This window comes from Sphingobium sp. D43FB, assembly GCF_002312805.1.
Lineage (GTDB): Bacteria > Pseudomonadota > Alphaproteobacteria > Sphingomonadales > Sphingomonadaceae > Sphingobium.
Genome location: NZ_NMUA01000012.1, coordinates 1 through 56,255, shown reverse-complemented (window position 1 = coordinate 56,255; position 56,255 = coordinate 1). Strand labels below are relative to the sequence as shown.

52 protein-coding genes (1 of these 52 running past the window's edge) are annotated in these 56,255 nt (G+C 64.1%); 24 read left to right on the top strand and 28 right to left on the bottom strand.

All coding sequences use genetic code 11. From position 1 onward, the window contains the following. Window positions 1-769: the 3' portion of a fumarylacetoacetase gene (gene fahA / locus SxD43FB_RS12070; RefSeq protein ID WP_096062390.1), read on the top strand. Its footprint begins 518 nt before the window's first position; only the last 769 of its 1,287 coding nucleotides appear in the window; the start codon falls outside the window, past its left edge; the stop codon is at window positions 767-769. A gap of 5 nt (window positions 770-774) precedes the next feature. Further along, a complete protein-coding gene (maiA, locus tag SxD43FB_RS12065; protein WP_096062462.1) occupies window positions 775-1,413 on the top strand; it encodes a maleylacetoacetate isomerase in 639 nt (212 codons plus the stop codon). Here the strand turns inward: maiA and SxD43FB_RS12060 are convergent. The 11 genes from SxD43FB_RS12060 to SxD43FB_RS12010 form a co-directional block, all read right to left on the bottom strand. Continuing rightward, a complete protein-coding gene (locus SxD43FB_RS12060) occupies window positions 1,410-2,096 on the bottom strand; it encodes a CDP-alcohol phosphatidyltransferase family protein (RefSeq protein ID WP_096062389.1) in 687 nt (228 codons plus the stop codon). The genes maiA and SxD43FB_RS12060 overlap by 4 nt on opposite strands. A 68-nt stretch (window positions 2,097-2,164) precedes the next feature. Next, window positions 2,165-3,229, bottom strand: a complete 1,065-nt coding sequence (locus tag SxD43FB_RS12055) for a PLP-dependent cysteine synthase family protein (RefSeq protein WP_096062388.1) — start codon at window positions 3,227-3,229, stop codon at window positions 2,165-2,167. Beyond that, the gene (locus tag SxD43FB_RS12050) at window positions 3,226-5,256 is read right to left on the bottom strand and encodes a M3 family metallopeptidase (RefSeq protein WP_096062387.1); all 2,031 of its coding nucleotides are present in this window, start codon (window positions 5,254-5,256) and stop codon (window positions 3,226-3,228) included. The genes SxD43FB_RS12055 and SxD43FB_RS12050 overlap by 4 nt, the downstream gene beginning before the upstream one ends. Window positions 5,257-5,305: 49 nt before the next feature. Continuing rightward, on the bottom strand, window positions 5,306-6,139 hold the full coding sequence (gene fghA, locus SxD43FB_RS12045; protein WP_096062461.1) for an S-formylglutathione hydrolase: 834 nt from the start codon (window positions 6,137-6,139) through the stop codon (window positions 5,306-5,308). Between the two features lie 14 nt (window positions 6,140-6,153). After that, the gene (locus SxD43FB_RS12040; protein ID WP_096062386.1) at window positions 6,154-6,540 is read right to left on the bottom strand and encodes a VOC family protein; all 387 of its coding nucleotides are present in this window, start codon (window positions 6,538-6,540) and stop codon (window positions 6,154-6,156) included. Between the two features lie 23 nt (window positions 6,541-6,563). Further along, the gene (locus SxD43FB_RS12035; RefSeq protein WP_096062385.1) at window positions 6,564-7,673 is read right to left on the bottom strand and encodes an S-(hydroxymethyl)glutathione dehydrogenase/class III alcohol dehydrogenase; all 1,110 of its coding nucleotides are present in this window, start codon (window positions 7,671-7,673) and stop codon (window positions 6,564-6,566) included. A 74-nt stretch (window positions 7,674-7,747) separates the two neighbouring features. Continuing rightward, window positions 7,748-9,034, bottom strand: a complete 1,287-nt coding sequence (locus SxD43FB_RS12030) for a DUF3422 domain-containing protein (RefSeq protein ID WP_096062384.1) — start codon at window positions 9,032-9,034, stop codon at window positions 7,748-7,750. A 69-nt stretch (window positions 9,035-9,103) separates the two neighbouring features. Then, window positions 9,104-9,484 carry a VOC family protein gene (locus tag SxD43FB_RS12025; RefSeq protein WP_096062460.1) on the bottom strand — a complete coding sequence of 127 codons (381 nt, stop codon included), beginning with the start codon at window positions 9,482-9,484 and terminating at the stop codon, window positions 9,104-9,106. 8 nt (window positions 9,485-9,492) lie between these two features. Further along, a complete protein-coding gene (gene ilvD / locus SxD43FB_RS12020; protein ID WP_096062383.1) occupies window positions 9,493-11,343 on the bottom strand; it encodes a dihydroxy-acid dehydratase in 1,851 nt (616 codons plus the stop codon). Between the two features lie 97 nt (window positions 11,344-11,440). Continuing rightward, window positions 11,441-11,899 (bottom strand): MaoC family dehydratase, encoded by a 459-nt coding sequence (locus SxD43FB_RS12015; protein ID WP_096062382.1) that lies wholly within the window; start codon window positions 11,897-11,899, stop codon window positions 11,441-11,443. A gap of 124 nt (window positions 11,900-12,023) precedes the next feature. Next, a complete protein-coding gene (locus SxD43FB_RS12010) occupies window positions 12,024-13,865 on the bottom strand; it encodes an acetyl/propionyl/methylcrotonyl-CoA carboxylase subunit alpha (protein WP_096062381.1) in 1,842 nt (613 codons plus the stop codon). Between the two features lie 161 nt (window positions 13,866-14,026). On the opposite strand from SxD43FB_RS12010, the gene SxD43FB_RS12005 reads away from it, so the two are divergent. Next, on the top strand, window positions 14,027-14,461 hold the full coding sequence (locus SxD43FB_RS12005; protein WP_096062380.1) for an endonuclease domain-containing protein: 435 nt from the start codon (window positions 14,027-14,029) through the stop codon (window positions 14,459-14,461). Window positions 14,462-14,478: 17 nt separating this feature from the next. On the opposite strand, the gene SxD43FB_RS12000 is transcribed toward SxD43FB_RS12005, so the two are convergent. Next, on the bottom strand, window positions 14,479-16,080 hold the full coding sequence (locus SxD43FB_RS12000) for a carboxyl transferase domain-containing protein (RefSeq protein ID WP_096062379.1): 1,602 nt from the start codon (window positions 16,078-16,080) through the stop codon (window positions 14,479-14,481). Between the two features lie 85 nt (window positions 16,081-16,165). Further along, entirely contained in the window at window positions 16,166-17,311 is a 1,146-nt protein-coding gene (locus SxD43FB_RS11995; protein WP_096062378.1) for an isovaleryl-CoA dehydrogenase, read from the bottom strand. 86 nt (window positions 17,312-17,397) lie between these two features. On the opposite strand from SxD43FB_RS11995, the gene SxD43FB_RS11990 reads away from it, so the two are divergent. Further along, window positions 17,398-18,267: a LysR substrate-binding domain-containing protein gene (locus tag SxD43FB_RS11990; protein WP_096062377.1), complete on the top strand. Its 870-nt coding sequence runs from the start codon at window positions 17,398-17,400 to the stop codon at window positions 18,265-18,267. Here the strand turns inward: SxD43FB_RS11990 and SxD43FB_RS11985 are convergent, their stop codons facing one another. Continuing rightward, window positions 18,268-18,897, bottom strand: a complete 630-nt coding sequence (locus SxD43FB_RS11985; protein WP_096062376.1) for a TetR/AcrR family transcriptional regulator — start codon at window positions 18,895-18,897, stop codon at window positions 18,268-18,270. A gap of 85 nt (window positions 18,898-18,982) precedes the next feature. On the opposite strand from SxD43FB_RS11985, the gene SxD43FB_RS11980 reads away from it, so the two are divergent. The 6 genes from SxD43FB_RS11980 to SxD43FB_RS11955 all read left to right on the top strand — a co-directional run bounded on the left by SxD43FB_RS11980 (window position 18,983) and on the right by SxD43FB_RS11955 (window position 25,210). Then, window positions 18,983-20,107 carry an acyl-CoA dehydrogenase family protein gene (locus tag SxD43FB_RS11980; protein ID WP_096062459.1) on the top strand — a complete coding sequence of 375 codons (1,125 nt, stop codon included), beginning with the start codon at window positions 18,983-18,985 and terminating at the stop codon, window positions 20,105-20,107. A gap of 191 nt (window positions 20,108-20,298) precedes the next feature. Next, the gene (locus SxD43FB_RS11975; RefSeq protein WP_096062375.1) at window positions 20,299-21,483 is read left to right on the top strand and encodes an acetyl-CoA C-acyltransferase; all 1,185 of its coding nucleotides are present in this window, start codon (window positions 20,299-20,301) and stop codon (window positions 21,481-21,483) included. 20 nt (window positions 21,484-21,503) lie between these two features. Continuing rightward, complete coding sequence (locus tag SxD43FB_RS11970) at window positions 21,504-22,265, top strand: 3-hydroxyacyl-CoA dehydrogenase (protein WP_096062374.1); 762 nt, start codon at window positions 21,504-21,506, stop codon at window positions 22,263-22,265. Beyond that, window positions 22,265-23,047 (top strand): enoyl-CoA hydratase/isomerase family protein, encoded by a 783-nt coding sequence (locus tag SxD43FB_RS11965; RefSeq protein WP_096062373.1) that lies wholly within the window; start codon window positions 22,265-22,267, stop codon window positions 23,045-23,047. The genes SxD43FB_RS11970 and SxD43FB_RS11965 overlap by 1 nt, the downstream gene beginning before the upstream one ends. 4 nt (window positions 23,048-23,051) lie before the next feature. Further along, complete coding sequence (locus SxD43FB_RS11960; protein ID WP_096062372.1) at window positions 23,052-24,215, top strand: acetyl-CoA C-acetyltransferase; 1,164 nt, start codon at window positions 23,052-23,054, stop codon at window positions 24,213-24,215. Then, window positions 24,215-25,210 carry a nitronate monooxygenase family protein gene (locus SxD43FB_RS11955; RefSeq protein ID WP_096062371.1) on the top strand — a complete coding sequence of 332 codons (996 nt, stop codon included), beginning with the start codon at window positions 24,215-24,217 and terminating at the stop codon, window positions 25,208-25,210. The genes SxD43FB_RS11960 and SxD43FB_RS11955 overlap by 1 nt, the downstream gene beginning before the upstream one ends. A gap of 3 nt (window positions 25,211-25,213) precedes the next feature. Here the strand turns inward: SxD43FB_RS11955 and SxD43FB_RS11950 are convergent, their stop codons facing one another. Further along, complete coding sequence (locus SxD43FB_RS11950; RefSeq protein ID WP_096062370.1) at window positions 25,214-26,821, bottom strand: alpha-amylase family glycosyl hydrolase; 1,608 nt, start codon at window positions 26,819-26,821, stop codon at window positions 25,214-25,216. A 116-nt stretch (window positions 26,822-26,937) separates the two neighbouring features. Between SxD43FB_RS11950 and SxD43FB_RS11945 the strand changes: the two genes are divergently transcribed. Then, window positions 26,938-27,582, top strand: a complete 645-nt coding sequence (locus tag SxD43FB_RS11945; RefSeq protein WP_096062369.1) for a glutathione S-transferase family protein — start codon at window positions 26,938-26,940, stop codon at window positions 27,580-27,582. A 229-nt stretch (window positions 27,583-27,811) separates the two neighbouring features. Here the strand turns inward: SxD43FB_RS11945 and SxD43FB_RS11940 are convergent, their stop codons facing one another. The 5 genes from SxD43FB_RS11940 to SxD43FB_RS11925 all read right to left on the bottom strand — a co-directional run bounded on the left by SxD43FB_RS11940 (window position 27,812) and on the right by SxD43FB_RS11925 (window position 34,009). Then, entirely contained in the window at window positions 27,812-28,090 is a 279-nt protein-coding gene (locus tag SxD43FB_RS11940) for a hypothetical protein (protein WP_176482761.1), read from the bottom strand. A gap of 79 nt (window positions 28,091-28,169) precedes the next feature. After that, entirely contained in the window at window positions 28,170-28,310 is a 141-nt protein-coding gene (locus SxD43FB_RS25250; protein ID WP_176482763.1) for a hypothetical protein, read from the bottom strand. Between the two features lie 66 nt (window positions 28,311-28,376). After that, window positions 28,377-29,741, bottom strand: coding sequence for an efflux transporter outer membrane subunit (locus tag SxD43FB_RS11935; RefSeq protein WP_096062367.1), 1,365 nt, complete (start codon window positions 29,739-29,741; stop codon window positions 28,377-28,379). After that, window positions 29,738-32,893, bottom strand: coding sequence for an efflux RND transporter permease subunit (locus tag SxD43FB_RS11930; RefSeq protein ID WP_096062366.1), 3,156 nt, complete (start codon window positions 32,891-32,893; stop codon window positions 29,738-29,740). Before SxD43FB_RS11930 ends, SxD43FB_RS11935 begins: the two co-directional genes overlap by 4 nt. A gap of 3 nt (window positions 32,894-32,896) precedes the next feature. Continuing rightward, a complete protein-coding gene (locus tag SxD43FB_RS11925; protein ID WP_096062365.1) occupies window positions 32,897-34,009 on the bottom strand; it encodes an efflux RND transporter periplasmic adaptor subunit in 1,113 nt (370 codons plus the stop codon). Window positions 34,010-34,313: 304 nt separating this feature from the next. Here SxD43FB_RS11925 and SxD43FB_RS11920 point away from each other — a divergent pair, with 304 nt between their 5' ends. Together SxD43FB_RS11920 and SxD43FB_RS11915 are read left to right on the top strand one after the other, a co-directional pair. Then, entirely contained in the window at window positions 34,314-35,042 is a 729-nt protein-coding gene (locus SxD43FB_RS11920) for a response regulator transcription factor (protein ID WP_069064320.1), read from the top strand. Next, window positions 35,039-36,406, top strand: a complete 1,368-nt coding sequence (locus SxD43FB_RS11915) for an ATP-binding protein (protein ID WP_096062364.1) — start codon at window positions 35,039-35,041, stop codon at window positions 36,404-36,406. The genes SxD43FB_RS11920 and SxD43FB_RS11915 overlap by 4 nt, the downstream gene beginning before the upstream one ends. Before the next feature lie 12 nt (window positions 36,407-36,418). Here the strand turns inward: SxD43FB_RS11915 and SxD43FB_RS11910 are convergent, their stop codons facing one another. Continuing rightward, on the bottom strand, window positions 36,419-37,051 hold the full coding sequence (locus tag SxD43FB_RS11910) for a 2-dehydro-3-deoxy-6-phosphogalactonate aldolase (protein WP_096062363.1): 633 nt from the start codon (window positions 37,049-37,051) through the stop codon (window positions 36,419-36,421). After that, a complete protein-coding gene (locus SxD43FB_RS11905; protein WP_037473203.1) occupies window positions 37,048-37,914 on the bottom strand; it encodes a 2-dehydro-3-deoxygalactonokinase in 867 nt (288 codons plus the stop codon). Before SxD43FB_RS11905 ends, SxD43FB_RS11910 begins: the two co-directional genes overlap by 4 nt. A 219-nt stretch (window positions 37,915-38,133) precedes the next feature. Between SxD43FB_RS11905 and SxD43FB_RS11900 the strand changes: the two genes are divergently transcribed. The 5 genes from SxD43FB_RS11900 (at window position 38,134) to SxD43FB_RS11880 (ending at window position 43,881) form a co-directional block, all read left to right on the top strand. Then, window positions 38,134-39,063: an AraC family transcriptional regulator gene (locus tag SxD43FB_RS11900; RefSeq protein WP_096062362.1), complete on the top strand. Its 930-nt coding sequence runs from the start codon at window positions 38,134-38,136 to the stop codon at window positions 39,061-39,063. Window positions 39,064-39,159: 96 nt separating this feature from the next. Continuing rightward, window positions 39,160-41,739: a TonB-dependent receptor gene (locus SxD43FB_RS11895; protein WP_176482762.1), complete on the top strand. Its 2,580-nt coding sequence runs from the start codon at window positions 39,160-39,162 to the stop codon at window positions 41,737-41,739. Then, entirely contained in the window at window positions 41,709-42,827 is a 1,119-nt protein-coding gene (locus SxD43FB_RS11890) for an NAD(P)-dependent alcohol dehydrogenase (RefSeq protein WP_255245699.1), read from the top strand. The genes SxD43FB_RS11895 and SxD43FB_RS11890 overlap by 31 nt, the downstream gene beginning before the upstream one ends. A 62-nt stretch (window positions 42,828-42,889) precedes the next feature. Further along, window positions 42,890-43,576 carry a DUF4197 domain-containing protein gene (locus SxD43FB_RS11885; RefSeq protein WP_096062360.1) on the top strand — a complete coding sequence of 229 codons (687 nt, stop codon included), beginning with the start codon at window positions 42,890-42,892 and terminating at the stop codon, window positions 43,574-43,576. Between the two features lie 41 nt (window positions 43,577-43,617). Beyond that, window positions 43,618-43,881, top strand: coding sequence for a hypothetical protein (locus SxD43FB_RS11880; protein ID WP_096062359.1), 264 nt, complete (start codon window positions 43,618-43,620; stop codon window positions 43,879-43,881). 24 nt (window positions 43,882-43,905) lie between these two features. On the opposite strand, the gene SxD43FB_RS11875 is transcribed toward SxD43FB_RS11880, so the two are convergent. From SxD43FB_RS11875 to SxD43FB_RS11865, 3 genes are all read right to left on the bottom strand, one after another. After that, window positions 43,906-45,309 carry a porin gene (locus SxD43FB_RS11875; protein WP_096062358.1) on the bottom strand — a complete coding sequence of 468 codons (1,404 nt, stop codon included), beginning with the start codon at window positions 45,307-45,309 and terminating at the stop codon, window positions 43,906-43,908. Between the two features lie 151 nt (window positions 45,310-45,460). After that, window positions 45,461-46,036: a hypothetical protein gene (locus SxD43FB_RS11870; protein WP_096062357.1), complete on the bottom strand. Its 576-nt coding sequence runs from the start codon at window positions 46,034-46,036 to the stop codon at window positions 45,461-45,463. Between the two features lie 133 nt (window positions 46,037-46,169). Further along, on the bottom strand, window positions 46,170-47,267 hold the full coding sequence (locus tag SxD43FB_RS11865) for an alpha/beta hydrolase fold domain-containing protein (RefSeq protein WP_096062356.1): 1,098 nt from the start codon (window positions 47,265-47,267) through the stop codon (window positions 46,170-46,172). Between the two features lie 77 nt (window positions 47,268-47,344). Between SxD43FB_RS11865 and SxD43FB_RS11860 the strand changes: the two genes are divergently transcribed. Next, on the top strand, window positions 47,345-47,800 hold the full coding sequence (locus tag SxD43FB_RS11860; protein WP_096062355.1) for a MarR family transcriptional regulator: 456 nt from the start codon (window positions 47,345-47,347) through the stop codon (window positions 47,798-47,800). 4 nt (window positions 47,801-47,804) lie between these two features. Here SxD43FB_RS11860 and SxD43FB_RS11855 read toward each other — a convergent pair whose 3' ends face one another. Beyond that, the gene (locus SxD43FB_RS11855; RefSeq protein ID WP_096062354.1) at window positions 47,805-48,587 is read right to left on the bottom strand and encodes an SDR family oxidoreductase; all 783 of its coding nucleotides are present in this window, start codon (window positions 48,585-48,587) and stop codon (window positions 47,805-47,807) included. Window positions 48,588-48,738: 151 nt separating this feature from the next. Here SxD43FB_RS11855 and SxD43FB_RS11850 point away from each other — a divergent pair, with 151 nt between their 5' ends. Then, entirely contained in the window at window positions 48,739-49,647 is a 909-nt protein-coding gene (locus SxD43FB_RS11850; RefSeq protein WP_096062353.1) for an SDR family NAD(P)-dependent oxidoreductase, read from the top strand. Between the two features lie 3 nt (window positions 49,648-49,650). Here SxD43FB_RS11850 and SxD43FB_RS11845 read toward each other — a convergent pair whose 3' ends face one another. Further along, entirely contained in the window at window positions 49,651-50,925 is a 1,275-nt protein-coding gene (locus SxD43FB_RS11845) for an MFS transporter (protein WP_096062457.1), read from the bottom strand. 37 nt (window positions 50,926-50,962) lie between these two features. Further along, window positions 50,963-51,748, bottom strand: a complete 786-nt coding sequence (locus tag SxD43FB_RS11840) for a fumarylacetoacetate hydrolase family protein (protein ID WP_255245698.1) — start codon at window positions 51,746-51,748, stop codon at window positions 50,963-50,965. 130 nt (window positions 51,749-51,878) lie between these two features. Between SxD43FB_RS11840 and SxD43FB_RS11835 the strand changes: the two genes are divergently transcribed. The 4 genes from SxD43FB_RS11835 (at window position 51,879) to SxD43FB_RS11820 (ending at window position 56,142) form a co-directional block, all read left to right on the top strand. After that, window positions 51,879-52,931, top strand: coding sequence for a LacI family DNA-binding transcriptional regulator (locus SxD43FB_RS11835; protein WP_037472822.1), 1,053 nt, complete (start codon window positions 51,879-51,881; stop codon window positions 52,929-52,931). A gap of 65 nt (window positions 52,932-52,996) precedes the next feature. Then, a complete protein-coding gene (gene kduI, locus SxD43FB_RS11830) occupies window positions 52,997-53,836 on the top strand; it encodes a 5-dehydro-4-deoxy-D-glucuronate isomerase (protein ID WP_096062351.1) in 840 nt (279 codons plus the stop codon). Window positions 53,837-53,949: 113 nt separating this feature from the next. After that, entirely contained in the window at window positions 53,950-54,705 is a 756-nt protein-coding gene (kduD, locus tag SxD43FB_RS11825; protein ID WP_096062350.1) for a 2-dehydro-3-deoxy-D-gluconate 5-dehydrogenase KduD, read from the top strand. Between the two features lie 102 nt (window positions 54,706-54,807). Further along, a complete protein-coding gene (locus SxD43FB_RS11820; RefSeq protein WP_255245697.1) occupies window positions 54,808-56,142 on the top strand; it encodes a carboxylesterase family protein in 1,335 nt (444 codons plus the stop codon). Window positions 56,143-56,255 lie beyond the last annotated feature (113 nt).

Genomic DNA, 56,255 nt, shown 5'->3' with positions numbered 1-56,255 from the left:
CGTCCGCCCAGTCGGCCAGACCAAGGGACCACAGGATAGCGAACCCCGCTTCGGCCCGACCCGGCGTCTGGATTATGAGCTGGAACTGGGCTTGTGGATTGGGGAGGGCAACGCCTTGGGTGAACCGATCCCGATCGGCCAGGCAGCCGGCCATATTGCGGGCTTCTGCCTGCTCAACGACTGGTCGGCACGCGATTTTCAAGCTTGGGAATATGTGCCGCTCGGCCCCTTCCTTGCCAAGAATTTCCATTCCACCATCTCGCCCTGGGTCATCACCCCCGAAGCCCTAGCCCCCTTCCGCGCTGCGCAGCCAGCACGCGACGCCGCTGACCCCAAGCCCTTGCCCTATCTATGGGACGAACAGGATCAGGCTGGCGGCGCTCTAGCGCTCGACCTTAGCGTCACCCTGTCCACCACCCGGATGCGCGATCAGGGGCTGCCGGACTTCGCGCTCAGCCACGGCCCCTCGTCGAACATGTATTGGACGCCCGCGCAGATCGTTACCCATCATGCCTCGAACGGCTGTAACCTCCAGCCCGGCGACCTGCTCGGCACCGGCACCATTTCCGGTCCCGATCGCAGCGCTTATGGTAGCCTGTTGGAGATCAGCCGCGGCGGGGCGGAACCGATCACCCTGCCATCGGGCGAACAACGCACCTTCCTGGAGGATGGCGACGAAGTGGTCCTCACCGCAACTGCGCGGCGGGAGGGCTTTGCGTCTATCGGCTTTGGCGAATGCCGCGCCCGCATCCTTCCGGCCAAAGGCTGACGGGCATGATGCTGCACGGCTATTGGCGATCGAGCGCCGCCTACCGGGTGCGCATCGCGCTGGCGCTCAAAGGGCTGGACTATCGCCAGACGCCCTACGACCTGCGCACCAGTGCGCATCGCGCCCCGTCCTTCCGCGTACTCAACCCGCAGGCGCTCGTTCCCGCGCTGGAAACGCCGGACGGTGTCCTCACCCAGTCCGGCGCGATCATCGAATGGCTGGACGAGCAATATCCCGACCCGCCGCTGCTGCCCGCCAAGGCGTTCGACCGGGCGGTGGTGCGCGGCATGGCGGCCCTTGTCGGGTGCGACATTCACCCGCTCAACAATCTGCGCGTCCTTGACCGGCTACGTGGCGATTTCGCGGCTACTCCCAATCAGATCACCGCCTGGATCGCCCACTGGATCAGCGAAGGCTTCGCCGCGCTGGAGGAACAGATCGCCCGCCACGGCGGCGACTTCGCCTTTGGCGATACACCCGGCCTGGCCGACTGTTTCCTGCTCCCGCAACTCTATGGTGCGCATCGCTTCGGCGTCGATGTGCAGCCCTTCCCACAGATCCGTGCGATCGGCATCCGCCTGTCGAGCCTCGCGTCCGTCGCCCAGGCCCATCCCGACCGGCAGCCCGACGCCGACCGCCCCTAGAGCAGCCCCGCATCCTTGTGCGCCAGCCGCCGACCGGTGATCAGCGTCTGGCCGATGAACAGGATGATCAACAGGCCGCCCACCGCGCCGACGAAAATGTCGAAGCCCGACCATCGCCCGAACAGGCCCGGCCCATAGCCCAGCATCATCATCATGATGGTCAGGCCGATCAGCATCAGCCGCAATTCGGTCGGCCCGGCCGACAGATAGGAGAGTTTGAACTCGCCCAGCACGCGGGCAGAAAGATAGGCGTGGATCGACAACAGCAGATAACCCGCCAGCGCCACCATCGCCACGTCCATCGTGACGAAGGGGCTAAGCCCGATACCCGCCAGGATCAGCAGCGTGACCAGCCCGTCGCAGCTATGGTCGATGAAATAGCCATAGGATGGCCTTTCGATCCGCCGGAACCGTGCCAAACTGCCATCCATCGAATCCCCGAACCATTGAACGAAATAGCCGATAATGGCCAGGATCAGCCACGCCGCGCCCCAATTGCTGGCCACATAACCCGCGAAGGTCATCACCGCGCCGATCACCCCGGCGAAGGTCAGGCGGTCGGGCGTGACCCAGCTCGGCATCCGGCTGCATAGCCAGGTCAGCAATCGTCGTTCGGCCTTGGCAAGAAAATTCTGTTGTATGCGATCAAGCGTGCCGGGGCCGCTTTGTAATGAGTCTGTCATATCGCCTTATCGGGCAACCCGGCGACAACGGCAATGCTCCTGTCACTTCGGTTCGTCGCCACCCCGACTCATGCCGTCATACGCCCGACAATACTGGCCGCGTCAGCCTGCCAGTCAATGCCATGCGCGCTCGTCCAATCCGCATCATAATAGGTGCAGCCATAGCGATCGCCACTGTCGCATAGCAGCGTGACGATACTACCCTGTTCGCCCGCCTGCGCCATGGCATCGGCGATCGCCATGCAGGCCCAGATATTAGTGCCGGTCGATCCACCGACGCGGCGACCCAACAGGCCCGCCAGCGCATGCATCGCGCCGATCGACTGCACATCCTCCACCGCGATCATCCGGTCGATGACCGAGGGGATGAAGCTCGGCTCGACGCGCGGCCGCCCGATCCCCTCGATCCGCGCGGCGCAGCCTTCGGGCAGGGTGGTGACCGACGGGTCGGCATGGTGGCGATGAAAGACCGAGTTGACGGGATCGGCGACGCACAGGCGGGTCGCATGCCGTTCGTAGCGGATGAAGCGGCCGATCGTCGCCGACGTGCCACCCGTCCCGGCGCCGCAGACGATCCAGCTGGGAATGGGATATTCTTCCTGCGCCATCTGGGTGAAGATGCTCTGCGCGATATTGTTATTGCCGCGCCAGTCGGTCGCCCGCTCGGCATAGGTGAACTGATCGAGATAATGACCGCCGGTTTCCTGCGCCAGCCGCTGGGCGGTGGCATAGACGGTGCGGGGATCATCGACGGCATGGATTTCGCCGCCGTGAAAGCGGATCGCGTCGAGCTTGGGCGCAGCGGTGGAGGCTGGCACCACGGCGATGAAGCGCAGGCCCAGCATCTTGGCGAAATAGGCTTCGGACACGGCGGTCGAGCCGGAAGAGGCCTCGATCACCGTCGTCTGCGGCCCGATCCATTCGTTACACAGCGCATAGAGAAAGAGCGAGCGCGCCAGCCGATGCTTGAGGCTGCCAGTCGGGTGCGAGCTTTCGTCTTTTAGATACAGGGTGATGCCGGGGTGGCGCGGCAGGGGCAGACGGATGAGGTGGGTGTCGGCGGAGCGGTTATAATCCGCTTCGATCCGCCGTATCGCTTCGGCCAGCCAGTCCCGCGACACCCCACCGCTCATGCGGCCAGGCCCAGCGCGCGCAGCAGCGCAGCCGAATCCGGCTCGCGGCCCCGGAAGCCGACGAAATTGTCGAGCGCAGGTCGCGATCCGCCCCGTGCCAGCACATGGTCACGGAACAGGCCACCCAAGGCGGCCCGGTCGGCGCGCTCGTCGGCAAAGGCTTCGAAGGCATCGGCGGACAGGCGTTCGGCCCACAAATAGCTGTAATAGCCCGCCGCATAGCCGCCCGCGAAGATATGGCTAAAGCCATGGGCGAAGCGATGCCATTCCGGTGGATGGATGACGGCTACTTCCTGCCGTACCGCCTGCAGCACTTCCTGCGCCGAGGGACCATCAGCCTGCGCCGCCGCCAGATGCAGGCGCAGGTCGAACAGCGCGAACTCCACCTGCCGCAGCAAAGCGAGCGCCCCCATGAAGCGGCGCGCGGCGAGCATCCGGCCGATCATTGCCTCATCCAGCGGCGCGCCGCTCGTCTCATGCGCCGATACCCGGCGCAGCATGGCGGGTTCCCAGGCGAAATTCTCCAGGAACTGGCTCGGCAGTTCGACCGCATCCCATTCGACGCCCGATATGCCGCCGATCGAGGGCAGGTCCACCTGTGTCAGCAGATGATGCAGGCAATGGCCCATTTCGTGGAACAGCGTGACCATATCCGAATGGGTGAGATGCGCGGGCCGATCCGCGCCGCCGCTGGCGAAATTGCACACCAGATAGGCGATAGGCATTTGCTCCCGGTCGGCTTCGCGCAGGCGCGGACGGCACACGTCCATCCACGCGCCGCCCCGCTTGCCCGCGCGGGCGAACATGTCGCAATAGAGCGCGGCGACGGGCGCGTCCTCGCCTGCCCGGTGCAGCGTGAAATAGCGCACATCGGGATGCCAGACCGGCGCTTCGCCATCGGCGGCGCGGATTTCCAGTTCGAACAAGTCGGTGACCAACGCGAACAGCCCGTCAAGCACGCGCGCCAGCGGCAGGTGCGCGCGGATTTCCGCCTCGTCCACCGCATGCACCGCGCGACGCATATGCTCGGTCACATAGGCCACGTCCCATGGCTCGATGGTCGCTATGTCGAGATGATCGCGGGCGAAAGCGGCCAGTTCTGCCAGTTCTTCCTGCGCGCGCGGCCGCGCCCGTTGCGCCAGATCGACAAGGAAGGCGTCAACCTCGGCCCCATCGCGCGCCATCTTGGTCGACAGAGACAGCGCTACCGCATCACTATGGCCCAGTAGGCGCGCGGCATCCTGCCGTAACGCCAGCAATTGCGCGATCCGATCGCCATTGTCGAACAGGCCCGCCTGCGGTCCCTGATCGGAGGCGCGGGTGCCATAGGCTTCGTAGACGGTGCGGCGCAGGTCGCGATCCTGCGCAAAGGCCGTGGCCGCGCGCACCGATGGCGCGTGGAGATCGACCAGCCAGCCTTCCAGCCCCTTCGCCTGCGCGGCGCGCGCCATCGCATCCTGATCGCTCTGCGGCACACCCGCCAGGCGCGTGTCGTCGGCCAGGTGCAGCGTCCAGGCCTCGGTCGCATCCATCACCGCATTGGCGAACGCGGTCGCCAATCGTCCCTGTTCGACGCTATTGGCGGCAAAGGCAGCACGATCTTCCCCGTCCAGACTGACGCCGGACAATTCGAAGCCGCGCAGCGTCAGGGCCAGCGCGCGGGCTTGCGCCTCATCCAGTCCTTCGGTCGGGATCGCGGCGAGCGCATCATAGAGCGGCCGGTCCTGCCCGACTTCGGCAAAATAGCTGTGGATCAGCGGCTGGGCTTCCCCATGGGCGGCGCGCAGTTCGGGGCTGTTGGTCACGCCGATCAGATGATCGACCGTGCCCCATATGCGCGACAGGGCAGCGTCGGCGCTTTCCTTGGCCAGGAAGACGGCGGCAAAGCCCGACGCTTGGGCGCACTCGGCCATGGCGGCGCGGTGGGTGGCGATGGCGCTTTCCACGGCGGGCAGGACATGGTCGGGATGGATGTCGCCAAACTGAGGATGCAGGCGGCTGTCGAGCAGGGGATTGGCTTGGGTCATGCCCTTGCCCTTACACGGGACGGGGCATGACCGTAAAGCGCTCCATGGGTCAGAGGCGGGCGCTATGCCAGCGCAGATGATCCTCCATGAAGGTCGAGATGGTATAATAGCTATGGTCATAGCCGGGCTGGAGCCGCAGCGTCAGCGGAATGCCCGCCGCCTTGCAAGCCGCGTCCAGCAGGTCGGGACGGAGTTGTTCAGCAAGGAAGGGGTCTGTCTCCCCCTGGTCCACCAACAAGTCGGCAACCCGGGCCCCATCCTCGATCAGCGCCACCGCATCATGGCGACGCCAGGCTGCATGATCCTCGCCCAGATAGCCGCCCAGCGCCTTCTGCCCCCATGGCACGCGTGAGGGAGCGACGATCGGCGCGAAGGCGGAGATCGCCTTGAACCGGTCGGGGAAGCTAAGGCCGATGGTCAGCGCGCCATGGCCGCCCATGGAATGGCCCATGATCGATTGACGCGCCATGTCGGCAGGGAATTGCGCCGCAACCAGCGCAGGCAGTTCTTCGGTCACATAGGACCACATATGATAGTGGGTGGCGAAGGGCGGCTGCGTCGCATCGACATAGAAGCCCGCCCCAAGCCCAAAATCATAGGCGCCATCGGGATCATTGGCCACAGCTTCGCCGCGCGGCGACGTATCGGGCGCGACGAAGATCAGACCGAGTTCAGCGCAGAGGCGGCGATATTCGCCCTTCTCCGTGACATTGGCATGGGTGCAGGTCAGGCCCGACAGATACCAGACCACTGGTAGCTTCTGGCCCGGCGCATGCGGTGGGACATAGACCGAGAAGGTCATGTCGCCGCCGCAGACGGCGGAGGCATGGCGGTAGACGCCCTGCACCCCGCCAAAGGTGCGATTGGTCGATACCGTCTCCATGCCGCTCATGCCGCTCACTCGCCGTCAGCGTAGCAATAGGCGCAAATCTTGTTGCCGGTGGGGTCGCGCATATAGGCGGCATAGGCCGTCGGCGCGAAGGCGCGGGGACCAGGCGCTCCTTCGCAGGTGCCGCCATGGGCAAGGCCTGCTTCGTGAAAGGCGCGGACCTGCGCGCGGGTGGCGGCGGCAAAGCCCAGCGTACCGCCATTGGCATGGCAGGCGGGTTCGCCATTGGCTGGGGTCAGCACCAGAAACTCCGGTGTCCCCTTGCCATAGAGAAATGCCTTGTCGCTCATCGCGCCCAGATTATCGATGCCGAGCGCGCCGAGGGCCGCGTCGTAAAAAGCCTTGGATGCGGCGATATCGTTGGCGCCAACGCAGGCGTGGGTGAAAATGGACATAAGGTTCTTCCTCGCTCAAAATATCAGAAAATGACGACGCTGCGGATGCTCTCGCCCGCATGCATCAGGTCGAAGCCCTTGTTGATCTCCTCCAGGCTGAGCACATGGGTGATCATCGGGTCGATCTCGATCTTGCCATTCATATACCAGTCGACGATCTTGGGGACGTCGGTGCGGCCCTTCGCCCCACCAAAGGCGCTGCCCTGCCAGACGCGGCCGGTGACCAACTGGAACGGGCGCGTGCTGATTTCCTTACCGGCTTCCGCGACGCCGATGACGGTCGAGACGCCCCAGCCGCGATGGCAGGCTTCCAGCGCCTGGCGCATGACCGTAGTGTTGCCGGTGCAATCGAACGTATGGTCTGCCCCGCCATCGGTCAGCGCCACCAGATGCTGGACGATATCGCCCTCAATCTCCTTGGGATTGACGAAATGGGTCATGCCAAAGCGCTTGCCCCATGCCTCACGGTCGGGATTGATGTCGACGCCGATGATCTTGTCGGCCCCCACCATGCGCGCGCCCTGCAGGACGTTGAGGCCGATACCGCCCAGTCCGAACACGATGACATTGTCGCCCACGCGAACCTTGGCGGTGTTCACCACCGCGCCGACGCCCGTGGTGACGCCGCAGCCGATGTAGCAGCTCTTGTCGAACGGCGCGTCCTCGCGGATCTTGGCGACTGCAATCTCCGGCAGGACGGTGAAGTTGGAGAAGGTCGAGCAGCCCATATAATGGTAGATGGGCTGGCCCTTGTAGGAAAAGCGGGTCGTGCCGTCGGGCATCAGCCCCTTGCCCTGCGTCGCGCGGATCGCGGTACATAGGTTGGTCTTGCCCGACAGGCAGCTTTTGCACTGGCGGCATTCGGGGGTGTAGAGCGGGATCACATGGTCGCCCGGCTTGACGCTGGTGACGCCAGCACCGACTTCGCGCACGATGCCCGCGCCTTCATGGCCCAGTACGGAAGGGAAGATGCCTTCGCTGTCGAAACCATCGAGCGTATAGGCGTCGGTATGGCAGATGCCCGTCGCCATGATTTCCACCAGCACCTCGCCCGCCTTCGGCCCTTCCAGATCGAGTTCGACGATTTCAAGCGGCTTCTTGGCTTCAAAGGCGACGGCGGCGCGGGTCTTCATATGGCACTCCTCTGCGATTGCCCGCCTTCTAGCGCCACGTAAGGGAGATGATAAAGAGGCGTATCGATAAATCTCTAGCTCGTCTTTGGCCGCTTCACCTTCTTGAGCTGGCGGATGCCGAGCCAGACGGCCAGTATGATGGCGGGGATCAAGGCGATGTCGATCCAGCCGGGCAGATGCGCGCCCTGATGCTCCAGCGCTTCCTTGAGATAGTGCCACAACCCCAGCGTATAATAGCTGACCGCCACCACCGACAGCCCCTCGACCGTATGTTGCAGGCGCAGTTGCAATCCGGTACGCCGGTCCATCGATGCCAGCAGATCGCGGTTGCGGCGGGCAAGCGCAGTGTCGACTCGCGTGCGCAGCATCGCGCTGGTCCAGGCGGTGCGCTGCGACAGATCCTCCAGCCGCCGGGTGAAGGCGTCGCAGGTCCGCATCGCGGGGAGCAGCCGCCGTTCGGTGAAATCGTCGAGCGAGCCATAACCGCGCACCGGCGCGACCTCCAAGGCGCGGATGCGGTCGCGGCAGATGGCGGCATAGGCCTGCGTCGCGCTCATGCGATAGCGGATCCGCGCGACGATCTGCGCCAGTTCGGCCGCCAGCGCCGACAGCGCCTCCAGCACCGCATCGGCGTCGGCATCCGGCTCGGCGACGCGGCCGGTGATGGCCGTCAGTTGCTGTTCAAGGCCGGTGAGTAGCGGGGTCGCAGCCTGCGCTTCGGGAAGGCCGAGCAGAGCGATCTTGCGATAATTGCCAAGCTCCTGCAGCCGCTGGACCAGTTGCGCTAGTTCAGCGCCCTGCAATCCCTTATCCTGAACGAGCAGGCGGCCAAAGCCATCGGCGTGGAGGCGAAAGTCGCTCCAGATGCGCGCCTGACCATCGGCGACATCGGAGATGATGAGGTCGTCCTGGGCAAAATGGGTGGCGATGGCCGCCTCATCGGGCGCGTCGGCGATCACCGCAACCTGGGTCGAGCGGATCACCCGGCCGGGCAGCGCGCCGATCCATAAGGCTGCCTGCGCGAAGGGGGCGAGGTCGAACAGCGGCCCGCCACCAGCGGCGAGGAAGCTGTAGGTCATGAACTCGCTATGCCGTTCCCAAGTGAAACCCAGCGCACCGATCCGGCAATTGAGGAAGCGGACGGTCGGATCGAACGGAACCTCATGCGGGGCCAGCAGGCTGCGCATGATCGTCAGGCTGTCGTCGACGTCCGCGTCATCGACCAGCAGCACGAACTGCACGACGCGCGCGGGCGCCTGGAGCCGGGGCATCTTGCGGACATGCATTTCCCGCGAGAGCGAACCGCGCAGCGGGTGGCTGCGCGTATGCAGGGCCGCAAATGGATCGCCACTATCGTTCATGCTGCCTCACCCCCCAGTCTTGAGAACTATTAAGTCAGACAAAAGCGCGATACGCAAGATCGGTGAGGGTCAGGCTTCTTCGTACAGCTCCAGCGGCAGGCCATCGGGGTCACTGAAGAAGGTGAAGCGTTGCCCGGTATATTCATCGACGCGGATCAGCTCGCAAGCCACATCATGCGTCGCGAGGCGCGCGACTTCGGCGTCGATGTCGCGCACCACGAAGGAGAGATGGCGCAGGCCGCAGGCTTCGGGGCGGGAAGGGCGGGGTGGCGGCGCGGGGAAGGAGAAAAGTTCGATGCGGGCATTACCCGCATCGAGATCGCACTTCCAGCTATCGCGCGCTTCGCGATAGACTTCATGCAGCACCGGCAGGCCCAGCACGTCGACATAGAAGCGGCGCGAGAGCGCATAGTCCGACCCGATGATCGCGATATGGTGAACGCCGCGCAGCATGGGGCTTATTTCTCGATCTGGCTGACGTCGCGCACCGCGCCCTTGGCGGCGTTGGTCGTCATCGCGGCATAGGCGCGCAAGGCTGGGGACACGGCGCGCTTGCGGCCAAAGGGCTTCCAGGCCTTGACGCCCATCTTCTCCATTTCGGCACGGCGTTCCGCCAGCACGGCGTCGTCCAGGTCCAGTTTGATGACGCGGTTGGGGATGTCGATGACGATCGGGTCGCCGGTTTGAACCAGCGCGATGAGGCCGCCCTCAGCGGCTTCCGGCGAGACATGGCCGATCGACAGGCCCGACGTGCCGCCTGAAAAGCGCCCGTCGGTGATGAGCGCGCATTCCTTGCCCAGTCCCTTGGATTTCAGATAGCTGGTCGGATAAAGCATTTCCTGCATGCCGGGGCCACCCTTTGGCCCTTCATAGCGGATGACGACGACGTCGCCTGCCTTGACCTCATTGCCGAGAATGCCGACGACCGAGGCATCCTGGCTTTCATAGACGCGCGCGGTGCCGTGGAAGGTCAGGATTGAGTCATCCACGCCTGCCGTCTTCACGATGCAGCCTTCGGGCGCGAGGTTGCCATAGAGAACCGCAAGCCCGCCATCCTTGGAGAAGGGATGCTCGGCCGAGCGGATCACGCCCTTTTCGCGGTCGGTATCCAGCTCTTCCCAACGCGCCGACTGGCTGAACGCGGTCTGGGTGGGCACGCCGCCGGGGGCCGCGCGGAAGAAGTTGCGGACTTCTTCGCTATTGGTGCGGCCAATGTCCCAGCGGGCGAGCGCAGCCGCCATGGTGGGGGCGTGGACGGTGGGGAGCGACGTATCGACCAGACCGGCGCGTTCGAGTTCGCCCAGGATCGCCATGATGCCACCGGCGCGGTGGACGTCCTCCATATGGACGTCCTGCTTGGCGGGTGCGACCTTGCACAGGCAGGGGACGCGGCGCGACAGGCGGTCGATATCGGCCATGGTGAAATCGACGCCGCCTTCATGCGCGGCGGCGAGCAGATGGAGCACGGTGTTGGTGGAGCCGCCCATCGCGATGTCGAGGCTCATGGCATTTTCGAACGCGGCGAAGCTGGCGATGGTGCGGGGCAGGGCGGTGTCGTCGTCCTGCTCATAATAGCGTTTGGCGAGATCGACGATGACATGCCCCGCCTCGCGGAACAGCCGTTCCCGATCCGAATGGGTGGCGAGCGTCGAACCGTTGCCCGGCAGCGACAGCCCCAGCGCTTCGGTCAGGCAGTTCATCGAATTGGCGGTGAACATGCCCGAACAACTGCCGCAGGTCGGGCAGGCGGAGCGTTCGATCGTCTGCACTTCCTCGTCGGTATAGCTTTCGTCGGCGGCGACGACCATTGCGTCGACCAGGTCGAGTGCGACCTCCTTGCCACGCATCACGACCTTGCCCGCTTCCATCGGCCCGCCAGAGACGAAGACGGCGGGGATGTTGAGGCGCATCGCGGCCATCAACATGCCAGGCGTGATCTTGTCGCAATTGGAGATGCAGACCATCGCGTCGGCGCAATGGGCATTGACCATATATTCGACGCTGTCGGCGATCAGATCCCGGCTGGGCAGCGAATAGAGCATGCCGCCATGGCCCATGGCGATGCCGTCATCGACCGCGATGGTGTTGAATTCCTTGGCGACGCCGCCTGCCGCCTCGATCTCCCGCGCGACGAGCTGGCCCAGATCCTTGAGGTGGACATGGCCCGGCACGAACTGGGTGAAGCTGTTGACCACCGCGATGATCGGCTTGCCGAAATCCTCGTCCTTCATCCCCGTCGCGCGCCACAGGCCGCGCGCGCCCGCCATGTTGCGGCCGTGGGTGGTGGTGCGTGAACGATAGGCAGGCATGATGGCGGTCCTTCAGGGCTTTGAGGCGGACCCTCTACAGCGCAGGGGCCAGCTTTGGAACAAATTATTCCTTTCGCCCGCCCTGCACGCCATTTTCTTACGCCGCCGTGCCGATCCCCTGGAGGAGAGCCATGCGCAGGCACTGGCAGACGATCTCGTCGCGCTGGTTGCGCAAGCGGTGGGTGAAGGTGACGATGCCTGCGCCGGGCCGCGATTTGCTGGGCTTCAAGTCGGTGACTTCGGAGTCGCAGCGCAGCGTGTCGCCGATGAAGACGGGCTTTGGCATCACCAACTTGTCATAGCCAAGGTTCGCGACGAGCGTGCCCAGCGTCGTGTCACCCACCGACAGCCCGATCATCAGCGCGAAGGTGAAGGTGCCGTTGACGAGGATCTGGCCGAACTCGCTGGCTTTGGCGAACTCGGCGTCGAGATGCAGCGGCTGCGGATTATGCGTCATCGTCGTGAAGAGGAGATTGTCGGTCTCCGTCACGGTGCGGCGGATATCATGGGTGATCGTGTCGCCGATGGTCCATTGATCGTAAAAGCGCCCGGCCATGTTTTTCCCTTAACTTCGCATATTTCCCGCAGTTTTTGACATTATATGCCACGTTGGGGACTGAATATTTCAAACGGAGCCGCGGCCCGCATCATAGCCTGAAAGGCGGGATGTAGGACAGCGGCTAAGCGGCTTTGGCGATCTTGGCCAACAACACACCCTCGCTCACCTGACCGCCTTCGGCAGCGTTCAGTTCTGCGACGGTGCCATCGAACGGCGCGATCAGGCTATGCTCCATCTTCATGGCTTCAAGCGTCAGGAGTTTCTGGCCTTTGACCACCGCATCACCCGCCTCGACGGCAACGGCGATGATACGACCGGGCATGGGGGAGAGGATCGCGCCGTCGGAGGCCGCTCCGCCTGTGCCGCCCGTGGTGCGCCAGGGGGCCAGCCGCCAGACCTGCCCGCCTTGCGCGATCAGCACATCTTCTTGGGTAGGATCGGCATCGCCCCCGCGCGGGTCGAAGGCAATGGTCACCATGTCGCCATCAAGCAGGAAGGCGGCCTCTGCCTTCACGGGCGCATTGAGTCGGAAGCCCGCCAATATCCCACCCGGTGTCAGCGCAGTGGCGGCATCGGCCAAGGCATCGGCATCGGGCCGAAGCGGGGGCATCAAGGCATCGCCCTCTCGCGCGATCAGCCCGGTGTCGAGCCTGGCGGTCGCGAAGTCGGGATTTTCCAGCGCCTTGACCAGAAAACCCGCATTGGTCTTGAGCGGCCAGATCGCGGTATCGTCCAGTGCGGCGGCGAGGGTGTGCCGGGCGTCGTTGCGGGTCGGGCCATGGGCGATCATCTTGGCGATCATCGGGTCGTAGAAGGGCGAAATCTCCGCGCCTTGTTCGACCCCGGTGTCAATACGGCAGCCGTCACCCAGATCGAACGTATCGAGACGCCCGATGGAGGGCAGGAAGCCCTTGATCGGATCTTCGGCATAAAGCCGCGCTTCCATGGCGTGGCCGTCGATGCGGAGGTCATCCTGGGCCAGCGGCAGGGGTTCGCCAGAGGCAACGCGCAACTGCCATTCGACCAGATCAACGCCGGTGATCGCTTCGGTCACGGGATGTTCGACCTGAAGCCGCGTGTTCATTTCCATGAACCAGATGCGGTCGGCGCGCAGGCCTTCGCTGCCGTCGGCGATGAACTCGATCGTGCCTGCGCCGACATAGTCGACCGCCTTGGCGGCGCGAACCGCGGCCTGGCAGATGGCCGCGCGGGTCGCTTCGTCCATGCCGGGCGCGGGGGCTTCCTCGATCACCTTCTGGTGGCGGCGCTGGAGCGAGCAGTCGCGTTCGAACAGGTGGACGACATTGCCGTGCGTGTCGCCGAAGACCTGAACCTCGATATGGCGCGGGTTGGTGACCCATTTTTCGAGCAGGACATGATCATTGCCGAAGCTGGACGCGGCTTCCCGCTGGCAGGAGGCGAGCGCGTCGGCGAAGTCGGCGGGTGCATCGACCTTGCGCATCCCCTTGCCGCCGCCGCCTGCAACCGCCTTGATGAGGACGGGGTAGCCGATGGCGTCGGCCTGCGCCGCGAGATATGCGGGAGACTGGTCCGCGCCGAGATAGCCGGGCGTGGTGGGAACGCCTGCATCCTGCATCAGTTGCTTGGCCGCGTCCTTCAGGCCCATGGCGGTGATGGAGGATGGGTTGGGGCCGACCCAAATGAGACCTGTGTCGATCACGGCCTGCGCGAATTCCGCGTTTTCACTGAGGAAACCATAGCCGGGGTGGATCGCCTGTGCGCCGGTTTGCTGGGCGGCGGCAATGATGCGGTCGCCCAGCAGATAGGATTCACGCACCGGGGACGGGCCGATATGGACGGCTTCGTCGGCGGAGCGGACGTGGAGCGCGGTCGCGTCAGCGTCGGAATAGACAGCGACGGTGCGGATACCCATGGCCCGCGCGGAGCGGATGATGCGGCAGGCGATTTCGCCGCGATTGGCGATGAGGAGGGATTGGATCATGATACTGTCCTTCCTGCCCCTCCACCGTTCGGCTGCGCCGAACGGTCCCCCTCCCCGAGCAAGCTCGGGGAGGAATGGAAGGGCAATGTCGCTGAAAATCCTCCCCGAGCTTGCCTCGGGGAGGGGGACCATGCGAAGCATGGTGGAGGGGTGATGGCGCGATGCTGAAAGATTGGGCGCCCAAGGCACGAACAGCCACTGTGCGCAAAGCGCGGCAATTGCGGCGCGCGATGACGCTGCCGGAAGTGCTTGTCTGGCAAGGCCTTCGTGCGCGACCGAACGGTCTGAAATTTCGTCGGCAGCATCCGAGCGGGCCTTATATTCTGGATTTTTATTGCAGCGATGCACGGCTCGCGATCGAGATTGATGGCGAGGGCCATGCCGACAGATCGCAAATCGAGCGGGATGCTGAACGTGACCGATGGTTTGCCGAAGCGAACATCCATACACTGCGCATTGCCGCGCGGGACGTGTTGGCTGATCTGGATGCGGTCATGCGACACATCGTGGCTGAAGCGGTGGCGCGATTGCCCCTCCACCATCCGGCTGCGCCGGACGGTCCCCCTCCCCCAGACAAGCTGGGGGAGGAATTTTAGGGGGGTGCCCACCCCCGTCACATCCGGAACAGGCCGAATTGCGCCTTGTCCGGCACCGGCGCATTCAGCGCCGCGGCAAAGGCCAGTCCCAGCACGTCCCGCGTCTGCGCCGGGTCGATGACGCCGTCGTCCCACAGGCGCGCGGTGGCGTAATAGGGGTTGCCTTCTTCTTCATATTTTTGGCGGACGGGGGCCTTGAAGGCTTCGGCTTCCTCCGCGCTCCATTTGGCCGCATCGCGGTGGACGGTGGCCAGCACGGACGCGGCCTGTTCGCCGCCCATCACGCTGATGCGGGCGTTGGGCCAGGTGAAGAGGAAGCGGGGTTGATAGGCGCGGCCGCACATGCCGTAATTGCCTGCGCCGAAACTGCCGCCGATCAGGACAGTGACCTTGGGCACCTGCGCGGTGGCGACGGCGGTGACGAGTTTGGCGCCGTGCTTGGCGATCCCCTCCGCCTCATATTTGCCGCCGACCATGAAGCCGGAGATATTCTGGAGGAAGAGGAGCGGTATGCGGCGCTGGCAGGCGAGTTCGATGAAATGCGCGCCCTTTTGCGCGCTTTCGCTGAACAAGACGCCATTATTGGCGAGGATCGCGACGGGCATCCCCCAGATATGGGCGAAACCGCAGACGAGCGTGGTGCCGTAGAGCGCCTTGAACTCGTGAAATTCGCTGCCGTCGACGATCCGAGCGATGATTTCGCGCACATCATAGGGCGCGCGGACATCGTCGGGGATGATGCCGTACAGGTCGCTTGCCTCATATTTGGGCGGGCGGGGTTCGCGCAAGTTCAGGTCCGGCTTGCGGTCGGGTTGCAGGGTCGAGACGATGTCGCGGACGATGGTCAGCGCATGATCGTCGCTGTCGGCGACATGATCGACCACGCCCGATTTGCGGCCGTGCAGGTCGCCGCCGCCCAGATCTTCCGCCGTGATGACTTCGCCGGTCGCGGCCTGCACCAGCGGCGGCCCGGCGAGGAAGATCGTGCCCTGGTTGCGGACGATGACCGTCTCGTCGGACATAGCGGGGACATAGGCGCCGCCCGCCGTGCAACTGCCCATCACGCAGGCGATCTGGGGGATGCCCTGCGCGGACAGGTTCGCCTGGTTATAGAAGATGCGGCCGAAATGATCTCGGTCGGGGAAGACCTCCGCCTGATTGGGCAGGTTCGCGCCGCCGCTATCGACCAGATAGATGCAGGGCAGGCGGTTTTCGAGCGCGATCTCCTGCGCGCGCAGATGCTTCTTGACGGTGACGGGGTAATAGGTGCCGCCCTTCACCGTGGCGTCGTTGCAGCCGATCATGACCTGACGGCCCGACACCCGGCCGATCCCGGCGATCAGGCCCGCGCCGGGGACTTCATCGCCATAGAGGCCGTTGGCGGCAAGCTGGCCGATTTCCAGGAAGGGTGAGCCGGGGTCGAGCAGGCGCTCGACGCGGTCGCGGGGCAGGAGTTTGCCGCGCGCGGTGTGTTTGTCGCGCGCGCTGGCGGAGCCGCCTTGTGCGGCGGCGGCGACCTTGGCGCGCAATTCTTCGGCCAGGGCGCGGTTGTGTGCGACATTGGCGCGGAAGGCTTCGCTATCGCGCAGGACTTTGGTGTCGAGGATGGGTGCGGTCATATTGTTCTTACCCTGTATTGCGGGCCTGCGCCCCTCCACCGCCCTTCGGGCGGTCCCCCTCCCCCAGCAGGCTGGGGGAGGATTATTAAGCGCCGATGACCTCGCGGCCGATCAACATCCGGCGGATTTCGTTGGTGCCGGCGCCGATGTCGAGCAGCTTGGCATCGCGCAGATAGCGTTCGACCGGCCAATCCTTGGTATAGCCCGCGCCGCCCAAGGCCTGCACCGCTTCCAGCGCGACCTTCACCGCATTTTCCGATGCCAGCAGGATCGCGCCCGCCGCGTCGAAGCGGGTGGTGCGCCCGGCGTCGCAGGCTTTGGCGACCGCATAGACATAGGCGCGCGCGCTGTTGAGCGCGACATACATGTCGGCGATCTTGGCCTGCATCAGTTGGAACGTGCCGATGGCTTTGCCGAATTGCTTGCGGTCGCGGACATAGGGGATGACGGTGTCGAGGCAGGCCTGCATGATGCCAAGCTGTATGCCCGCCAGCACGGTGCGCTCATAGTCCAGGCCCGACATCAAGATGCCGACGCCGCCATTGAGCGCTCCCATGATATTGTCGTCCGGCACTTCGCAATCGTCGAAGATCAGTTCGGCGGTCGGGCTGCCGCGCATCCCCATCTTGTCGATCTTCTGGCCGATGGCAAAGCCCTTCATGCCCTTTTCGATGAGGAAGGTGGTGAGGCCCTGGCTGCCTTCGCCGGTGCGGGCGTAGACGACCAGCGTGTCGGCATAGGGCGCATTGGTGATCCAGAACTTGGTGCCGTTGAGGATATAGTGGTCGCCGCGCTTTTCGGCTTTCAGCGTCATCGACACGACGTCCGAGCCAGCGCCCGCTTCGGACATGGCGAGGCTGCCGACATGCTCGCCGGAGATGAGCTTGGGGAGATATTTCGCCTTTTGCGCGTCGCTGCCCCAGCGGCGGATCTGGTTGACGCAAAGGTTGGAGTGGGCGCCATAGGACAGGCCGATCGACGCGGAAGCGCGGGCGACTTCCTCTTGCGCGACGACATGGTCGAGATAGCCGAGGCCAAGGCCGCCCCATTCCTCCTCGACCGTGATGCCGTGCAGGCCAAGCGCGCCCATTTGCGGCCACAGGTCGCGGGGGAACCAGTCCTTCGCGTCGATTTCGGCCGCCAACGGCGCGATCTTGTCAGCGGCGAAGCGCGCGGTGCTTTCGCGGATCATGTCGGCGGTTTCGCCCAGGGCGAAATCGAAATTGCTCATTGGCCTCTCCTATTTGCCGCAAGACTAACGGAACCAGCCGCCAATTCAAAATTGAAAGAATTGGCATAGTGTCATAGATGGCATCTATGATCGAACGCTATCAGCTCCGCTATTTCCTGGCCGTGGTCGACCATGGCAATTTTTCGCGCGCGGCAGGTCATTGCAATGTGGCGCAGCCGACGCTGTCGGTCGGGATCGCCAAGCTGGAGCGGGCGCTGGGTGGAGCGTTGTTCCTGCGGTCCGGGCATCGGGTCGAGCTGACGCAGGCGGGATCGCGGCTGTTGGCCCATGCGCGGCGGATCGAAGGCGAGTTCAACCTGGCGCAGCAGGTGCTGGCAGGCGCAGCGCAAGGGCCGCTGACGCGGATGGGGGTAATCCGCAGCCTGCCGGGCGCGACGATCGCGGCGATTGCGCGCGCAGCGCGTGGCATTGACCCCGACGCGCGGCTGGAACTGGTGGAAGGAACCGAACGCGAATTGCTGGGCCATGTTGCGCGGGGGCGGATCGACTGCGCGCTGACGTTAGTGGGGCGGGGCAGCGACCGGTTTCTGGAAGAGCCGCTGCGCGAGGAGGGCTATGCGCTGGCGGTGCCGCTGGATCACCCGGCCGCCGGGCAGACGTCGGTCGCGGCCGAAACGCTGAACGAGGATGTGATGATCGTGCGGCGGCATTGCGAGGTGCTGTCGGATACGAGTCGCTTCTTTACCGAACGCGGGGTGCGGCCGCATTTCGCCTATCGGTCGGTCAATGACGAGCGGGTGATGCAGATGGTGGCGGCGGGGGTGGGCATCACGCTGATGCCGACCAGCTATGTTGCGCCCGATGTTGCCCGGCCCCGGCTGGCAGGGTTCGACCAGACGCGCACCATCGGGCTGCTCTATGCGACGACGTCCGAAGCGCTGGCAGCGTCACCCCCGCCGATCGTGGCGGCGGCGCGGAGCGTATTGGCGGACTGATCAGGTGCGCGGGGCGAGGCCGCCGATCAATATATCAACCATCGCGTCCGCGATCTCGCTGGGGGTCAATGGCCCGTCCGGCGCATGCCAACGGCCCGGCCAGTTGAGCGCCCCCGCCAGCGTGAAGGCCGTCATCCGCACATCGACCGGCGCGATCGAGCCGTCGGCGATCCCGTCCTCAATCAGCGCCCGGATCGACAGGTCGATCGCCCGCTTGCGCGCACGAAATAGCGCCGCGCCTTCGGGAGAGAGAAATTCGTCGCCGGTACGCACCACGCATCGGCCGAAATCGTCCATCATCACCAGGGCATAGCTGCGCAGGACACTGCGCAGTCGGGCAAGGCCATCGCCCGGCTGGGCGCGGGCGGTGTCGGCAGCGGCGCTGAGCAATTCCAGCCCGCGCGTCACGCACTCGATCAGCACCTGCTCCTTATTGCCCAGATAATGGTAGATGGTCGGCTTGCTGATCCCCAGGCTCGCGGCGACATCATCGAGCGAGGTTGCGTGGAAACCGCGCGCGTTGAACATCCGCACCGCCGCACGCAGCACGGCTTCGCGCTTTTCCTCGCGGTCACGCTCACGCTCTTCGCGTGATCGGAAGGGGGAGGGGGCAGCATTGGGCAGAGGCAAGTTCTTCTCCTTACGGCTCCACCCTTGACAAGAAACCCTTCGATAATCAATATACCGACGAGTATATAGGAGACGAATGGGTTTTATGCTGACGGAAATTCAGACGGCCATTCGCGACACGGTGCGCAGTTTCGCGCAGGAGACGATCCGTCCGCATAGCGTGCGCTTCGAGGCGGAGGGCGGCTATCCGCCTGAGCTGTTCGAGGAGATGGCGGGCCTCGGCCTATGGGGCATGACCGCGCCGGAAAGCTATGGCGGGGCGGAGGCGGACGCGGTGTCCTACGCGCTGGCGCTGATCGAACTGGCGGCGGCGGACGGCGCATTGTCTACCATCGTATCGATCCAAAACAGCATCCTCGTGTCCGGCCTGCTCAAGGATGGTAGTGAGGCGCAGAAGGCGCGTTTCCTGCCCGACCTGATTGGCGGGCGGATCATCGGTGCCTTTGCCCTGACCGAAGCCGATGCCGGATCGGATGCGTCCGCCGTGCGCACCCGCGCGACCAAGGTCGATGGCGGCTGGCGCATCAATGGCTCCAAACAGTTCATCACGTCGGGCAAGATCGCCGGACTGGTAATGGTCGCCGCCGTGACAGATCCCGATGCGGGCAAGAAGGGTCTGTCCGTGTTCATCGTGCCGACCGACCGACCCGGTTTCAGCGTCGACAAGGTCGAGCATAAGCTGGGGCAGGGGGCGTCGGACACCTGCGCGTTGCGGTTCGATGATATGTTCGTCGAGGATGATCTGCTGATCGGCCAACCGGGGCAGGGCTATCGCATTGCGCTTGCCAATCTGGAGACGGGCCGCATTGGCATCGCCGCGCAATGCGTCGGCATGGCGCAGGCGGCAATGGACATCGCGGTCGCCTATGCCAAGGATCGCAAGAGTTTCGGCAAGCCCATCATCGAGCATCAGGCGGTGGGCTTTCGCTTGGCCGATCTCGCCACCCGATTGGAAGCGGCGCGGCAACTGGTGCTGAACGCTGCGCGGGTCAAGGATGCGGGCCTGCCCTGCCTGACCGAAGCGTCGATGGCCAAGCTGTTCGCGTCGGAAGCCGCCGAACAGATCGTATCGGGCGCGCTCCAGACGCTGGGCGGCTATGGCTATCTGGAAGAATATGGCGTCGCCAAAATCTATCGCGATGTGCGCGTGTGCCAGATTTACGAGGGCACATCGGACATCCAGCGCATGGTCATCGCGCGCAGTCTTTGAGTGAGTTGGAGTTACGCGTAAATAATAATATCGTTCGTGCTGAGTAGGGGCTGAGCGAAGTCGAAGCCCCATATCAAAGCATTTGGCGCATTCCTTCGATACGCCATTTCGACTTCGCTCAATGGCTACTCAGGACGAAGGGTTCTTATTACAGTCATTTGCGCGCGAAGGCAGGTTTTTAGGAGAAGAAGATGCAGGACGATCCGGTAGTTATCGCCAGCTATGCCCGCACGCCGATGGGCGGGTTTCAGGGGGCCTTGTCCGGCCTCAAGGCCACGGAGCTGGGCGCTGCCGCAGTCAAGGCGGCGGTCGAGCGCGCAGGCGTTTCGGTCGATGCGGTCGATCGCATCTATATGGGCTGCGTCCTGCCAGCGGGCCTGGGTCAGGCGCCGGCGCGGCAGGCGGCTTTGGGCGCGGGGCTTGGCCTCAATACCGAAGCCACCACCGTCAACAAGATGTGCGGGTCGGGCATGCAGGCTGCGATCATGGCGCATGAGGCGTTGGCGTCGGGCGCGGTCGATGTGGTGATCGCAGGCGGCATGGAGAGCATGACCAATGCGCCTTATGCCCTGCCCAAGCATCGTAGCGGCGCGCGGATCGGCCATGACCGGATCATCGACACGATGATGATGGACGGGCTGGAAGACGCCTATGAACCCGGCAAGGCCATGGGTGTGTTCGCCGAAGAAGCGGTGCGCGACTATCAGTTCACCCGGCAGGATCAGGATGATTATGCCATCCGCTCACTCGAACGCGCCAATGCGGCAATCGGCAGCGGTGCCTTCGTGCGCGAGATTACGCCGGTGACGGTCAAGGGCCGGGGTGGCGATACGATCGTCGATACCGACGAACAGCCGGGCAAGGCGCGGCCGGACAAGATTCCCGGCCTCAAGCCCGCCTTCGTCAAGGATGGCACGATCACGGCGGCCAACGCCTCGTCCATTTCGGACGGTGCAGCCGCGCTGGTGATGACGCGGCAGAGCGTCGCGGACAAGCAAGGCATGAAGGTCGTCGCCCGCGTGGTCGCGACCGCAGGGCACGCGCATGAGCCATCGAAATTCACCACGGCCCCGGTTCCGGCGATGCGCAAGCTGCTGGAAAAGGCAGGCTGGTCGGTGGACGATGTCGATCTATTCGAGGTCAACGAAGCCTTTGCCGTCGTCGCGATGATCGCTGCCAAGGAATTGGGCATTCCGGCGGAGAAGCTGAACGTCAATGGCGGCGCGACCGCGCTTGGCCATCCGATCGGCGCATCGGGCGCGCGCATAGTCGCGACGCTGATCGGCGCGCTGGAAACGCGCGGGTTGAAACGCGGCGTTGCCAGCCTGTGCATCGGCGGTGGCGAAGCGACGGCGATGGCGATCGAGCTGGTCTGATAGTTTAGGGGTTGGATGTTATGGATATCAAGGGTTTGGCGGCCATTGTCACGGGCGGCGCTTCGGGCCTCGGCCGGGCGACCGCGACGATGCTGGCGGCGCAGGGGGCGAAGGTCGCGATCTTCGACCTGAACGAGGAAGCAGGCAAGGCCGTCGCGGCGGAATTGGGCGGGGTTTATGTCTCGGTCAATGTCGCCGATGGTGCCAGCGTCGCCGCCGGTCTGGACACGGCCGAAGCCGCACATGGCGTGGCGCGCATCCTGGTCAATTGCGCGGGGATCGCGCCTGCGGTCAAGACCGTGGGCAAGGAGAATGTACCGCATCCGCTCGACACCTTTGTGAAGACGGTGACCGTCAACCTGATCGGCACGTTCAACGTCATTTCCAAATTCTCCGCACGGCTAGCCGCTGCGGAAGAGATTGACGGCGAGCGCGGCGTCATCGTGAACACAGCATCTGTCGCGGCCTATGACGGGCAGATCGGACAGGCAGCGTACAGCGCATCGAAGGGCGGCGTCGTCGGCATGACTTTGCCGATCGCGCGCGATCTGGCGCAACATAAGATCCGTGTCATGACGATCGCGCCGGGCATTTTCTTGACGCCGATGCTCGAAGCTTTCCCGCAGCATGTGCAGGATGCGCTGGGCGCGCAGGTGCCGCATCCCAGTCGCCTGGGCAAACCGGCGGAATATGCGCAACTGGTCGAATCGATCGTCCGCAACCCGATGCTGAACGGCGATGTCATCCGCCTGGACGGCGCGATCCGCATGGCGCCGCGCTGATGGACGGGATCGCCTTTACGGTCGAGGACGGCATCGGGCGAATCACGCTTGATCGGCCAGAGGCAGGCAACGCCATCACCCTGCCGCTGGCGCGCGCGCTGCTGGCGGCCGCGATCCGCTGCCAGACCGACGCGGCGATCCGGTGTATCGTCCTGACCGGCAACGGGCGGCTATTCTGCGCGGGCGGCGATGTGCAATTGCTGGCTGGCGCTGGCGACAAGCGATCGGAAGTGTTGAGCGAGTTGATCGCGACCTTTCATGCCGCCGTCGCGCGGCTGGCGCGCGCGCCCAAGCCGCTGGTGACGCTGGTCAACGGCCCGGCGGCGGGCGCGGGGTTCAGCCTGGCGATGCTGGGCGACGTCGTGATCGGTGCGCGGTCGGCGCATTTTACCGCCGCTTATGGCGCGATCGGCCTGACGCCGGATGGTGGCCTTAGCTGGTTGCTGCCGCGCCTAGTGGGGTTGCGCACGGCACAGGACATCATCCTGACCAACCGCCGGATCAAGGCGGAGGAGGCCGAGGCGATCGGCCTGGTCACGCGGATCGTCGATGACGAAGCGCTGGCCGACGAAGGCCTGCGCGTCGCCACCACGCTCGCCGATGCGCCGATGGCGGCGCTGGCCGCCAGCCGCGCGCTGCTGGCAGACAGTTTCGAGACCGGGTTGGAGACGCAGCTGGACCGCGAATTGCGGAGCATGGCGGCGGCAGGCGCGGGACGGGAAAGTGAAGAGGGGCTGAGCGCATTGCTTGCAAAACGCCCCGCCAATTTCAGGGGAGTTTGAGACCATGGCCGACGCCTATATCGTAGAAGCCGTCCGTACCGCCGGTGGCCGTGCCCGCAAGGGCGGCCTGATCGACGTGCATCCCGCCGATCTTGGCGCGACCATCCTCAATGCGCTGGTCGATCGCACGGGTGTCGATCCCGCTGCGATCGAGGATGTCATCGTCGGCTGCGTCAGCCAGGCAGGCGAACAGGCCTTTGCCTTTGGCCGCAACCTGGTGCTGGCGTCGAAGCTGCCCGACAGCGTGCCCGCCGTGACGATCGACCGGCAATGCGGTTCCTCGCAACAGGCGCTGCATTTCGCGGCGCAGGCGATCATGTCCGGTACGCAGGATCTGGTGATCGCGGCCGGTGCCGAAAGCATGACGCGGGTGCCGATGGGCTCCAACTATCAGCTTCATGCCGCTGCCGGTGTCGGCATCGGGCCATGGCCCAAAAGCATCCAGAACCGCTATGGTGTGGCCGAGTTCAGCCAGTTTCATGGCGCGCAGATGATCGCCAACAAATATGGCTTCACCCGCGAGGATATGGACGCTTTTGCGCTAGCCAGCCATGCCAAGGCGGCCGCCGCAATCGACAGCGGTGCGTTCAAGGGCGAGATCGTCGGCGTGGAGACGCCCGAAGGCCTGTTCGATACCGATGACGGTGTGCGCCGCGGCGGCACGATGGAGGCGATGGCGAGCGTCAAGACGCTGGAGGAGGGCGGCACCATCACCGCAGCCAATGCCAGCCAGATGACCGATGGCGCTTCGGGCGTGCTGGTGGCGAGTGAGGCAGCGATCAAGCGCTTCAACCTCAAGCCCATTGCGCGCATCGTCAACCTGACGGTGACGGCGGGCGACCCGGTGATCATGCTGGAAGAGCCGATTCCGGCGACCCGGCGTGCGTTCGAACGGTCGGGCCTTAGCCTCAACGACATCGACCTGTTCGAGGTCAACGAAGCCTTTGCCGCGATCCCGATGGCATGGCTCAAGGCGATCGGTGCTGACCCGGCGAAGCTCAACGTCCATGGTGGCGCGATTGCGCTCGGCCATCCGCTGGGCGCCAGCGGCACCAAGCTGATGACCACGCTGATCCATGCGCTGCGCGCGCAGGGCAAGCGCTATGGCCTGCAGACGATGTGTGAAGGCGGTGGCGTTGCCAATGTGACGATCGTGGAAGCGCTGTAATGGGGATCAGGACACGCTTCACCGATCTGTGCGGGATCGAGCATCCGATCGTGCAGGGCGGCATGATGTGGGTCGGCCGGGCGGAACTGGCCGCGGCCGTCTCCAATGCCGGTGGCTTGGGCATATTGACCGCGCTAACGCAGCCGACGCCCGACGATCTGCGGCGCGAGATTGATCGTTGCCGCACCATGACCGACAAGCCGTTCGGGGTGAACCTGACCATCTTGCCGTCGGTCAATCCGCCGCCTTATGCGGAATATCGCAAGGCGATCATCGACAGTGGCGTCAAGATCGTCGAGACGGCAGGGCATAAGCCGCAGGAACATGTCGATGATTTCAAGGCGCATGGCGTCATCGTCGTCCATAAATGCACGGCCGTCCGTCACGCCCTATCGGCGCAGCGGATGGGCGTGGATGCGATCTCGATCGACGGGTTTGAATGTGCGGGGCATCCGGGCGAGGATGATATTCCGGGGCTGATCCTGATCCCGGCGGCGGCCGATAAGCTGACGATCCCTATGATCGCGAGTGGCGGTTTCGGCGACGGGCGCGGGCTTGCCGCGGCGCTGGCGTTGGGGGCGGACGGCATCAACATGGGCACGCGCTTCTGCGCGACGGTGGAAGCGCCGATCCATGAAAATGTGAAGCAGTTTCTGGTCGATAATGACGAGCGGGGCACGAACCTGATCTTCCGCAAATTCCACAATACGGGGCGCGTCGCCAAGAATAGCGTGTCGGATCAGGTGGTCGAGATATCGTCGCGCGACGGCGCGGTGTTTCAGGACATCCAGCCGCTCGTATCGGGCGCGAAGGGGCGGGTTGCGCTGGAAACGGGCGATCTGGACGCGGGGCTGGTCTGGGCCGGGCAGGTCCAAGGCCTGATCCACGATATTCCGACCTGCGACGCGCTGGTGAAGCGCATCGTGGCGGATGCCGAGGCGATCATCCGCGGTCGGTTGAGCGAGATGCTGAACGGCGAACAGGTCGCCGCCTGAGCGTCACTGTTCGATCAGCAGGGCAGCAAACGGCGGCAGGCTGGCCGACGATGCTCCGTTGACGGCGGTCAGGATGCGGCCTGACCCGTCAACGCCAGCGGGCCAGTTGATGGCCTCGCGCGACAGGTTGAAGATGCAGAGCAAGGACTGATCACCGCTGGTCCGGCGGAAGGCCAGGCAGGCGGTGTCGGCAACCAGGATGGCGAGCGCGCCATGGCGCAGCGCCGGGTTGGTCTTGCGCAGTGCCAGCATAGTGCGGGTGAAGGTGAGCAGGGAGTCGGGGTCGGCCTCCTGCGCGTCCACCGCCAGCGCGAGATGATCGTCGCCATGGGGCAGCCAGGGTTCAACGCTGGAAAAGCCCGCCTGTATCGCATCGGCCGACCAGGGCAGCGGCGTGCGCGCGCCATCGCGCGACAGGGTGAGCGGCCAGTTGGCGATGGCTTCGGGGTCTTGCAATCGCTCGAACGGGATATCGACCTGGGTGATGCCCAGTTCCTCGCCCTGATAGAGGATGGCGTTGCCGCGTAGCGCCATCAGCAGAACCATCTTCATGCGGGCAAAGGCTGGGCGATCTTCGGGCGCGCACCAGCGCGACAGCGCGCGCGGCGCGTCGTGATTTTCAAAGGCCCAGCTAGGCCAGCCCATGCCCGGCTCGTCCGGCCATTGGTCGACCGTCTCTGCCACTAGCGCTGGCGTGAGGGCGGGCGCGTAGAGGAAGGTGAAGCCATAGGCGCTGTTGAGGCGATGATCGCCGGCGGTAAAGGCCTTCATCTCCTGCTCGGCGAGCGCGCCACCGACTTCGGCGACCGTGAAGAGCGCGCCGTAGGCGTCGCATAGCGTGCGGATGCGTTCCACGAAGGGGACGATGGCGGGATGCGACTGGCTGTAGCATTTGATCTGGAAATCAAAGGGCCGGGTGCGGGGGCTGCCGTCATCGGGCGCGGGAGGATTGTCGCGGAAATCGGGGTCGTGCATCGCGTGGTTGAGCGCGTCGAGGCGGAAGCCATCGACGCCGCGGTCCAACCAGAAGCGCATGACGTTCAGCAACGCATCTTGAACCATCGGGTTATGGACGTTGAGCTGCGGCTGACTGGCCAGGAATTGGTGCATATAATATTGACCGCGCCGCGCGTCCCAGGTCCAGGCCGGGCCGCCGAATACCGATTGCCAATTATTGGGCGGGCTGCCGTCGGCCTTGGGATCGGCCCAGACATACCAGTCGGCCTTCTCATTGGTGCGGTCGGCGCGGCTCTGCACGAACCAGTCGTGGAGGTCCGAACTATGGGCATAGACCTGATCGATCGTGACTTTGAGGCCCAGCGCATGGGCGCGGGCGATAAGCGCGTCGAAGTCGGCGAGCGTGCCGAAGATCGGATCAACGCCGCAATAATCGGCAATATCATAGCCGAAATCGCGCATCGGCGAGGTGAAGAAGGGCGATATCCAGATCGCATCCACGCCCAATTTGGCGACATGCTCCAATCGCTGGGTGATGCCGTTCAGGTCACCCACGCCGTCATGATTGCTGTCCTGAAAGCTGCGCGGATAAATCTGGTAGATGACCGCGCCCTTCCACCAGGGCTGATCGGTCTTCGGGGACGCTGCTGTCATGGCTGGCCTTTTCGGGTCAGGGATTGGCGGTGGACGAAAATATCGACACACTCTTGCATGCCGGACGGGAGAGGTGAAGCCTGCGCATATCGTCGGTAGATTGCAGGATCCTCACAATGGCTATCACCCTCACCGCTTTTGCCCAATCGCCCGATCGCGGCCGGGGGCTGGCACGCGATATGGGGGTCAGATGGGCCTTGGAGGAAGTGGGTCAGCCTTATGCGGTTCGCTTGCTGTCCTTTGCGGCGATGAAGGAAGCCCCGCATCGGTCGTTGCATCCGTTCGGGCAAATCCCGACCTATGAGGAAGGGGATTTGAGGCTTTTCGAATCCGGCGCGATCATCCTCCACATCGCACAGCAGCATCCCGGCCTGTTGCCGGACGATGAAGTTGCGCGGGGGCGGGCCATCAGTTGGTTGTTCGCGGCGCTCAGCACGGTCGAGCCCCCGATCCTCCATCGCGAAAGCGCCCCGTTCACGCAACGCGACAAGCCTTGGCACGCGGAACGTCTGCAGATGATGGACGATCAGATTCATCACCGTCTCGACGCCCTGTCAAAGCATTTGGGTGATGCGGAATGGCTTGATGGCGCGTTCAGCGCGGGCGATTTGCTGATGGGCACTGTGCTGCGCCGGCTGACCACGTCCGGCCTGCTGACCGCCTATCCCAATCTATGTTCCTATGTCGCTCGTGGCGAGGCGCGCCCGGCCTTTCAGCACGCCTTCGCCGATCAGTTGGCGGTTTTCGCGCAGTCATCATAGAGGCAGCCGACCGCTGTGCGCAAAGCATGGATCAGCAGGTGATTCGCCGAGTCGCAATCAGTCATCGCCCATCACAACGCCACAGGGTAGCGATCAATTCCCCTACGGAAAGCGTTGCATTGCGCTACGGATGCAAATTTTGCAATCGCACTGACTTCTTTCGCACTTGCAGCAAAACGCCATTGGGGCGAAAACAAACTCGCCTTTCAGGCATCCTCTCCTAAAACTTTTACGGGCTGGTCTTCGGATCGGCCCTTTTTTTGTCTGGCGGCGCTTCATCCTCCGGCCCTGCAGGATCGACGCAGGCGGGTTTGGCCGGGTCGCGCCAGACGACCCCGACTTCGAGATAGGCTTCCAGTTCGCGCCAATGCCGGTCCCAGCCCGGCCCCCGCCTGGCGACGGGCACTTCCTGCTCCACCATCTGGCGGGCGCGGGTGATCGGATTGGCAGGCCGCTGGCCGATCCGCTCGACAATGTCGCGCAGGTCTTGCGGGCGGTCCTTGCTCATGGCTCTGCTTTCCTCCGCCGCGCTATCGACCGTGCCATGGCGCGGGAAAGGCAGAGAGGCAAGGGCGAAGAAGCGGGGTTCAGCGGCGCTGCGGCGCAGCATCCTTGCGCGGTTGCGGTGCCCGCGCGCTGATGATCAACTGATTGAGCCGCAGTTCATCCTGCGCACCGGCGGCACATTGCCGACAAAACCAATCCAGATACCGCGCCAATAACAGCATGGTCCCTCTCCATTTATCTTATGGAGAAAGCATATCATAAATAGGCGGCAGCGGAAGAGCCTATGCTTACTGGTCCGCGCCGATCACGCGATAGAGCAGGATGCGGTTGGAGACGAGCGCCAGGTCGGTGGCGATCGCCGACTGGCGAGCGGCATAGAGCGTGCGCTGGCTGGTGAGCGTCGTGAGGAAGGTATCGATCCCGGCGCGATAACGGTCTTCGGACAGGGCATAGGCCCGTTGGCTGGCGATCACCAGGCGGCGCTGGGCGGCCTGCTGCGCGTCGATCGTCCCGTCGCGGGCGAGGGCATCGGCGACTTCCCTGAAAGCGGTCTGGATCGCGCCCTCATATTGCGCCAGCATCATGTCGCGCTGCGCCTTGCTAAAGTCGATATTGCCGCGCACGGGGCCGCCGAAGATCGGCAGGCTCGCCGAGGGCGCGGCCGACCAGGCAAAGGCATCGCCGGTAAAGAGCGAGGACAAGGCCGAACTGGCAACGCCGATCGCCGAGGTCAAGCTGATCCGCGGAAACATCGCCGCGCGCGCCGCGCCGATATCGGCATTGGCGGCCATGAGCTGATGCTCGGCCTGCAGCACATCAGGACGCTGGAGCAGGATGTCGGAAGTGAGCCCGGCGGGCACCTTGGCGATGCCTGTGATCAGGCTGTCGAGCGAGGCCGGGAGCAGTGCGTCCTCGACGGGCGCGCCCGCCAGCAGGTCGATCGCATTACGGTCCTGCGCCACCTGCGTCACATTGGCGGCGACGTCCGAAGCGGCCTGTTCGACCGTGGTTTGCGCCTGATAGACGTCTAGCTTGCCCGTCAGCCCGGCGCCGTTGAGCGAACTGACGAGGTCGAGCGTGCGCTGCGCGCTGGCGAGCGTCTGGCGCGAGACGGCGAGCAACTCCTGGTCGGCGGCCAGTGTCGCATAAGCGCTGGCCGTCTCGGCAATGAGCGCGATGCGCGCGGCGCGCGCGCCTTCCTGCGTCGCCATATAGGATTGTAGCGCGGATTCCGACAGGTTGCGCAGCCGCCCGAACAGATCGATTTCGAACGCGCCAAAGCCGATGTCCGCGCTATAGCTATTTTGTCGCGCATCATTCTGGCGGACGAAGGCAGCGCTGGCATCGCCGGTCACGGTGGGAAGCTGGCTGGCGCGCTGGATACGATATTGGGCGCGGGCGGCCTGCACATTGGCGAGCGTGGCGCGCAGGTCGCGATTATTGGTGAGCGCGCGCTGAATGACTGTCTGCAACTTGGCATCGCCGACCAATTGCGTCCAGGGCAGGCCGGCCGCGCCCGCCTGCGCCGGGGCATAGGCTTCGCCCGTGGGCAGGGCCGCTGGAACCGGCGCAGCGGGGCGGACATAGGTCGGGGCCATGTTGCACCCCGCCAGCGTTAGCGCGCTGGTCAGCAGAAGGAGCGAGCGGGTCATGCGGGCAATCCTGCGTCCGGGGCCGGGTTTGGCGGCGGGGCTTTGGTTTTGGCCTTGCTATCGAACAGCCGCGCGATGGTGACGAAGAAGAGCGGGACATAGAAGATCGCCAGCAATGTAGCGGTCAACATGCCGCCGACGACGGCCGTGCCGATCGCGACCCGGCTCTGCGCGCCAGCACCGGTGGCGATGGCGAGCGGAATGACGCCGGCGATGAAGGCCAGCGAGGTCATCAGGATCGGGCGGAAGCGCAGCCTCGCGGCCTCGATTGCCGCCGAGAGCGGGTCTTTGCCCTGGCGATGCGCGAGTTCGGCAAATTCGACGATCAGGATGGCGTTCTTGGCGGCAAGCCCCATGGTGGTGAGCAAGCCGACCTGGAAGAAGATATTATTCTCCAGCCCGCGCGCCCACACCGCGATCACCGCGCCGACAAGGCCAAGCGGCACCACCAGCAGCACCGCGATCGGGATCGACCAGCTTTCATACAAAGCGGCAAGGCAGAGGAAGACGACCAGCACCGACAGGCCATACAGCAGCGGCGCCTGCCCGCCCGACAATTGTTCCTGATAGGATAGGCCGCTCCAGGCATAGCTGGTGCCTGCGGGAAGCTGCTGCTGTAGCTCTACGATGCGGTCCATCGCTTCGCCCGAACTGGCGCCTGCGGCCGCCTGGCCCTGCAATTCATAGGAGGATTGGCCGTTGAAGCGTGCCAGCGTGGACGGCCCCATCGTCCAGCGCGTGCTCGCAAAGGCGGAGAAGGGCACCATCTCGCCGGTGGACGCTGAACGCACCATCCAGTTGTCCAGATCGGTCGGCAGTGCGCGATAGGGGGCGTCGGCCTGCATGAAGACCCGCTTCACCCGGCCGCGATCCACGAAATCATTGATGTAGCGGCTGCCCCAGGCGGCGCTGAGGACCGAGTCCACATCGCTCTGACTCAGACCCAGGACGGCGAGTTTTTCGGAATCTACGTCGATCTTGAGTTGCGGCGTATCCTCCAGCGCGGCGGCGCGCACGCCTGCGAGCAACGGGTCTTTCGCGGCGGCGGCGATCAACTGGTTGCGCAGTTCCAGAAAACGGTCGCGGCTTAACCCACCGGTGTTGAGCAGTTGAAAGGTGAAGCCATTGGATTGGCCGAGGCCGCGAATGGCGGGCGGGGTCATCGCCAGCACCCTGGCATCGCGAATGGCCGACAATTGCTTGTTCGCGCGCTCGGCAATGCCGCCTGCGCTGTTAACCGCGCCCTTGCGATCTTCCCAGGGGGCCAGGTTGATGAAGCCTTGGGCCACATTCTCGCCCTGACCCTGGAAGCTGAACCCCGTCATGATGAAGGCGAAAGCGACATTATCCTTTTCGTCATTCAAAAAGTAGTTCTGCACCTGCGCCGCGGTTTCGGTCGTGCGGCTGGACTTGGCACCGGCGGGCAGCGTCATCTGCACCATCACCTGGCCCTGATCCTCGACGGGCAGGAAGCTGGAGGGCAAGCGCACGAACAGCAGCGCGAGGATGCCAAGGATCACGACATAGCCGACCCAGAACAGCTTGCGGCGTCCCAGCATCTGCTCGGTGCGGCGGATATAGCCGTTGGTCAGCCGATCGAACCAGCGGTTGAACTTGCCCGACCAGCCATGATTGCGCCGTTCGTCATGCACGGGTTTGAGCAGGGTGGCGCAGAGTGCGGGCGAGAGAATGAGCGCGACCACGACCGAGAGCAGCATCGACGAGACGATGGTGATCGAGAATTGGCGATAGATGACGCCGGTTGATCCGCCAAAGAAAGCCATGGGTAACAGCACGGCGGACAGGACGAGGCCGATGCCGACCAGCGCGCTGCCAATCTCCTCCATCGACTTGATCGTCGCGTCGCGGGGCGACAGCCCCTCCTCCTCCATGATCCGCTCGACATTTTCGACGACGACGATGGCGTCATCGACCAGCAGGCCGATCGACAACACCATCCCGAACAAAGTGAGCGTGTTGATGGAATAGCCGAATAGCGCCAGCACGCCGAAGGTGCCGAGCAGCACGACGGGCACCGCAATGGTGGGGATAAGGGTCGCGCGCCAGCTTTGCAGAAAGACGAACATGACCACGACAACCAGTAAGACAGCCTCGATCAGCGTCTTGATGACTTCATTGACGGACAGTTTGATGAACGGCGTGGTGTCGCGCGGATAGACGAGCTTATAGCCATGGGGCAGGTTTTGAGACAGTTGCTCGACCCTGGCCTTAACCAGTTCGGCGGTCTTGAGCGCGTCGGCACCGGGCGCAAGTTGCAGCGCCATGCCCGATGCGGGATGGCCGTTCAGCCGCGCAGCGGTGGTGTAGCTCTCATTGCCTAATTCCACGCGCGCCACGTCGGACAGGTGAACGATCGATCCGTCGCGCTGCGTCTTGACGACGATATTGCGGAACTGTTCGGGGGTTTCCAGCCGCGATCGCGCGGTAACCGTGGCGTTGATCTGCTGCCCGGCGGGTGCGGGGTCAGCGCCGATCTGCCCTGCGGACACTTCGACATTCTGCGCCGATATGGCGCTCTGCACGTCCGAGGGCATCAGTTTGACGGCGGCGAGCTTATAGGGATCAAGCCAGACGCGCATCGCATATTGCGACCCGAAAATCTGGGTCGCGCCGATCCCCTCGATCCGCGCGATCGGATCTTGGAAATTATTGACCAGATAGTCCGAAATATCGGCCTGAGTCGCCAGGTCGGTCTCGTCATAGAGGCCGACCAGCATCAGGAAGTCGGTCTGGTGCTTGGTGACCGTCAATCCCTGCTGCTGCACCGGATTGGGCAGGCGGCTGAGCGCCTGTTGCACGCGGTTCTGCACCTGCACCTGCGCGGTGTCGGGGTCGGTGCCCTTCTGGAAGGTTACGGTGATCTGCGACCGGCCCGTCGCCGAGGATGAGGACGAGAAATACATCAGCCCGTCGATGCCGGTCAGCTGCTGTTCGATGACCTGCGTAACGGCGGTTTCGACGGTGTCGGCCGATGCACCCGGATAGGTCGCACTGATGCCGACGCCGGGTGGCGCAATGTCGGGATATTGGGCGATCGGCAGCGAAAACATCGCCCCCAGCCCCGCCAGCATGATGCCGATGGCGATGACCCAGGCAAAGATCGGCCGTTCGATGAAATAGCGACTGAGCATGGCTTATTTCGATGCCGCGACAGGCTTGACGACATCGTCGGGCTGGACCTTGCCCGTGCCTTCGACGATCAGCCTGTCGCCGGCCTTCAACCCCTTGGTGATCAGCCATTTGTCGCCGATCGCCTGCCCCGCTGTCACAGTGCGGCGCTCGACCTTGTTCGCGCTGTTCACCACCAGGGCGGTGGCATTGCCCTTGGGATCGCGGGTGATGCCCTGTTGCGGCGCCAGGATCGCGCCGGGCACGACCGATTGCGGGGCGACGACGCGCACGAACATGCCGGGCATTAACAGCCCATCGGGATTGGGGAAGCGCGCGCGCAGCGTCACGGTGCCGCTGTTGACGTCGACAATTGGCTCGGCGAACGCGATCACCCCCTCCTGCGGATAGTCGCTGCCATCCTCCAGTTTCAGGCGGATGGTCGCGCTGGCGGGCAGGGTCTGGCCCGACGCCAGCGACCGGCGCAGGGCGAGCAATTGGTTGCTGGACTGGGTGACATCGACATAGATGGGGTCGAGTTGCTGGATCGTCGTCAGCGGATCGGCCTGGCTGGCGGTCACGAGCGCGCCCGGCGTGAACAGGGTGCGACCGATACGCCCGCTGATCGGCGCGCGGACCAGGGTGAATTGCAGGTTGACGTTGCTGGTCTGCAGGCTGGCGCGGGCCTGCTGCACGGCGGCGCTGGCCTGCCGCGCGGTGGCGGTGACATCGTCACGATCCTGCGCGCTGACGGCTTCGCTGTCACCCAGCGATGTGTAGCGGCGCGCCCTGGCCTGCGCCGCCATCTGCGTCGCCTGCGCGCTCGCCAGCGCGGCCTGCGCTTCGTCGCGGGAGGCACGATAGAGGCGTTCGTCAATCTGATAGAGCGGCTGCCCGGCGGTCACCATCGCGCCTTCTGTGAACAGGCGTTTCTGGATCAGGCCAGCAACCTGGGGCCGGACTTCGGACATCATCGCCGACACGGTGCGGCCTGGCAGTTCGCTCGCCACGGTGACGCTCTGCGTGGTCAGGGTGACGACACCCACTTCGACCGGGCCTTTTTGCGGTGGCTTGGGGTCGGCGCAGGCAGCGATCAATATGCAGAGCGCCAGAGGCACGGTGCGAAGAGGCGAGGGCATAGAGTAGCGTCGATCCTTGCGTGAACCAGGCGGAGCCTCGCGTCATCGGCGGGCCGACCGGACACGGGGGGAGGGGGAGGGATCGTGCGCCGGACGGACGTGAGCCGCTGACGTCGCGAGGACTCCGCTTGGCGTCGGCTAGGGGGTGCCGACGCTCTCGTCCTGACGCTTTTGCCTGTCACATGGTAGAGCGACTTATGGTCGGGCTGTCGCATCGCCTCGCCGCCGCGTAACGCTTTGTATCAGCCTGTAGCAGGGTGCGGAGAAGCGCAGACTTTTGCCGGTACGCACGATAGAAGACCGCATGATCGACCCTTCCCTTCCTCCTGCCGCCACGGTGCTGGTGGTCGATGACGATGCCGATATTCGCGACCTGATCATCGGGCAGTTGCGGCAGGAAAATTACCGGCTGCTGGGTGTCGGCAGCCTGACCGAACTGCGCCAGACGCTGCGCGGGGAGACGATCGACCTCATCGTGCTGGACCTCAACCTGCCCGATGGCGACGGCTTGTCGCTGTGCCGCGAGCTGCGGGCCGAGGGGTCGGCCGTACAGATCATCATGGTCACCGCGCGCGGCAGTGCAATCGACCGGGTACTGGGGCTGGAGCTGGGCGCGGACGATTATCTGACCAAGCCGTTCGAACCGCGCGAATTGCTGGTGCGTATCCGCAACCTGCTGCGGCGCGGGCGGAGCGAACCTGTGGCACCGGCCGAGGCGATGCGCTATGCCCATTTCGGGCCATGGCGGCTGGACCTCGTGCAACGGCGGCTGGTAGCGCCCGACGAGCGATTGGTGATGCTCTCGTCGGCGGAATATCGCCTGCTTTGTCGCTTCATCGAGGAACCGAACGTCGTTCTGGCGCGCGAGGCGTTGCTGCCCGAACGACGCGCGACCGCCGCTTTCGACCGGACGATCGACCTGCAGATCAGCCGGTTGCGGCAGAAGCTGGCGGTCTTGCCCGGCGGTAGCGAATTGATCCTGACGGTGCGCGGGGAGGGTTATGTGCTGGCCAGCGCGGTCGATTATTCATGATCCGTCGGTCCTTGTCGCGCGTACCGGTCTTCTTCCGGTCCATGACGGGCCAGATTTTCGTGATCCTGACGATCGGCATGTCGGTCGCCGCCATCATCGCACTGATGGTCGCCGAACAGACACGGCGGCATGATTTCGAACGAGTGCGGCGTCAGCGGGTGGTGGCGAGCGCGATGGACATTGCCGACCGCTTGCGCCGCGATCCCGCGCGGATCGAGGCGATGATGGCGACGCACAGCATCATCGGTGCCTCGCCTGCCCCCGCCGGGGTCGCGATCAACGAGCCGGACGCCGACCTGCAGGTGACGCTGGCCGACCGCCTTGGGCCGCGTTCGCTGCCCGAAGCCGGGCAGGTGCCGCTTGGCCTGTGCTTCCCCGATTTCGCCCGGACGACCGAGCGCGCGGCCGGGCTGGTCGATGCGCCGCGACCCGATTGCTGGGTTGTCCGTTTCACCGACAGCAGTGGCCAGCGGCGCGCGCTGGCCCTGACCTTCCCGCGCCTCGCCAAGCCGCTGCGGGTCATCTATAATCCGCTCTACCTGATGGTCATCATCGCCGCGTCGGCCGGACTGGCGATCCTTGTCGCGCGCTTCGTATCCAAACCGTTACGCCGTCTCGAACGGGCGGCCGAAGCCTTTTCCGTATCGCTCGACCCGGAGGAGATTCCCGAACGGGGGCCAGAGGAAGTGCGCGCCGCGCTTTCCACCTTTAACCTGATGCAGCGCCGCGCCCGCGCCGGTTTTGCCGAGCGCACGCAATTGCTCGCGGCGATCAGCCACGATCTTCAGACGCCGATGACGCGGATGCGGCTGCGGCTGGAATTGATGGAGGAGGGCGAGTTGCGCGCGCGCCTGCTACAGGATCTGCAGGCGATGCAGACGCTGGTGCGGGAAGGGCTGGACCTTGCCAGCAGCACCGAAGCGCGCGAGCCATGGTCGCAACTCGACATCGACTCGCTGCTCGCCAGTATGGCCGAGGATGCGCAGGAACTGGGCGCGCCGGTGCGGTTCATCACGGGATGCGGCGGTACGGTGCGGGTAAAGCCCAATGCGCTGACCCGGTGCATCGGCAATCTGGTCGACAATGCGATCAAATATGGCGGCAGCGCCGACATAAGCTGCGCGCGGACCGGCGGGCGCGTGCTGATCCATGTGCGCGACCGGGGGCCGGGCATTGCGCCCGATCAGCTCGACCAGATGTTCGAACCGTTCACGCGGGGGCCAAGCGGCCAGCCGGGCGGTCGGCACGGTACGGGCATCGGCCTCACCATCGCCCGGTCGCTGGCGATGAGTTTCGAGGCATCGGTGCGCTTGCGCAATGCCGATGATGGCGGATTGATCGCCACCATCGACATGAAGGGGTAGGCAAAGGCTGCGTTACGCCGACAAGGCCTGCCAGCCAGCGATGAAGGCGCGCGCCGCTTCGCCGACCTGCGCCGCGGTCGCGCCGGGCTTGTAGAGCGCCGAGCCAAGGCCGAACCCGTTGGCCCCGGCCTGAACCCAGGGGGCCATATTGCCGGGGTTGATGCCGCCGACGATCAGCACCGGCAGATCCTTCGGCAGGACCGCGCGCTGCGCCTTGAGCAGGGCAGGGGTGGCGGCTTCCGCCGGGAAGAGCTTGAGCGCCGTTGCGCCCGCCGCGATCGCGGCAAAGGCTTCGGTCGGGGTGAAATAGCCCGGCATCGAAATCATGCCAGCCTTCGCGGTCGCGGCGATCACGGCGATATCGCTATTGGGCGAGATGACAAGCTGTCCGCCCGCCTGCCGCACCTGTTCAACCTGCTCGACGGTCAGCACCGTGCCCGCGCCGACCAGTGCCCGTCCCTCGAACCGGCGCGCCAGCCGGGCGATGCTGTCGATCGGGTCGGGCGAGTTCATCGGCACTTCGATGAGGGTGAAGCCCGCTTCGACCAGCGCGTCGCCGATCGGTTCGACCTCGTCTGGCTGCACGCCGCGCAAAATGGCGACCAGCGGACAACGGGTAAAGGCTGTGGGGAAATCCAGGCTCATGCAATCTGCTCCCAAAGGCGGGTCATGCCCGCGATAAAGGCGGCTTCGCTATCGACCATGACGGCCGTGCCGCCCAGTTCCGTGATGGCGCAGCTGTAGAGGGCGCCAAGCGTCGGGTCGGCCAACAGGTGGACGGTGGCGCCGGTCGCATGGGCGGCGCAATCACTGCCGATCAGCAGGCCGCTGGCGAAGGACGCGGCGTCCGCGCGGTCGCGCAGGCCAAGCAGGCCCGCCGGACGGATGGCGAACAGCGAGGCGAGCATATCCCCGCGTTTGGCTTCCCGCACGCCCGCCAGGAAAGCCTCGCCTGCTATGACCGGACCGGTCATATCTTGTCCGATCAGGGCATGGGCCTTGAGCAGGGCGAACATCTCGCCAGTCATGGCCGTGACGAAGGCGGCGATCGCGCCATCGCGCATCCACGCCCATTTGCAATGGGTGCCGGGCTGGCACAGCAGCGCATCGGCGGGCACCAAGCCAGCGGCGACCGCGCCCAGCAATTGCACTTCCTCGCCCCGCATCACGTCGCCCCGGCCGTCGGCAACATGCGACACACCGGGCACGATCATGACGCCGTCCGCGGGATGCGCCATCGCGGCCGCCAGCGTATCGAGCGTCGCGGGCGTCGACACATAGCCCGCATCGATCCAGCCGCGATTGGACCCGACCATCCCCGCCAGCAACAGCGGGCCGCCGCCCAGCCGCTCGCGCAGGCGATCGACTTCCTGCGCAAAGCCGCCAGCCGGCACCGATGTCACGCCCAGCGTATCGCGGTGCGTCGCGACCACTGCGCCATTCTCGATCCGATAGGCGCGGCGATTGGTCGTGCCCCAATCGACGGCGATGAAATGCTCCATTCCCATATTGTCCGAGTATATCGAGGCCTTTGCAAAGGCAACGCTGTTGGTCGCCGGTCCGTGCTAAGGGTGTGACCGTTCAATCATATTGCCATATCCGTATGCCTGGGATACTTTCGGAACGATTGGCAAGATCGGTCGACGGGCAAAGATAAGCGCGCGACGAAAAGGGGAGAGGATGTTGGCTATGATCCACCGTTTATATGGCCGCATGATGGTCGGCCGATGAGCGCGGTCGAGCGTTTCTCCACGCGTCTCGTGCCGCCGCAAAGTCGCCAGCTCTTCTGGCGCGAGGTGGTGGCGGAGGCCTTTCCCGGCATGACCGCGCATGCGCCCGAAGGGATAAAGGCGGAGCTTGCGCGCTGGTCGCTAGGCGGCGTCGGCTTTGCCCGCGCGCGCAGCGAGAGGGCGCAGGTCAGCCGGGTCGTGACGGAAGGCGAGGAGCGGCACCTGTTGCTGCATTTGCTTCACCGGGGATCGATGACGATGATCCATGGCGACCGCAGCAGCATGGCGCGCGTCGGCGACGTCGTCATCGCCGATGATCGCCATCCTTACGCCATCGACATTTCGCAGTTCAACGACTGCCTGATCCTGCAGGTGCCGGTGTCGATGATGGGCGACGAAATCGCCGCGCGCGATTGGCACGGCTGTCTGGTGCCATCGACCAACCCGCACGTCCTGTTCCTGGCCCATGTGTTGCAAGGCCTATGGTCGCAGCGCGACCAGCTCACCGCACTGGACGATGAGGCGGGCGTGCTGCTGGCCGATGCAGCACGGCTGCTTTGCCGACGCAGCGTGCTCGATCGACCGGCGATCGCCATGCCGCGCTCGCCGGTCGATTATGCGCTGGAGCATCTGGGCAATCCAGACCTTGGCACGGCGCTGATCTGCGAAGCGCTCGATCTCTCCCCCCGCGCGGTGCAAAAATGCTTCTTTCGCCATGTCGGCCTGACGCCGACCGCGTTCATCACCACGCGGCGGCTCGAACGGGCAGCGGGCTTGCTGGCCCGTGACGATGGCATGACGATCACCGACGTCGCCTTCGACGTCGGTTTCAGCGACTCCGCTTTCTTCACCCGCTGCTTCCGCCGTCATTTCGGCGTGTCGCCCAGCCAGTGGCGCAGCGGCCAGGGTGGTTCGCTTTTGTCCTGATCCCCGGTTCGCCCCTATCCAAGACGTGGCGGGGCCCGCCGCCTATGATGGCCGACAACACACCGGGACAGGTGGGCCATTATGGGAGGATTGAAGATGGGAAAGTCGATGATCGCGGCGCTGATGGCGTCGAGTGCGATGGCCAGCACGCCACTATTGGCACAGGATGCCGAACAATCGGGCGGTATCGCCGAAATCGTCGTGACGGCGCAGAAGCGCGCGGAAAATGTGCAGGATGTGCCGATCGCCATTTCGGCCTTCACCGCTGAGTCTTTGCAGGAGCGCGCTGTTGGCAGCGTGTCGCAGCTTTCAGCGATCGCACCCAACGTCAATCTGGACGCGGGCACGCCCTTTTCCGGTTCCACCGCCGTTCTGGCCGCCTATATTCGCGGCATCGGGTCGGACGATTTCGCCTTCAACATCGATCCGGGCGTCGGCATCTATCTCGACGGCGTCTATCTCGCCCGCACGGTCGGCGCGAACCAGGATCTGCTCGATGTCGAGCGGGTGGAAATATTGAAGGGACCGCAGGGCACCCTGTTCGGGCGCAATACGATCGGCGGCGCGATCTCCATCGTCACGGCCGATCCGGGTGACGCATTCAAGGCCAAGGGCGATGTGACGCTGGGCAGCTACAAGCTGTTCCAGGTGCGCGGGTCGGTAACGGTGCCGATCACCGATGGCCTTAGTTCCGCCTTCACCTTCGGCATCAAGTCGCGCGACGGCTTCTTGAAGCGCCTGCCCTATCCCGACCAGCGCGCGAACAACACGCCCTCCTTCGACGCATTCTCGGCCGCTGGTTATGACAGCGCCGCCAAGGAAGGCGAGAACGACAATTGGAACCTGCGCGGCAAGCTGCGCTGGAACAATGGTGGCGCGGTGCGCGCGACCTTCTCCGGCGACTATAGCAAGGACAAGGGCACGTCGGCCAACAAGCTGATCGGCACGACCGAGTTCGTGCCCGGCAATTTCGCGGGCACGACCAACCTGCCCGGCACCGCGTTCGACCCGACCGGCACCACCGGCTTCCTGTTCGCTGGCCTCTATAATTTCTGCATCGGCAGTACGGGCGCGCAGATCGCCGCACGCAACGCCCAGGCTTTGTGCGGTGTGGCAGGCACGCAATTTAATCCGCAATTCCAGCTGGCCAGCGTCGCCAGCGCCAATGTCGATGGCAATCCCGCCAATGATCGCCTGCCCTGGGACGGCCGCTATCTGATCGACAATCCCGATCGCAGCTATGCCAGCGGCAACAGCTATTCCAACCTCGAAAGCTGGGGCCTCAGCAGCATCGTCGATTTCGACCTGGCCGACAATCTCGCGCTTAAATCGATCACCGCCTATCGCGAGCTGCACTGGAATGCGGGCCTCGATGCGGACGGATCGCCGCTCAATTTCGTACAGTTGAGCTTCACCATGAACCAGTGGCAGTTCAGCCAGGAACTCCAGCTGCTCGGCAACGCCTTGGATGAAAAGCTCAACTATGTTCTGGGCGCCTATTATTTCAAGGAAGCGGGTGACCTGCACGACTATGTGACCTTCGCCGAAGGCTTGGTGCAGGTCGACGGTCCCAATGAACTGGCGACGAAGAATTACGCTTTTTTCGGCCAGATCGACTATCGCCCGATCGACCTGATCGGCATCACCATCGGCGGCCGCTACACCAATGAGCGCAAGCGGTTCGAGGGCGGACAGCAGGAATTGAACGGCTTCAACTACAAGCTGTTCGGGTGCGCCGATGCCAATGGCAATGTCTTCCCCGGCGGCGCTTTCCCGCTGGCACCGATCCCCTGCCAAGCGGGCCTGGGCTATCCCGACCCGAACAATCCGGTCCGCGTCTATACGCCCGGCGTCAACCGCAAGAAATTCAGCGATTTCTCGCCCAAGGTTGGGGTTCAGCTCCACCCCACCGACGACGTCATGCTCTATGGCAGTTGGTCGAAGGGCTATAAGACCGGCGGCTGGACCACGCGCCTGACCAACCCGCAGGGCAATGTCGCCCCCGACTTCAACGAGGAAAAGGCGACCACCTGGGAAGCGGGGATCAAGTCCACGCTGCTCGACCGGCATCTGCAACTCAACGCGGCGGTCTTCTCGACCAAATATCGCGATATCCAGCTCAATATCCAGGTCGGCACATCGCCCACCATCGCGAACGCAGGCGATGCGCGCATCCGCGGCTTCGAACTGGAGATGGTGGCGGCACCCGTCGATGGCCTGACCATCAATGGCGCGGTCGGCTATATCGACGCCCAATATACATCGGTATCGGCGGGCGCGGCGGCGGTCGGCGGGGCCAATGCCTTCCAGGCCGGGACGCTGGTCGGCGAAACCCTGCCCAAGACGCCCAAATGGAAGGTCAACCTCAGCCCCCGCTACGAAGCCAAGCTGGGCAATGGCGCGTCGCTGGTCATGCTGGCCGACTGGACCTATACCTCCAGTGCCTGGAACGACACGCAACGCACGCTGCTGCTCAAGCGCGTATCGACCGACATCGTCAACGCCTCGATCAGCTATCGCGAACCGGATGGCAAATGGTCGGTGACGGCGGGCGGCACCAACCTGACCGACAAGCGCTTCCTGACATCGGGCGGGTCCAACATCGCGGCAGGTGCGATCTTCGGAACCTATAACCGGCCGCGCGAATGGTATCTGCGCTTCGGCTTCGATTTCTGATCATGGGCCGGATCGCGATCAGGGCCGCCGTGGTGGAAATGCCGGGCGGTCCCTTCCACTTCGAAACCCTCGCCATGGACCCGCCTGGCCCTGATCAGGTCCGCGTGCGGCTCCACGCCTGCGGCATCTGCCACACCGACATGGTGATGCGCGAGGGCGCATTGCCCACGCCCTTCCCGGTCATATTGGGGCATGAAGGAGCGGGTGTGGTCGATGCGGTTGGGTCCGCTATCGACGATGTGGCGGTCGGCGACCATGTGTTGCTGAGCTTCCATAGCTGCGGCGCCTGTGGGGCCTGCCATGATCATCAACCCGGCTATTGCGTCGAATTCGTACCGCGCAATTTCATGGGGCTAACGCATGAAGGCGAAGGCGGCATCTGGCGCGGCGATCAGCGGATCGGCAGCAATATCTTCGGCCAGTCGGCCTTCGCGAGCCATGCGCTTGCGCATCGCGACAATGTGGTGCGGATCGACCCCGATCTGCCGCTCGACATTCTCGCGCCTTTGGGCTGCGGGATCCAGACCGGCGCGGGCACGGTGCTGGAAACGCTCAAGGTTGCGCCTGGCCAGTCGATCGCGATATTGGGCGCAGGGGCCGTTGGTCTGTCGTCCGTTATGGCAGCTATGATCGCGGGGGCTGGACGGATAGCGGTGATCGATCGCCATGCCAGCCGCCTGGACCTTGCCCGCACCTTGGGCGCGACCGAAACCGGCGATGATCTCGGCTCGGTCGAAGGCCTGTTCGACCATATCGTCGACACGACCGGCGTCCCGGCCTTGCTTGGCCCAGCCGTGGAGAAACTGGCGCAGCGCGGCACGCTCGCCTTGGTCGGCGCCTATCCGCCCGGCGGCTGCGCCATCGATCCCTCGGCGATCATGAGCATGGGCCGGCGGATCGTCGGCGTGGTCGAGGGCGGCATCGATCCGCAGCGCTTCATTCCCCGCCTGATCGGCTATTATCGCGACGGCCGGTTGCCGCTGGAAAAACTGATCCAGCGCTATGCCTTTGACGATCTGCACACTGCCTTCGCCGCGTCGGAAAGCGGGGCGGTCGTCAAGCCGGTGGTGGTGATGGATCGCCCCTGACGTTCAGCGACCGGCAAGGCGGATCGGGCCATAGCGTCAGCCCAGCAACAGGGAGACGCATCATGGTGGACAAATTGGGGACAGCGCCGACCGGCTTTTGCGACAGGCGCAGCTTGATCGCGACAATCGCGCTGTTGCCGCTTGCCGCCTGCGCGACGCCCATGGGCCGCTATACCGTGGAGGAAGCGGTGCGCCGCCTGCTCCAATTGTCGAGCCAGCGCGCCTTTGCGCGCCTGACCGAACCGGGCGGCTTTTACGACGATCAACTCACCCGCATCACGCCGCCTGACTTGGGTGGGAACCGGGGCGGGGCGGTGCTGTCCGCGCTGCTGCGCACCCGCGCGGTGCGCGACCGGGTCGGCATGGCGCTCAACGATGTCGCCGTCGACCTGGCCGACAATGCCGCGCCGATCGTGATGGATGCGGTGCAGCGCATGACGCTGGCCGATGCCTTGTCCGTCCTGCGTGGCGGGCCGACGGCGGCGACGGACCTTTTGGCGCGGGAAGCGCGCGGTTCGGTGGTCGAAGCCTTGCTGCCCGGCGCGTCGCGCGCGCTGCGATCAGACATGTTCGAAATGCTGACGGCGGCGCTGTCTGCCACCGGAGGCCGGGATTATGCGGCGCTGGCGGACAATGTGTCGGGCCAGATCGGCGACGCCATCTTCCGCGCCATCGGCCGCGAGGAAGCGGAGATACGCCGCGACCCTGCCGCCACGCGCGATCCGATCCTGATGGCGCTGCTGCGATAAGCCCCTTGATTTTGGCGGCGCGCCGTGGTGTTCCGGCCCCTATGGAACAGAAATATCCCGGCGTCGCCGCCATCCCCTGGGATCAGCCCGCGACGATGATCGACCTGGACGGCAAACCGCCGCTGATCAGCACGATCCGCGACTGCGCGACGCATTTCGCGCTCTACAAACCCCACGCCCAGACGCAGGCGCGGGTTTTGCTCACCCATCCCGTCCATCGGGAAGGCCGCAAGACACGCACCTGGTTGCTGGAACCCAATGAGATCGAGGCGCTGGTCGTGCGGATGCGCAGCGAGGCGCACTAAAGTTCGACCAGCGCGTGCCGGGCGTCAGTAATTCCACTGCACCTGGGTACGGATAAGGTGGCCTTCGGCGCGGCCGGTCCGGCGTTCGTCGGCTTCGGCGCGCTTCATCCGGGCATAGGCCATGGTGATCTCCAGCGCCTTCCATGGCTGCCATTCCAGGCCCAGTTCGAACTCGTCGGTTTCTAGGCGCGGGGCGTTGGTCGCCGCTTTCCAGCCACCGCGATAATGTTGCCAGCGGCCATAGGGCATCAGCGTGCCGAAACTGTCCGATGTCGGCAGGCGCATCATCATCTGGACATAGCCGCCATTCAGCTTGCTGGCGCGGATCGACTGGCTGGCCAGATCATATTGCGGCGCGCGGCCCCAATTCCATTCGGCCTGAATGCCGATCGGCTGGGGATACAGCATGGCGTGGATGCCAGCGCGATTATCGTCATGGGAGAGAGCGCTGACGCCGCCGCTGCGGATTTCCGGCTGGATGGTGTTGAGCATCGCCGACCCGCCGATTTCGAACACCTGGCCTGCAAAGGCGTCGCCCAGACCATCCAGTTCGAATGGCCAGGTCGCAAAGGCGACCTTCATCAGGTCTTTATTCTGCTCGGTCTTGTTGATGCCCTGCCCGTTGAACAGGCCCAATCCGAACGCGCCATAATTGCCGAACAATTTTTGCCCGTCATCGGCTAGCCTGTCCCAGATTTTCTGGACTGATGGCGGCGTATAATAGGCCACGACGCCCAGGTCGCGCTCGCCCGGCACGGCGCTGTTGATACCGTCGCTGCGATCGAGCGTCAGGCGGTTGGACGAGGATTGCATATTCTCCCAGCCATAGGGCACCTTCGATTGACCGAACCGCAGCCGGACGCTCTTCGCCTTGTCGAGGAAGATGTCGGCATAGGCGTCGCGCAACTGGCCGAAACTCTCCCGGCGCTCGCCACCACTCTGGTTGCTGACGGCGGTCGCGAAATCCGGCTGCAGATAGAGCGATACGCGATCGGAAATATCGCCTTGCAGGACGAGGCGGACCCGGCGCAGGGTAAAGCCGCCCTTGTCGGAAATGCCGCTGTCATGGACCGAGCGCAGGCGGGACGTGCCCGCAGGCGCGCTATCATCGCCGGACAGGAAGGCATTGTAGCGCATCTGGGTATAGCCGCGCAGCGACAGGCGATCATACCAGCCTTTCTTCGGCTCTTGAGCAGGTTCGGCATCGACCGGGTCGGGAGTGGGTGCCGAAAGGCTCGCCATCTGCGGCCCAGGGGCGGGTGCAGGGTTGGTCGGAACCGGCGCAGGGGCGGGCTGACGGGCGGACAGGGCGGCGGTAAGGGCCTGCACCTGGGCCTTTAGCTCATCGATCTGGCTTTGCAGTTGCTCGACCGTTTGCGCCTGCGCGGCTTGGGGCATCAGCGCCAGCAGGCTGACCGCCAGACCCATGCCGATATGTCTCGATTGTTTCACAGCCTTGTCCCTTGTTCGACAAGGGCGCCAGCTATGGCGGTTCAATGACTCTTTAATGACAGATTTTATCGGTTTTTATGACAGTAGCGACATGGAATTGTCACATAACTGGCGGCACGATCATAGGTCAGGATGCAAAGAGATCGCCCTGCCGTGGCCGGGTGGCGGGGCGCCTTGCCAAAGGCGGCGCGCTGACCAGCGCGCGGGCGCGTCCGGTCAGGGTATAGACCGCTTGCCGCTGCGCGCCGCGGTTCAAATGATCGACGCGAAACCCTTGATAATGGCGTTTGAGCAATCCGGCCTTCACCAGTTCGGACACCGCGCGGCTGAGGTTCGTCTTGCCGGAGGTCCGGACGCGGATACGTACTTCATCCTGCACCAGCGCCTCGTTCGTCGTCGCGTCGCCGGTCAGCCGCTCTTCCTTGCGCAATTCGTCCCTGACACGTTCGACCAGCGCCATCCGCCGGGGGTCGCGATGGCCCATGGGGGTCAGCGCATCGCACAACCAGTCGCGCAACGACACCAGGCTGTCGTCCACCCGCACCAACGGCCCGGCGCTGCCATCGGGTCGCGCCACGTCCGCGATCAAGGTCAGCAGCATGAAGGCATAGCGGGGACGCGAACAGCAATGCGACAATTGGTCGAGCAGCAGCGAGACATCGCTGCCGCCGGCTGCACGGGAGGGAAGGGGGGCGTGAAACATAAGGTGAATCAAGCACAGTGCAGCGCTCCTGTGAATCCCTAATTTCCGCCGAGTCGCACTTTGTCGCGCGTGACACTTTGCCCTCCGGTAAAGTGTCACGCGCGAGACTTTGCCAGAGAGCCGCCTTTGCCGCTTAGCGTTGGAGGTTCAGGTGCCGGGTGAAGAAACGCGTCATCACATCGAACGCCTCGCGTGATTCAGGCAAGGCCGGATCGTAGAAAAAGGCATGGCCCAGGCCATCCCAGACATGCAGGTCGGCATCGACCCCGGCCTTCACCAGTTCCTTATGTGTGTTGACCGCCGCGCTCATCTCGAACGCGCGGGTGCCCGTGATCACCAGCGTCGGCGGAAATTGCGCCAAGGTCGCGGGGGACTCGATCGGGGAGACGAGCGGATCGGACAGGTCGATATCCTTGAAATAGGCGCGACTATCCTCGCGCTGCGCCAGGGCCTGGAAGGGTCGCCCGAACGCCCGACTGTCCCCACCCCAGCGCGCATCGGCCGACGCACAGAAGATGCCGATCGCCGCTGGCAGGGGCAGTTTGTCGCGCACCAGCGCCGCGATCGTTTCCGCCGTCAGCAATCCGCCTGCCGAACAGCCGAATATCGCGATATCCTGTGGTTTGTGGGTCTTGAGCAATGCGCGATAGACGGTCAGCACGTCCTGCGTTGCGGCCGGGTAGACATGTTCGGGCGCCTGCCGATAAGTGATGCTGACGATCTCCACCCCGGCAAGACCCGCAAGCGGGATGGATTCGATCATGCCCGTTCCCGGTGCGGCGCCCATGATGAAGCCGCCACCGGGCAGATTGAGCAGGATCTTGGCCCGGTTCGCCTGCGGGACGCCGCCTGTCGGCGTCGCGCGAACGGCGGGGATGCCTGCGATCACCGTCTCCTGCGTGGTCACCTTGTACATCTGTTTCAGCGCATCAATGCGCGGCGCCATGAGCTGCGGCATACGCGCGCGCAACGCACCGGCCTGACCGGCCGCGACGGCGCGCATCATCGGTTCTTCGGGGTCGGACGGTGTCCGCGGCAGCCCCTTCTTCGCCGCCTCGCTCAGATAATCAGACGGTGGCAAGCGGAAGGCGGGCACGACCACCGTACCATCCGGCTCGATCGTGCCGGGGCCGCCCAAGGGTGGCGTCTGGGCAAAAGCGGCGCCGATACACAGCGTACAAGCCGCGCTGGTGAGGAAAATAGTTCTAATTCCGTTGGATAGACTGGACATTCTCATCTCCTCTGACTTATGTTATGTAACATAATATACAGACTTGAGTGGGGAGGGCAAGCAGACTATTGAAACCTATGTCCGTGTCGCTGTCCGCTTTATCCGATCTGGTCGATCCGCTCGACAATCTGCTCAGCTATCATCTGCGCCGCACCACCACGGCGGCGACCGCCGCTCTGGCGAATATGCTTCAGCCTCTGGAACTCAATGTCAGTGAAGCAACGCTGCTGCTGTTCCTGGGCGCGAACCAGGGCTGTACCCAAAGCGACATCGGCCGCGCTTTGCGCGCCCAGCCCGCCAATCTGGTGCCGCTGATCAACAAGCTGGCGCTGCTCGGCGCGCTGAACAAGCAGCCGGGGAAGGGGCGGGCGATCGCCCTTTGGCTGTCGGACGAAGGCCAACAGCTCCATGCAAAAGTGCAGCAGGTATTTGCGCGCCATGAAGAGGCGATCGGCCGTTCCATACCACCGGAACGCCGGGACGAAATATTGGGGCTGCTCCGCCAGATATGCCGGGACGCCTGCCACCCCTGATCGCTTATTCGGCGTCCGGCTCCATCCACTTGGTGGTCAGCGCGCGGGGAGAAAGATATTTGGTGGTGGTCCAGCCGCCATCCACGACGATCGTCTGCCCGTTGATGAAGCCTGCGCCCGGCGAGCAAAGGAAGGCGATCGTGCTGGCGATATCCTCGACTTCGCCCAATCGCGGAAAGGGCGTCGTTTCGACATTCACCCGCTTGAACATCTCATCGTCGAACCGGTGCCGCACCATATCCGTCATAGTGACGCCGGGCGCGACGCAATTGGCGCGAATACCGCGCGGGCCATAATCGCAGGCGATATGCTGGGTCAGCGCGCCAAGGCCGCCCTTGGCCGCCGAATAAGCGCCGCCCCGCCGCCCGCCGATCATCGCATAGGTCGAACTGACATTCACGATGCCACAGCCCTCACCCATATGCCCAATGACTTCGCGACACAGGCGGAACGGCGCGCGGAGCATCAGCCCCAGAAAATAGTCGAGCGTTTCGTCATCGGTTTCATGCAGTGGCTTGGGGCTGCCTGCACCGGCATTGTTGACCAGGAAGTCGATCCGGCCGAAGCGGTCGAGCGCCAGAGCGACGATGCGGGCCGGTGCATCGTCGGCGGTGATATCGACCGAGAGGGTCGCGATCCGGGCCGGATCATCGATCGCCTGTTCCAGCGTCGCCAGCTTGTCGGCGTCGCGCCCGACGCCCACGATCGCCATGCCGGCCTCCGCCAGCATCTTGGCGGTAGCAAGACCAATGCCGCTGCCCGCCCCGGTGATGATCGCAACCTGCATCGTTCATGTTCCTCTGTCTGTCTTGAGCCTTTCCTATCGCGCCAGGACCGTCATCGCGAACCGCTGGAGCGATGCCTTGTCGGCATGCCTTGAATGGGAGGACGCACCGGGTAACCCATTGGCGCGACAACCAGGCGAGAAGGATAGGCCCATGGCAGAGCTGCGTTTCGACGATCGCGTCGCCGTCATCACTGGTGCAGGTCGTGGCCTGGGCCGTGCCTATGCGCTGTTGCTGGCCGCCCGCGGCGCGAAGGTGATCGTCAATGATCCGGGTGGCGCGATCCGGGGCGAGGGCGGCGATGCCGGACCCGCAGCCGATGTCGTGGCCGAGATCAAGGCTTTGGGTGGCGAAGCGGTCGCCTGCACCGAATCGGTCGCAACGCCCGAAGGCGGTCGCGCCATCATAGACTGCGCGCTCGACCATTTTGGCCGCATCGATATGCTGATCCATAATGCCGGGAATGTGCGCTATGGGTCGATGCAGGAATTAAGCCAGGACGATTTCGACGCTGTCCTGGACGTCCATCTGCGCGGCGCTTTTCACGTTGCCCGGCCCGCCTTTCCGATCATGTGCAGCGCGGGCTATGGCCGGATCGTGCTGACGTCCTCGATCGGCGGGCTCTACGGCAATGCAAATTGCGTCAATTACGCCATGTCCAAATCTGGCATGATCGGCCTCAACAATATTTTAGCGCTGGAGGGGGAAGCGCACGGTGTCCGGTCCAATATCATCGTGCCCGGTGCCGTCACCCGCATGGCCGATGGGATCGACGTGTCGGCTTATCCGCCGATGGGGCCTGAACTGGTCGCGCCCGTCGTCGGCTGGCTGGCGCATGAGGATTGCTCGATCACCGGCCAAATGCTGGCCTCGATCGCGGGGCGCATTGCGCGAGTCTTCGTGGCGGAAAGCAAGGGTGTCTATCAGCCCGACTGGTCGATCGAGGATGTCGGTAGCCAAATCGACGCCATCATGGACAGCGCCGATCCGCTCGATTTCGGCCTGCACGGCCATGTCGACCATATCCGTTACAGTTTCGAACGGGCCGTAGCAGGGGCCTGACGATCAGGTCGATACGCTAACCCGCTCCAGGCGAGGCGAGAGCAGGTGGACGGCGGCTAGCGCAACGAAATAGGCACTGCCCGCGACGGCAAAGAGCGGCGTGTAGCTGCCGATGCCGTCGAGGATATAGCCTGCATATTTGGCCATGACCATGCCGCCGATCGCGCCCACCGTCCCACCGATGCCGACCACCGACCCAACGGCTCCGCGCGGAAACAAGTCGGACGGCAGTGTGTAGAGATTGGCCGAGAAAGCCTGATGCGCGGCCGTGGCGATGCCGATTACCAGCACGGCAAGCCAGAGATTGTCGATCGACTGCGCAAAGAAGATCGGCAGCACGGCAAAGGCGCAGAGCAACATGGTGAGTTTGCGCGCCGCGTTGACGCTCTTGCCCGCCTTCATCAGTCGCCCCGACATCCAGCCACCAAATATGCTGCCGCCATCGGACAGAAGGTAGATAGCGACCAGCGGCGGCCCGAAGCTGATGAGATCAAGGCCATAGCGCGTGCCGAGATAGCCCGGCAACCAGAAGAGGAAGAACCACCAGATCGGGTCAATGCAGAATTTGCCGATGGCATAGGCCCATGTCTCCTTGATCGTGATGAGCTTGGCCCAGCCGATGGGTTCGACCGGATCGGCGGGATCCTGGCGGATATAGGCCAGTTCCTCCGCCGTCACCTTGGCATGCTGATCGGGCCTGCGGTAGAAGACCAGCCAGGCGATGAGCCAGACGATGCCGAAAATGCCGGTGGCATAAAAGGCGACGCGCCAGCCATAGGCGACGGTCAACCATGGCACGAGCAAAGGCGTGATGATCGCGCCGATATTGGCCCCGGCGTTGAACAGGCCGATCGCGAAGGCGCGCTCCTTTTGCGGGAACCATTCGGTCACCGCCTTGATGCCTGCGGGGAAATTGCCTGACTCGCCAATGCCAAGGCCAAAGCGCGCCATTGCGAATTGGGTGACACCATAGACGCCGCCATGCGCCATATGCGCGATGGTCCAGATGGTGACCGCGATGGCGTAGCCAAAGCGCGCCCCTATGACATCGACGATCCTGCCAAAGCCCAGATAGCCGATCGCATAGGCAGCCTGAAACCAGAAGACGATATTGGCATAGTCGGTTTCCGACCATTGCATCTCCGCTGACAGGGTCGGCTTCAGCACGCCAATCATCTGTCGATCGACATAGTTGATCGCGGTTGCCGCGAACAACAGCGCTACCACCACCCAGCGATAGCGGCCGACCGGCGGACCCTGCACCCCTGCTTCGTTCATCATCCTGGCTCCTGGTCTTTTATATGGTGTCAGACGTTCAGCGTGGCGGCTGCGCCGCGATCGTGCAATGCAGTGTCCCCAAGGGACCAAAATCGGTTTCCACCGCTTGCCCGGCACGAACCGGATGGACGCCCGTTACCGCGCCGGTCGAAATCCACCAGCCCGGTTGAATGGCGATCCCGCGCGCGATCAGATTTTCGAGCAAAAAGCTGACTGACCCGATCGCACCCTGGTTGAACGCTGCGGCCGTGCCAGAACCAACTTCCACGCCGTCGATCCGGGTCGTCACCCGCTGATCCGCATAGGCCCCGCTGCGCCAATCGGGGATGGCAGGGCCGATCAACAGGCCATTATTATTACCGAAGTCCGAGATCGTGACGGCAGGCCCCATCTCGTTGATCCCGGCGAAGGGCGAGCTGGCGATTTCGATGCCGATATGCACGGCATCGATATGGTCCGCCGCTTCCTCCAGCGTGAAGCTGATCTGATCCGGGCGTGGAATAGTGCCGATACGAAACAGATATTCGGCTTCCACCGCGCCGAACCCGTTGGCGAAGACCAAACCCTTGGATCGGCTGGTGGCAGGAAAGACGGTGGGCGAGAAAATAGGACCGGCGAGGCGATCGCACCCATAGCGGTCGGCAAGCGGAGGCAGGATGCGCCCGACCTTCCACCCCGAAATGGCATCCGGTGCTTGGGCAAGGGCGGCATCCTGGATGACATAGGCTTCCTCAAGCGTAGCCGGGGCATCGCCGGGATAATCATCGAACCCCGTTGCAGCCTTGCGCATTGCCAGGAAATGGGTGGCAATCATTTGGGCCATGCTGCTTGCACTCACGGGTTAATCCTCTTCATCCTATCTGACCCCAGCGCTATAGGAAACCGGTGTCATTGACAAGCCGGATCGCGGTGCTGCGTGGTGGCGGGTGTGAAAAACTCCACTATAAGGCTGTATGGCAAAGCAGAATCAGGATGAGGGCCAGACGGCCAAGCTGACGATCAACGACATCGCCAGTATGGCGGGCGTCTCGAAAAAGACGGTCAGCCGCGTCATTAACCGCTCCCCGTTACTCAATCGGGAAACGCGCGACAAGGTCGAGGCGATCATCCGCGAAACCGGTTATGTGCCCAATCCACAAGCACGTGCCTTGGCGCTGGGGCGCAATTTCCTGATCGGGCTGGTTTATGACAACCCCAATGCGCAGATGATCCTGTCGATGCAGCGCGGCGTATTGGAGGCTTTGCACGGGACGGAGTTCGAACTGGTGATTCGTCCGGTCGATCGCGGATCGAACCAGGTGATGGACGATATTCGCGGATTCGTGTCGCGCCAGCGCTTGTTCGGCGTCGTCATCCTGCCGCCCATGTCGGAAAATGACGCTCTTGCGCGGATGTTGGACGAGGAAGGCTGCCGCTATGTGCGCATGGGATCGGCCGTGCTGGACGACCCGGAGCATATGGTCGCATCGAACGACCGGGAAGCGGTGGCAGAGGCGGTCCGTTATCTCATCGCGCAAGGGCATCGGCGGATCGGGCTGATCGCCGGGCCGCACGGGTTTCGGTCGGCCAAGGAGCGGCGGGACGGTTTTGAACTGGCGCTGGCCGAAGCGGGGATCAGCCTACCGCGTAGCTTGATCGCAGACGGACAATATACGTTCGAATCGGGCCAGTCGGCGTCGGAGAGCCTGTTCGATCTGTCGCCAAGGCCGACGGCGATCTTTGCCAGCAATGATGAAATGGCGGCGGGCGTTCTTTATGCGGCGCGCCAGCGGGGCATCGCGGTGCCGGAGGAATTGTCGATCATCGGCTTCGACGATACGCCCCTGACCACGCGGGTATGGCCACCGCTGAGCACGGTGCGCTGGCCGATCGTTGCGATGGGGCGGGCGGCCGCGCTCAAGCTGATCGGCACGGCGATCGGCGAAGGATCGGAGGTGAATGAGCCGTCGATGTTTAGTTCGACCTTGATCCGTCGTGCATCGGTTGCGCCGCCCGCATCATCCTGATAGACGGTTGCTCATGACACCGGTGTCTGGCGATGCCGCAAGCTATATGAGGAAGAGGGCCGATCATGTTCGACAAGACCTATTACGCGACGCACCCCGACATGATGGAATGCGTGTCGAACGAGGAATTGCGCGATCGCTATCTGATCGGCGGGTTGTTCCGCGATGGCGCGTGCGTGTTGAACTATACCCATGCCGACCGCTTCGTGATCGGCGGGGTTGCCGTGGTTGATGCGCCGGTCGCGCTGCCAGCGCAGATCGAGCCGGCTTCGGCGGCAGGGCATCCCTTCCTCGAACGGCGCGAAATGGCGGTAGTGAACGTTTCGAACGTCGAAGGTATCGTCACCGTCGATGGCGAGAGCTTTACGCTGGGCAACAAGGATTGCCTCTATGTCACCATGGGGGCGAAGGACGTGCAGTTCGCTGGCGCAGGCGCGCGCTTCTATCTTGCGTCCTGCCCGGCGCATAAGGGCTTTGTTACCCGCAAGCTCGGCATCGCCGATGCCAATGCGCTCGAACGCGGCTCCCTCGAAGAATCCAACGAGCGCACCATCTTCCAGCTCGTCATCCCCGGCATTTGCGACAGCGCGCAACTGGTCATGGGGCTGACCGTGCTCAAGCCGGGTTCGGTGTGGAACACCATGCCCCCGCACATTCATGAGCGCCGCAGCGAGATTTATTTCTACTTCGAGCTGGATGGGCCGTCGGATCGCGTTTTCCATTATATGGGCGAAGGCGATGCGATGCGGCATATCGTCATGGCCAATGAGGAAGCCGTGATCTCGCCGCCCTGGTCGGTGCATATGGGGTCGGGCACCAAGGCCTATGCCTTCATCTGGGCGATGGCGGGTGAGAATCAGGATTATACCGACATGAACGTGCTGGATATCTGCCAGCTCGCCTGAACCCTATTGGCGTCATTCCCGCGAAAGCGGGAACCCATCTCCCAGCCTAGCATCCGAAACGACGCTTGGGAGATGGATCCCCGCCTGCGCGGGATGACGTGGAGTAAAAGTCCATGACCAACCCCTTTGATCTGAGCGGCCAAGTCGCCATCGTCACCGGCGCGAATACCGGTATTGGCCAAGCGATCGCTTTGTCGTTGGCTGCGGCAGGCGCGGACATCGCCGCAGTCGGCCGCACTCCGGCACAGGAAACCGTCGAGAAGGTCCAGGCGCTCGGCCGTCGCGCGGAGATCATCTCGGCGGACCTGTCGACCATAGAGCCGGTCCAGCGCGTGGTGGACGAGACGCTGGAAAAGCTCGGCGGCCTGCACATCCTCGTCAACAATGCCGGGATCATCCGCCGCGCCGACAGCGTGGACTTTACCGAGGCGGATTGGGACGCCGTGATCGACACCAATTTGAAGGTGCTGTTCTTCCTGTGTCAGGCGGCGGGTCGCCACATGATCGGCCAAGGCGCGGGCAAGATCATCAACATCGCCTCGCTCTTGTCCTTTCAGGGCGGCATCCGCGTGCCAAGCTATACCGCGTCCAAGAGCGGCGTCGCTGGCCTGACCAAGCTGCTGGCCAATGAATGGGCGGCCAAGGGTGTCAACGTCAACGCCATCGCGCCAGGCTATATCGCCACCAACAATACAGCCGCGCTGCAGGCCGACGAGACCCGAAATCGCCAGATTCAGGAACGCATCCCGGTCGGCCGCTGGGGCGATCCGTCCGACATTGGCGGGGCGGCCGTGTTCCTCGCGTCGAGAGCAGCAGGCTATATCCACGGGCATACGCTTGCGGTCGATGGGGGATGGCTCGCGCGCTGAGGCGCCTGACCTGCGCGAAGCAACGCCCTTCGACAGGCTCAGGGCGAACGGACGATCGAACAGAGGAGGGATAACCCTCCCAACCCAAATCATGGAGGATGGATGCCCGATATCGACAGGCGTGCTTTCGTGGGGTCAGCCCTGATCCTGGGTACGAGCCCTGCCGTGGCCGCACAACGCGATCCGGTTGTTTCGACGCGACAAGGGCGCATTCGGGGTTTGCGCGAAGGCGGGCTGCAGGTGTTTCGTGGCATTCGCTATGGTCAGGATACACGGTCGCGGCGCTTTCGCGCGCCGGTTGCCCCGCAAGCCTGGTCCGCTATTGTCGACGCTGTGCGGTTTGGGCCATCCTGTCCACAGCGGGCCAAGCAGGAGGCGACCAGCGAAGATTGCCTGTTCCTCAATATCTGGACGCCGGGGCTGGAGCGACAAGCGAAGCGTCCGGTGATGCTGTATATCCATGGCGGCGCCTATGCCAATGGCAGCGTCGTCGATACGCTGAATGACGGGCGGCATCTGGCAGCGGCTGGCGATGTGGTCGTGGTCACGGTCAATCATCGGCTCAATGCGTTGGGCTATCTCTATCTTGCCCGGTTGGATTCGAGGTTTGCCGATAGTGGCAATGTGGGGCAGTTGGACCTGATGCTGGCGCTACGCTGGATAAGGGACAATATCGCGGCATTTGGTGGCAATCCCGCCAATGTGACTGTGTTCGGCCAGTCCGGCGGCGGGGCTAAGATCGCGACGATGATGGCAATGCCTGCCGCCAAAGGCCTGTTCCACCGGGCGATCACGATGAGCGGGCAGCAGGTGACGGCGAGCGGCCCGATCAATGCGTCGCGACGGACGACGGCTTATTTGGATCATTTGGGGGTAAAGCCCGATGCGCTCGAACCCTTGCTGACCATGCCGGTCGAACGGTTGATCGAAGGGTTGGCGGCCACTGATCCGATATTGGGCGGCGGCGTCTATATGGGGCCAGTACTGGATATGCGCTGGCTGGAGCGGCATCCCTTCTGGCCTGACGCCGCACCACAGGGCAACGCGATCCCGATGATGCTCGGCAATACATTGGATGAGACGCGGGCCTTTATCGATCCTGATGGGCCTTTGGTCCGGGGGCTGGACTGGAGCAATTTGGCGGAGCGGATGGCTGGCGAATTGCGGATCGATCTGTTGCCCGAATGGATCGTGGATCAGTATCGCGCGCGCTTTCCTGATTGGTCGGCCGAACGGATCTTCTATGCCGCGACCACGGCGGGCCGTAGCTGGCCGGGGCAAGTCATCGAAGCGGAGGCGCGGGCGCGGGCAAATGCACCGACCTGGGTCTATCAGGTGGACTTCCAATCGCCGACGCAGCCCCGGCGGGGGGCACCGCACACGATGGATATTGCGCTGGCCTTCGGGACGCTGGAGGCGCCGGTGCGCGGCGACTGACAGGATGCGAGCGTAGCGACAATCAAGATGAGAATCGGTTGTTGGGGTGTCGGTGAAGGGCGGAGGGCGTAGCCCGAAGCCCGTAGCCGAGACCCCAACAACCGATGGCCCTT

What these genes read in the sequence shown, in the direction of transcription:
- kduD (WP_096062350.1), top strand. Translation starts at nt 53,950, where the DNA reads ATGACCAACCCCTTTGATCTGAGCGGCCAAGTCGCCATCGTCACCGGC.
- SxD43FB_RS11930 (WP_096062366.1), bottom strand. Translation starts at nt 32,893, where the DNA reads ATGCTCAGTCGCTATTTCATCGAACGGCCGATCTTTGCCTGGGTCATC.
- SxD43FB_RS11895 (WP_176482762.1), top strand. Translation starts at nt 39,160, where the DNA reads ATGGGAAAGTCGATGATCGCGGCGCTGATGGCGTCGAGTGCGATGGCC.
- SxD43FB_RS12015 (WP_096062382.1), bottom strand. Translation starts at nt 11,899, where the DNA reads ATGGCCGGGCGCTTTTACGATCAATGGACCATCGGCGACACGATCACC.
- SxD43FB_RS12035 (WP_096062385.1), bottom strand. Translation starts at nt 7,673, where the DNA reads ATGAAGACCCGCGCCGCCGTCGCCTTTGAAGCCAAGAAGCCGCTTGAA.
- SxD43FB_RS11845 (WP_096062457.1), bottom strand. Translation starts at nt 50,925, where the DNA reads ATGAACGAAGCAGGGGTGCAGGGTCCGCCGGTCGGCCGCTATCGCTGG.
- SxD43FB_RS11980 (WP_096062459.1), top strand. Translation starts at nt 18,983, where the DNA reads ATGCTGACGGAAATTCAGACGGCCATTCGCGACACGGTGCGCAGTTTC.
- SxD43FB_RS11835 (WP_037472822.1), top strand. Translation starts at nt 51,879, where the DNA reads ATGGCAAAGCAGAATCAGGATGAGGGCCAGACGGCCAAGCTGACGATC.
- SxD43FB_RS11855 (WP_096062354.1), bottom strand. Translation starts at nt 48,587, where the DNA reads ATGCAGGTTGCGATCATCACCGGGGCGGGCAGCGGCATTGGTCTTGCT.
- SxD43FB_RS11935 (WP_096062367.1), bottom strand. Translation starts at nt 29,741, where the DNA reads ATGACCCGCTCGCTCCTTCTGCTGACCAGCGCGCTAACGCTGGCGGGG.
- SxD43FB_RS11950 (WP_096062370.1), bottom strand. Translation starts at nt 26,821, where the DNA reads ATGACAGCAGCGTCCCCGAAGACCGATCAGCCCTGGTGGAAGGGCGCG.
- SxD43FB_RS11965 (WP_096062373.1), top strand. Translation starts at nt 22,265, where the DNA reads ATGGACGGGATCGCCTTTACGGTCGAGGACGGCATCGGGCGAATCACG.
- SxD43FB_RS12060 (WP_096062389.1), bottom strand. Translation starts at nt 2,096, where the DNA reads ATGACAGACTCATTACAAAGCGGCCCCGGCACGCTTGATCGCATACAA.
- SxD43FB_RS11955 (WP_096062371.1), top strand. Translation starts at nt 24,215, where the DNA reads ATGGGGATCAGGACACGCTTCACCGATCTGTGCGGGATCGAGCATCCG.
- SxD43FB_RS11900 (WP_096062362.1), top strand. Translation starts at nt 38,134, where the DNA reads ATGAGCGCGGTCGAGCGTTTCTCCACGCGTCTCGTGCCGCCGCAAAGT.
- SxD43FB_RS11885 (WP_096062360.1), top strand. Translation starts at nt 42,890, where the DNA reads ATGGTGGACAAATTGGGGACAGCGCCGACCGGCTTTTGCGACAGGCGC.
- SxD43FB_RS11840 (WP_255245698.1), bottom strand. Translation starts at nt 51,748, where the DNA reads ATGGCCCAAATGATTGCCACCCATTTCCTGGCAATGCGCAAGGCTGCA.
- SxD43FB_RS12010 (WP_096062381.1), bottom strand. Translation starts at nt 13,865, where the DNA reads ATGATCCAATCCCTCCTCATCGCCAATCGCGGCGAAATCGCCTGCCGC.
- SxD43FB_RS11915 (WP_096062364.1), top strand. Translation starts at nt 35,039, where the DNA reads ATGATCCGTCGGTCCTTGTCGCGCGTACCGGTCTTCTTCCGGTCCATG.
- SxD43FB_RS11920 (WP_069064320.1), top strand. Translation starts at nt 34,314, where the DNA reads ATGATCGACCCTTCCCTTCCTCCTGCCGCCACGGTGCTGGTGGTCGAT.
- SxD43FB_RS12040 (WP_096062386.1), bottom strand. Translation starts at nt 6,540, where the DNA reads ATGTCCATTTTCACCCACGCCTGCGTTGGCGCCAACGATATCGCCGCA.
- SxD43FB_RS25250 (WP_176482763.1), bottom strand. Translation starts at nt 28,310, where the DNA reads ATGCTGTTATTGGCGCGGTATCTGGATTGGTTTTGTCGGCAATGTGCC.
- SxD43FB_RS11940 (WP_176482761.1), bottom strand. Translation starts at nt 28,090, where the DNA reads ATGAGCAAGGACCGCCCGCAAGACCTGCGCGACATTGTCGAGCGGATC.
- SxD43FB_RS12030 (WP_096062384.1), bottom strand. Translation starts at nt 9,034, where the DNA reads ATGAACGATAGTGGCGATCCATTTGCGGCCCTGCATACGCGCAGCCAC.
- SxD43FB_RS11945 (WP_096062369.1), top strand. Translation starts at nt 26,938, where the DNA reads ATGGCTATCACCCTCACCGCTTTTGCCCAATCGCCCGATCGCGGCCGG.
- SxD43FB_RS12055 (WP_096062388.1), bottom strand. Translation starts at nt 3,229, where the DNA reads ATGAGCGGTGGGGTGTCGCGGGACTGGCTGGCCGAAGCGATACGGCGG.
- SxD43FB_RS11905 (WP_037473203.1), bottom strand. Translation starts at nt 37,914, where the DNA reads ATGGGAATGGAGCATTTCATCGCCGTCGATTGGGGCACGACCAATCGC.
- SxD43FB_RS11960 (WP_096062372.1), top strand. Translation starts at nt 23,052, where the DNA reads ATGGCCGACGCCTATATCGTAGAAGCCGTCCGTACCGCCGGTGGCCGT.
- SxD43FB_RS11820 (WP_255245697.1), top strand. Translation starts at nt 54,808, where the DNA reads ATGCCCGATATCGACAGGCGTGCTTTCGTGGGGTCAGCCCTGATCCTG.
- SxD43FB_RS11880 (WP_096062359.1), top strand. Translation starts at nt 43,618, where the DNA reads ATGGAACAGAAATATCCCGGCGTCGCCGCCATCCCCTGGGATCAGCCC.
- ilvD (WP_096062383.1), bottom strand. Translation starts at nt 11,343, where the DNA reads ATGCCTGCCTATCGTTCACGCACCACCACCCACGGCCGCAACATGGCG.
- SxD43FB_RS11865 (WP_096062356.1), bottom strand. Translation starts at nt 47,267, where the DNA reads ATGTCCAGTCTATCCAACGGAATTAGAACTATTTTCCTCACCAGCGCG.
- SxD43FB_RS11850 (WP_096062353.1), top strand. Translation starts at nt 48,739, where the DNA reads ATGGCAGAGCTGCGTTTCGACGATCGCGTCGCCGTCATCACTGGTGCA.
- maiA (WP_096062462.1), top strand. Translation starts at nt 775, where the DNA reads ATGATGCTGCACGGCTATTGGCGATCGAGCGCCGCCTACCGGGTGCGC.
- SxD43FB_RS11975 (WP_096062375.1), top strand. Translation starts at nt 20,299, where the DNA reads ATGCAGGACGATCCGGTAGTTATCGCCAGCTATGCCCGCACGCCGATG.
- fghA (WP_096062461.1), bottom strand. Translation starts at nt 6,139, where the DNA reads ATGGAGACGGTATCGACCAATCGCACCTTTGGCGGGGTGCAGGGCGTC.
- SxD43FB_RS11860 (WP_096062355.1), top strand. Translation starts at nt 47,345, where the DNA reads ATGTCCGTGTCGCTGTCCGCTTTATCCGATCTGGTCGATCCGCTCGAC.
- SxD43FB_RS12005 (WP_096062380.1), top strand. Translation starts at nt 14,027, where the DNA reads ATGCTGAAAGATTGGGCGCCCAAGGCACGAACAGCCACTGTGCGCAAA.
- SxD43FB_RS11970 (WP_096062374.1), top strand. Translation starts at nt 21,504, where the DNA reads ATGGATATCAAGGGTTTGGCGGCCATTGTCACGGGCGGCGCTTCGGGC.
- SxD43FB_RS11925 (WP_096062365.1), bottom strand. Translation starts at nt 34,009, where the DNA reads ATGCCCTCGCCTCTTCGCACCGTGCCTCTGGCGCTCTGCATATTGATC.
- SxD43FB_RS11990 (WP_096062377.1), top strand. Translation starts at nt 17,398, where the DNA reads ATGATCGAACGCTATCAGCTCCGCTATTTCCTGGCCGTGGTCGACCAT.
- SxD43FB_RS12000 (WP_096062379.1), bottom strand. Translation starts at nt 16,080, where the DNA reads ATGACCGCACCCATCCTCGACACCAAAGTCCTGCGCGATAGCGAAGCC.
- SxD43FB_RS11870 (WP_096062357.1), bottom strand. Translation starts at nt 46,036, where the DNA reads ATGTTTCACGCCCCCCTTCCCTCCCGTGCAGCCGGCGGCAGCGATGTC.
- SxD43FB_RS11910 (WP_096062363.1), bottom strand. Translation starts at nt 37,051, where the DNA reads ATGAGCCTGGATTTCCCCACAGCCTTTACCCGTTGTCCGCTGGTCGCC.
- SxD43FB_RS12050 (WP_096062387.1), bottom strand. Translation starts at nt 5,256, where the DNA reads ATGACCCAAGCCAATCCCCTGCTCGACAGCCGCCTGCATCCTCAGTTT.
- kduI (WP_096062351.1), top strand. Translation starts at nt 52,997, where the DNA reads ATGTTCGACAAGACCTATTACGCGACGCACCCCGACATGATGGAATGC.
- SxD43FB_RS11890 (WP_255245699.1), top strand. Translation starts at nt 41,709, where the DNA reads ATGGTATCTGCGCTTCGGCTTCGATTTCTGATCATGGGCCGGATCGCG.
- SxD43FB_RS11995 (WP_096062378.1), bottom strand. Translation starts at nt 17,311, where the DNA reads ATGAGCAATTTCGATTTCGCCCTGGGCGAAACCGCCGACATGATCCGC.
- SxD43FB_RS11875 (WP_096062358.1), bottom strand. Translation starts at nt 45,309, where the DNA reads ATGGGTCTGGCGGTCAGCCTGCTGGCGCTGATGCCCCAAGCCGCGCAG.